Source organism: Nonomuraea pusilla (assembly GCF_900109355.1).
Taxonomy (GTDB): Bacteria; Actinomycetota; Actinomycetes; order Streptosporangiales; family Streptosporangiaceae; genus Nonomuraea; species Nonomuraea pusilla.
On record NZ_FOBF01000021.1, the window covers coordinates 112519 to 168770 of the forward strand.

The window sequence follows — 56252 nt, forward strand, 5'->3', positions numbered from 1 at the left end:
AGTTCGGCGTCGGACATCGCGTGCAGGCGGCCGTTGCGGGTGGGGGCGTCGTGGGCGGCCCCGATGGCGGACATGCGGACCACGTGCCGCACTCCGGCCTGACGGGCGGCCCACACGGCGTTCATGCCGGCGTGCGGCGCCTGCGGGCCCATGGCGGTCAGCAGCCACACGGTGTCGACGCCCTTGAAGGCCGTGTCGAGGCTCGACGGGTCGTCCAGGTCGCCCACGGCGACCTCCACGCCCTCGGGGGCCCTGGAGGCGTCACGCACCAGCACGCGTACGTCGTCGGTGCGGCCGAGGGACGTCAGGACGGCGCTGGAGACGGTTCCGGTGGCTCCGGTGATCAGGATGGTCATGGCTCGGTGCTCGCTTTCGATCGTGGCGCGCTGCGCGCGCCTGCGGCGACGGCGGGAACCGGACGGTTCCGCGATCACTCCGTGTCTGCGACAATAAAGTAAGAATTAGTGATGGTCAAGATTAGTGACCAATTGGAGGGTGTGACGTGCGAAGGAGCATGCGCAAGCAGGAGACGCCCGACCTGGGCATCCTGGCGAGCCGGACGCTGTTCAGGGTGCAGAAGGAGCTGTTCACCCGGCTGGCCGAGGAGGGCCACCCCCGGCTGCGCCCACGGCACGGCGCCGTGCTGGCCTACCTCGACGAGGAGGGCAGCAGGGCCACCGACCTCGCCGCGCAGTCGGGCCAGCACAAGCAGGTGATCGGCACGCTCGTGGACGAGCTGGTGGAGCTCGGCTACGTCGAGCGGCAGCCCGACCCGGCCGACCGCAGGGCCAAGCTCATCGTGCCCACGAGGAAGGGGCTCGACCAGATGGCCAAGGCCGATGCGATCATGGCCGCCATCGAGGCCGCGCACGCCCACGCCGTGGGCGAGGAGGCGTACGCGGAGTTCAAGAGGGTCTTCGCCCTCGTGGCGCGGCGCCCGTCAGCCGAGGCGCAGTGACATGACCAGGTAGCGGAAGTCGGGCTGCGCGTCGCCCGGGACGTCCTGGATCAGCGCCGGCCTGGTGGGCGATTCGAGGTTGATGCGGGCCAGTTCGGTCTCGATGCCGGTGAGGCCGTCGAGCAGGAACTGCGACTGGAACGCGATCTGGATGTCGTCGCCCCGCAGCTCGCACCCGACCACCTCGGCGCCCCGGCCGACGTCGCCGCCGCCCGCCTGGATGAGCACCTGGCCCTGCGTGAAGGACAGCCTGATCGCCGTGTTGCGCTCGGCGACCAGCGCCACCCGCTTGATCGCGGCGACGAACGGCGCCACCTGCACGTCGGCCCTGATCGACCAGTCGGACGTGAGCCGGGCGCGGTAGTCGATGAACTGCTCGTCGAGCAGGCGGACGGTGGTGCTGCGCCCGACGCTCTCGAACCCCGCCACGCCGTCGCCCATGCCGATGCGCACCTCGCCGCCGCGCAGCGACTTGGCGATCTCGACCAGCACCCGCGCCGGAACCATCGCCGAGACGGCCACCCCGGGGGCGGCGGGCCGCCAGGTGAAGTCGCGGGCGGCGATGCGGTAGCGGTCGGTGGCGGCCATGGCCACCGACTCGTCCTCGATGTCGACCCTGATGCCGGTGAGCATCGGCAGCGTGTCGTCGCGGCTGGCGGCGGGCGCGACCTGGCCCACGGCCGACGCGAACACCCCGCCGCCGATCGCGCCCAGGACGGGCGGCATCGACGGCAGCGCCGGGAAGTCCTCGACCGGCATGGTGACGAGGCCGAACTCGGCGCTGCCGCAGGTGAGCACCGCCTCGGGCCCCTCGGTGACGATCTCGACGTCGTCGCCGGGCAGACTGCGGCTGATCTCGGCGAGCAGCCGGCCGGGGATGAGCACCCGGCCCGCCTCGGCCACGTCGGCGTCGACGGCCGCCCGTGCGGAGACGTCGTAGTCGAACGCGGACAGGCTCAGCTCCTCGCCGGCCTCCAGCAGCAGCCCCGACAGGACGGGTGCCACCGGGCGGCTGGGCAAGACCCGGGCCGCCCACGCCACAGCATCGGCAAGAACCTCACGGTTAACCCGGATTTTCACCTGATCCACCCTTTCTTCGCGCCCTGCCGTTAAGAAAATAGCCGGTGTCACCGACAACTAACGGCTGTTGAGGTACGCGAGCACCGCCAGCACCCGCCGATTGTCGTCGTCCGACGGCGCGAGCCCCAGCTTGGCGAAGATCCCGGCGGTGTGCTTGGCGACGGCGCTCTCGCTCAGGTAGAGGCGCTGCGCGATGGCGGCGTTCGACCTGCCCTCGGCCATCGCCTCCAGCACGTCGCGCTCGCGTGGCGTGAGCGCGGCCAGCGGCTCGTTGCGGGCGTTGCTGGCGAGCAGCTTGGCGATCACCTCGGGGTCCATCGCCGTGCCGCCCTCGGCGACCCTGCGGACGGCGTCCACGAACTGCTCGGCGTTGAAGACGCGGTCCTTCAGCAGGTACCCGATGCCGCCGGAGCCGTCGGCGAGCAGCTCCCGCGCGTACAGCTGCTCGACGTGCTGCGACAGCACGAGCACGGGCAGGCCGGGCACCTGGGTGCGGGCCGCCAGCGCCGCCTGGAGCCCCTCGTCGGTGAACGTGGGCGGCAGCCGCACGTCCACCACGGAGACGTCCGGGCGCAGCTCCAGCAGGCCCTTCAGCAGCTCGGGGCCGCTCTCCACGGCGGCCACCACGGTGAAGCCGTGTGCCTGAAGCAGGTGGACGAGGCCGTCCCTGAGCAGGTAGAGGTCCTCGGCGATGAGCACCCGCCTCATGCCACGCACCTCTGCCCGGGCCCGGCCGCCCGCAGCATCCAGTGCTCCCGTTTGTGCAGCGCGGGGATCCTGATGGACAGGACGTACATGCAGACCCCGGTGCAGATCATCGCCGCGATGGCCGGCCACTGCCACGGCTCGGGCAGGTACAGCGCCAGGAACCAGCTCTTCTCCTCCACCCCGAGGATCTTGAAGACCCCCGCGACGATGCCCTGCGGGAACGTGGGGCACCAGGACGTCGCCCAGAGCGTCGCCACCGTGAAGGCCTTCCAGCGCGGCAGCTTCAGCCGGTCGTCCGCCCAGTCCTCGGGCAGCACCCGGGGCAGCTCCATGGTGACCGTGGTCGGGCCGCCCGGCGGGCTGTTCAGCGCCATGACGCCCTCGAAGGCGGCCAGGCGCCGTTCGATGCCGGCCAGGCCGCTGCCCCTGGACGGGTCGGCTCCGCCCATGCCGTCGTCGGTGACGGTGATGCGGAGGTTCGCGCCGTTGGAGCTGATGTCCACGGCCGCGGTACGGGCGCCGCCGTGCCGGGCGGCGTTCGACAGCAGTTCGCTGACCGCGAAGTAGGCGGCGGCCTCGACCGGCGCCTCGGGCCTGTGGGGCAGGTCCACGTCCACGGTGACGCGGAGCGGGCTGTCCATCGCGAGCGCCCGCACGGCGTCGGCGAGCCCGCGCTCGGCCAGCACCGGCGGGTGGATGCCGCGGATCACCCTGCGCAGCTCGGTCAGCGTCTCCGACGAGGCCTCCCTCGCCTTGGACAGCAGCGCCCTGGCCGCCGCCGGGTCGCGCTCCACGAGCTGCTCGGCCGCTCCCAGCGTCATGCCGATGGCGACCAGCCTGGCCTGGGTGCCGTCGTGCAGGTCCCGCTCGATCCTGCGCATCTCGGCCGCCTGCGAGTCGGCCGCGAGGTTCCTCGTACGCCGCAGCTGCAGCACCTGGCCGGCCAGCCGGCTCGCCGCGGTCGCGCCCAGCAGCAGGTCGCTCCACTGGGCGTACACGCGCAGGCCGCGGCCGGGCGCGAGGACGAGCAGCGGCAGCAGCGCGACCTTGATCACGGGCTCCAGCAGCAGCCACAGGTGGTCGCGCCAGGTGGCGGGGTCGGTGAGCAGCCACTTCCACCGGTCGTTCCAGGCGGGGACGCGCGGCGTCTTGTACAGGGTCCGGTCGGAGCGGTACATGCCGTCGGGCTGGCGTACGGGGGGCGGGGGCTTGGGCAGGTACGGGGGCTCGATGACGGCGTCCGTCCAGCGGCGCACGAGCCGCCTGTTCCGCTCGGCCAGCGCCCGCACCATCATCACCTGCGGCGGGAACAGGACGATCACCCCGAGCGCGAACGACAGCAGCAGCATCACCGCGGCCAGGGCGGTGACGGGCACCTCCACGGCGAGCAGCGCGAGCAGCGCGACGACCTGTCCGTACCGACGAAGCATGCTCCCAGTGTGCGGGACCGGCACGGACCCGGTCACTGCACCTAGGTACACCTTTGTCCGGCATCCACCTGGATTCCCGGCGAAGCCGCGGATTCCTAGCGTCGAACCCATGAAAGCCATCGAGGTGCGGAACCTCCGCAAGCGGTACCCGAACCACCTGGCGGTGGACGACGTGTCGTTCGAGGTCGCCGAGGGGGAGATCTTCGGCATCCTCGGCCCCAACGGCGCCGGCAAGACCACCACCGTCGAATGCGTGGCGGGGCTGCGTCCCTTCGACGGGGGCAGCGTCCGCGTCGCCGGGCTCGACCCGCGCGAGGACCGCGACGCCCTGCGCCGCGTGCTCGGCGTCCAGCTCCAGAGCGCCGCGCTCCCCGAGAAGATCAAGGTCTGGGAGGCACTCGACCTGTACGCCTCCTTCTATCCCGATCCCGCCGACTGGCGCGAACTGCTCGACCAGGTCGGGCTCGGCGGCAAACGGGACACCGCGTTCAAACAGCTGTCCGGCGGCCAGCGGCAGCGGCTGTCCGTGGCGCTGGCCCTCGTCGGACGGCCCCGCGTGGCCGTCCTCGACGAGCTGACCACCGGCCTCGACCCGCAGGCCCGCAGGGACACCTGGGAACTGGTCGAACGGGTCAGGGACTCCGGCGTGACCATCCTTCTGGTCACCCACTTCATGGAGGAGGCCGAGCGGCTGTGCGACCGGGTCGCGCTCATCGACGCCGGCAAGGTCGCCGCCACCGGCACGCCGTCGGGCCTCGTCGCGCAGGCCGGCGGCGCGCAGCGGCTGCGGTTCAGGCCCACGGCCCCCGTGGACGAGGCGGCGCTGCTCGCACTGCCCGAGGTGACCGAGGTCACGGTGCACGGCGACCAGGTCGTCGTGACCGGCGCCGGCAACCTCGCGCACGCCGTCACCCTCGCCCTGGCCGGGGCGGGCATCGTCCCCGGCGACCTGCGCGTCGAGCAGGCCACGCTCGACGACGCCTTTCTCACGCTCACCGGGAGGACGCTGTCATGAGGAAGATCCTGATCGTGGAGGCCAAGCTGCACCTGCGCGAATGGCCCTCCCTGGCGTTCACCGTCGGGCTGCCCGTGGCGCTGCTGCTCATCCTCGGGCTCAGCATCCCGGTCATGACCGAGCCCGACCCCGCCTTCGGCGGCGAACGGCCCGTCGACACGCAGATGCCGGCCATGATGATCATGCTGGCGCTGCTGACGCTGTCCTGCACCGTCCTGCCCGGCGCGCTGGCGGCGTACAGGGAGCAGGGCGTGCTCAGGCGGATGTCGGCGACGCCCGTGCACCCCGCGCGGCTGCTGGCCGCGCAGCTCGTCGTGAACGTCGTCGTCGGCGTCGTGTCCACCGCTCTGCTGATCACGCTCGCGCTGCTCGTCTTCGACGCGCGGCCGCCCGCCTCGTGGCCGGGGTTCGTGCTGGTCTTCCTGCTGGGCACGGCCGCGCTGCTGGCCGTCGGACTGGTGATCGCCTCGCTCGCGCCGGGTGGCAGGGCCGCCTCCGGCATCGGGTCGCTCGTCATGTTCCCGCTGATGTTCCTCGGCGGCATGTGGCTGCCGCGCGAGCTCATGCCCGACGCCCTGCGGACCGTCAGCGACTACTCCCTCTCGGGGCCGTTCGCCCAGGCGCTCAGGGACACCTGGGCGGGTCACGCCCCGCAGCCCGCCCACCTGGCCGTGCTGGCGGCCGGCCTGCTGCTGTTCGGCGGCCTCGCGACGCGGCTGTTCCGGTGGGAGTAGCACGCTCCGGGACGTTCTTCGGCTGATCCTCAAGTATTGTCCAGGTATGACCAAGGTCGCCTGGAACTCCAAGGAGCTCACCGTCGGGCAACTCGCGGAACGCAGCGGCGTGGCCGTCTCGGCGCTCCACTTCTACGAGGCCAAGGGCCTCATCTCCAGCCGCAGGACCGCGGGCAACCAGCGCCGCTACCACCGCGACACCCTGCGCAGGGTCGCGTTCGTCCGGCTCGCCCAGCGCCTCGGCATCCCGCTGAAGACCATCAAGGGGGCCCTGGACGAGCTGCCCGACGAGCGCACCCCCACGCGCGCCGACTGGGCCCGCCTGTCGGCCGCCTGGCGCAGGGAGCTCGACGACCGCATCGAACAGCTCCAGCGGCTGCGCGACGACCTCACCGACTGCATCGGCTGCGGCTGCCTCTCGCTCGACCGCTGCGCCCTCGCCAACCCCCACGACCGCCTCGGCGACGAGGGGCCGGGGGCGCGGCGCATCGACACCCGGCTGTCGCCGCCCCAGTTCTGCTGCTCCACCCCCCAGCCCACGGCCACCAAGGCCCCCGCCTGAACCCGCAGCTCACCGCCGCCTGGCCGCCGGCTGGACCGGTAGGCCCGGCCGCCGCTCCCCCGGCGGCGGCGCGCGTCAGATCGCCGGCCCTGGGGGCTACGCCTTCGCGGGCGGCACGATGAGGGTCGGCCGGTGGGCGTGGTGCAGCACGTGGTTCGACACACTGCCGAGCAGCACCGACCGCACACCGGCCAGGCCGCGCGACCCCGTCACGATGACCGACGCGTCGATCTCGTCGGCGACGTCCACGATCGTCTTCCAGATCGACTCGTTGTCGGCGACCGCCCGGTGGGTCACGTCCTTCAGCCCGGCCGCGACCGCCAGCTCCGCGCCCTCCTTGGCGCTCTGCTCCGCCAGCTCCTGCGCCTCCCCCTCGGCGCCGGCGACCAGCGCGGGCGCCGCCAGCGGATACCTCCTGAGCTGGACGAGCAGCGGCTCCCAGACGGTGACGATCACGGCGGGTTCGGCGGCCAGATGCCTGCCCGCGAACTCGATCGCCGCGCGCGAGTCGGCCGAACCGTCATAGGCGACGAGGATGGTCATGGCGTCTTCCCTTCGCTTGCCTCACTCCCTAGAGCACCGGGATGATCAGCGGCCATTCCTCGAGCCGCTGTCTCCTGCGTCACACCCCCTACCATCGTCGCCCCACCGGCCCCGTGGTTGCGTCACGGGAGCGGGAGCGGCGAGGATCGGGGTCCGTGACACCTCCACGCGTACGACGACTCGACGCCCGGGCCGCGCTGCGGGAGCTGGGCCTGCCGCTCACGTACGAGGGGCCGTGCCCGGGCGGCCAGGTGGGCGCCGCCTACGTCCGCTGGCCCGACGGCCGCCGCGCGGTGCTCACCCGCGGCCCCGACGTAGGCCCCCTGCTCGACCTGGCCCGCGCCGCCGGTGTCCCCGCCCCGCGCTACCAGGCCGTGCGCCCCCCGTTCACCGTCCAGGAACGCCTCCCGGGCACCGTCCCGGGCGAGCCGGGGCCGGCCGTCGTCCGCTCCATGCTGGACGTCAACCGCCGCCTGCGCGGCCTCCTCGCCGGCTCGTCCCTGCCGGGCGTGCCGCTCCACCTACGCGCGGACGGTCCAGGCTTCTGCCTCCACGGCCCGCTGCGCGAGCACGACGGCCGTACCCGCCGCCTGCTCGCCCAGATCGAGGAGATCGGCGCGTCGTTCCCGGACCGGCTGGACGGTGACGACCTCGTCCACGGCGACTACCACCCCGAGAACGTGCTCGTCGACGGCTCCGGCGCGCTCACCGGCGTGGTGGACTGGCACGGCGCCGCGCGCGGGAACGGCGACCTCGACCTGCACACCCTCCGCTTCCACCTGGCCCGCCGCGCACCCCGCCTGCTCTTCGACGTCCACGGCCCCGCCGAGCCGGTGTGCTGGGCGCACATGAGCCTGCGCCAGGTCGACTGGGCGATACGTCACTTCTCCCCCGCCGAGGTCACCGCCTGGCTGGACGTCGCGGAACGCCTCCGCCCGGCCTGACGGCGCTTTCGAGGTCACCGGGCCAGGGATTGGAGCAGGCGCTCCTCCTCCGCGACCCGTTCGTCATAGGCGGAGCGCGCGGCGGAGATCTCCTGCTGGTGTTCTTCGGTCCAGATCACCAACGACTTGATCACCTCGTGCAGGGAGATGCCGAGCGGGGTGAGCGCGTACTCCACGCGGGGCGGCACCACCGGGTAGACGGTCCGCCGGACGAGCCCGTCGCGCTCCAGCTGGCGCAGCGTGACCGTGAGCATGCGCTGGCTCACCCCGTCGACGGCACGGCGCAGTTCCGAGAAGCGCATGGTCCGCCGGTCGAGGAGGGCGATCACCAGCAGCGACCACTTGTCGGCGATGCGGTCGAGGATGTGCCGCACGTCGCAGTCGGCGCGGGCGTCCCACTGTCTGGCCTGGTCGTCCTCGGTTCCCGTGCAGTAACCCGGTGCCTTTGAAGTGCCGTCTTCCATGACCCTCCATGGTGACGCAAGATTCCTTCGTTACCAAACAGAACCATGGGGGGATTCCTTTGTCCACCACCGTCCGATCCTCGGCGGCGTCGCTGCGTCTGACGCCGCGCGCCTGGGGGATGTTGCTCGTCCTGTGCGGGGCGATCTTCCTGGAGGGCATCAACGTCGCCATGCTCAACGTGGCGCTGCCCGCCATCAGGACCGACCTCGGCCTTTCCACCGGTGAACTGCAGTGGGTGATCAGCGCCTACGTCCTGGGCTACGGCGGGTTCATGCTGGTGGGCGGGAAGGCCGCCGACCTGTTCGGCCGCCGGCGCATGTTCCTTGCCTGGCTCGCGGTCTTCCTCGTCGTCTCCGCCCTGGGCGGCATGGCCGACGAGGGCTGGATGCTCATCGCCGCCCGCTTCCTGGCGGGCGTCGCCGCCGCCGTCATGACCCCGGCCGGCCTGTCGATCATCACCACCGGTTTCGAGGAAGGGCCGCAACGCAACCAGGCGCTCCTGGTCTACTCCGGTACCGCGGCGGGCGGCTTCTCGCTCGGGCTGGTGCTCGGCGGCCTGCTGGCCGCGGTGAACTGGCGGCTGGTGCTGTTCGCGCCCGCCGTCCTCGCGCTGGTCATCCTCGTCCTGGCGGTGCCGCTGATCCCGGCCGCCCCCGCGGAACGTTCCCGCGACCGGCGCCTGGACGTGTCAGGCGCGGTCACCATCACCGCCGCCGTCATGCTGCTGGTGCTCGGCGTCGAGCGGGCCGCCCACGTGGCCGCCGGCTGGACCGCCGCCGCCGTCGCCGCGGGACTCGCCCTCGTCGCGCTGTTCGTCGTGATCGAGCGCAGGTCCGCGGCCCCGCTGCTGCGCCTCGGCATCCTGCGCTCCGGGCCGCTCGTACGGGCCAACCTGGCAGGGCTGCTGTTCGCCGGCGCCTTCTTCGGGTTCCAGTTCATCGCGGTGCTCTACCTGCAGGAGCTGCGCGGCTGGAGCTCGCTGCAGACCAGCCTCGCCATGCTGGCCATCGGCGCGGACGCCGTCCTCGCCCCCACCCTCACCCCCAGGCTGGTCAACCGCTTCGGCAACGCGAAGGTCATCCTGGCGGGGCTGCTGCTCGCCGTGCTGTCCTACGTCCTGTTCCTGCCGATCGGACTCGACACGCTCTACCTCGCCATGTTCCCCACCATGATCATCCTCGGGGTGGCGTTCGCGCTCGCCTACGGGCCGCTGACCATCGTCGCCACCGACGGCGTGGAGGAGAGCGAGCAGGGACTGGCCGGTGGCCTGCTGTACACCTCCTTCCAGTTCGGCGCCGCCCTCGGGCTCGCCGCCGGCACCGCCGTCATCGTCGCCGCCACGGCCGGCGACAGCCCGGCCGACCTGCTCGGCGGCTATCGCGCCGCCCTCGCCGTGCCCATCGCCGCCGCGGTGCTCGCGGCCGTCGTCAGCGCCTTCGGCCTGCGGAAGGAGCCGGCCCGATGAGCCTGCGGGTCGCGTCCTTCGCGCAGATCGAGAGCGAGTTCAACGCCTTCGTCGGCGCCACCGTGTACGCCACCATGGTGACCGTCGACGCCAGGCAGCGTCCCCGCACCCGGGTCCTCATCCCCGTCTGGGAAACCGTGGACGGGCGGCCGCGCGGCTGGCTGGCCACCTACAGGACCCCCGTCAAGGCGGCCCACCTGGCCGGGAACCCGCACACGTCCTTCTCCTACTGGAAACCGGGCAACAACTCGGTCGCCATCGAGGCCGTGGCCGCCTGGGCGGAAGAGCCGGACGTCAAGCGCCACGTCTGGGACCTCTACCGCGCCACCAGCCCGCGCGGAGCCGGTTACGACCTCGGCAACTTCTGGCGCTCACCCGCCGACCCCGAGCTGCACGTCCTCCGCCTCGACCCGTGGCGCGTCCAGGTGATCCGGGGCATGGACCTGCGCAGCCGCATCTGGACCGCGCCGGAGGCGTGACGCGGGATACAGCCGGTCCCGGTCGATGGCCGGCGAACGGGACCGGCCGGTCCAGGGGCCCAGGCAGGCGACGGCGCGGCGCCCCGCCGTCGCCGCTGAGGTCAGGCGTCACCGTCGCCGTGATCAGAGCGGTCCGAGGAGGTCGTGCAGGTCGGCGTCGAGGTCCAGCGCGGCCAGGACGCCCAGGAGTTCGCGCTCCTCGTACCGGAAGTGGGACTCCATGATCGCGGAGAGGCCGTCCAGGTGCAAGGCCAGCTCGCCCGGCGCGGCGTCCGAGGTGATCGCGCGGTCGAACCGCCCGAGCAGCATCGCGATCATCTCGTGGTCCTGCTGGAGCTTGGCGATCGTGGGCCGCAGCGACGGATGACGCGCGGACAGTTCGGGAAAGAGCCCGGCGTCCTCGCGTACGTGGTGCCCGTCGAGGGCGGCGCAGAATCCCTTGCAGTACAGCAGGAGGTCTGCCCGTGCCGAGGCGGTGTCACTGGCTTCCAGGGATTCGCGCGCGAGGCGCAGTGCCTGACGCAGGCGTCGATGCGCCGCCCGCAGTTCGAGATTCCAGGCTACGAGCCTGCTCTTCTCGCTCTCACCCACGGGTGAGGAACGGGGAAAGGGTCATCATGACCACCTTCCGGATCCGGCGCCTCCATGCCTGACGCGGTCCGTCACCGGCACGCGACGCTGCCTGGAACTCTAGACCGGCGGCCTCCCGGCGATCAACCCGGGCGGGCCGTCCCACGACATCGGTGTTCGCCTTCACCGCCGCCGCCCAGGTCCAGGCCACCATCGCGGTGCCGGGCGGCTCGCCGCCGCGCCTGCCTCAGTGCTGCGCCATGTCGACGAAGCGGCTGTAGTGGCCCTGGAACGCCACGGTGACGGTGGCGGTGGGGCCGTTACGGTGCTTGGCCACGATGAGGTCGGCCTCGCCCGCCCTCGGCGACTCCCGCTCGTACGCGTCCTCACGGTGCAGCAGGATGACCATGTCCGCGTCCTGCTCGATAGATCCGGATTCGCGAAGGTCGCTTACTTGGGGACGTTTGTCCGTTCGTTGTTCGGGGCCTCGGTTGAGCTGGGAGATCGCGATGACCGGCACCTCCAGCTCCTTGGCGAGGAGCTTGATGGAGCGGGAGATCTCGGACACCTCGTTCTGGCGGCTCTCGGTCTTCTTCGGCGAGCTCATCAGCTGGAGGTAGTCGATGACGACGAAGCGCAGGTCGTTGCGCTGTTTGAGGCGGCGGCACTTGGCCCTGATCTCCATCATCGACATGTTCGGAGAGTCGTCGATGAACAGCGGCGCCTCGGCCACCTCGCTCATGCGCCGCGCCAGGCGGGTCCAGTCGTCGTCGGTCATCAGGCCGGAGCGCATGGCGTGCAGCGCCACGCGGGCCTCGGCGGAGAGCAGACGCATGGTGATCTCGTTGCGCGACATCTCCAGGGAGAAGATGACGGTGGTCATCCCATGCTTGATCGCCGCAGAACGCGCGAAGTCGAGGCCAAGGGTGCTGTTGTGGGTCGGGATCCACGTGCGCCCGGCCAGGTACAGGTGATCGGCGTTGTCCACCTCCACGCAACGCACAGGCACAGACGCCACCGGCCGCACGTCGGTGATGTGCCGGTGCATCGTCTTCGGATGGGCGTCGGTGTTCACGCGGGCGTTCTTGCGGCTCAACCGGAACACCTTGTCGGATGGCGTGAACGTGATCGCGTAGCTGGTTGAGCTGTCTGCACGACCTCCCCGCACCGGCTTGGACGTCCAGGACGCCTTGTATCCCAGGCTCAGGATCAGTTCCCGGACGTCCTCCGCCAGACGACGGTTCGTGACGGCGAACTCGACTGTCCCGGCAGCACTGATGTGGCCGCCGGTGTCCAGCAGCCCGGCCAGGAGCGCCCTGCGCTGCGCCTCAGACGCGCGCAGGTATTCGCCTGGGATGTGCTTGTCGCCCAGCACACCCAACTTTCTCAGCCGGGCGTTCATGGTGCCGTGGTCGTCGCGGCACTTCTGGCACTGGCGAAGTCCGCTGGACGGACCGCCGCAGTCGGGGCACCTGGGCGACGGGGAGGGGCCGTGCTCGGCGTTCCTCGACCGGCAGCCGCACACCCTGCCGCAGGTGCGCTCCTGCGCTGTCTTCGGCGTGAAGGGCGTTCCGCACACGATGCACGGTCGTTCGGCGGTCGTCTCCGGCTCGGGCAGCAGCATCGCGTACAGCAGCCCGCCTCGGCGCTCCGCCCGGAGACCTTCGGCAGCGACGTGTACGGCGATCTCCGGATCGCCGGTGGTGAACCGCGCACTGCCGGAGTGGCCGCCTCCAAGCCAGACGCCCAACGCGTACGGAGGAATCAGCAGGTCACGGTCGGGCAGGTCCAGCGGCTGCGCGTTGACGACGGTGTGGTTGAGGCGCTTATCCGCGGTGTCGCACCTCAGCGTCGCGGCGATCTCCTCCGTCGTGCGCACCTCAGCGAAGGTCTTCTGATTCCGGTGCCTGTCGTAGCCGGACTCAGCCGCCTGAGCCGACTTGCGGGACGCCCGCGTGTCGGTGAGCCACTGGTGCTGAGCGTCGGCCACGATCACCGTGCCGTCACTGAACTCCACCTCGTAGCACGGGCGGTCGTACATGACGTCGGTGGCCGCCACGACCCGCGTGGGCCTGCCGTCCGCGCCGATCAGGTAGTCGCCGACCTTCACCTCCCCCATGGTGGTCCAACCATCCGGCGTGGGCAGTGGCGTGTCGAGAGCGAGGGCCTTGCCGATCGCGGGGCGGGCGGCGACGACGATCATCTGGCCGGGGTGGAGGCCGTTGGTGAGCTGGTCGAGGTCAGCGAAGCCGGTGGGGACGCCGACCATCTGGCCGCCGCGGCTGCCGATGGCCTCCAGCTCGTCGAGGGCGCCCGGCATGATCTCGGCCAGCGGCGCGTAGTCCTCGGACGTGCGGCGCTCGGTGACCTTGTAGATCTCGCCCTGGGCGCGGTCGACCAGGTCGTCGACCTCCTCGTTGTTGCCGCCGTAGCCGAACGAGACGATGCGGGTGCCGGCCTCGATGAGGCGACGCAGGATGGCCTGCTCCCGCACGATCTTGGCGTAGTAGCCGGCGTTGGCGGCGGTGGGGACGACGGCCGTGAGGGTGTGGAGGTAGGCGGCGCCGCCGACCCTGGCCATCTCGCCGCGTTTCTGCAGCTCGTCGAAGACGGTGACGGCGTCGGCGGGCTCGCCCCGGCCGTACAGGTCGGTGACGACGTCGTAGATCATCTGGTGGGCGGGCCGGTAGAAGTCGTCGGCTCGCAGGACCTCGACGACGTCGGCGATGGCGTCTTTCGACAGCAGCATGCCGCCCAGCACGGACTGCTCGGCCTCGATGTTGTGGGGAGGTGTCCGTTCGAACGCCGGGCCCGCCCCGACCTCTTCGTCAATGCTCACCGGTGCCCCCCTAGAAGACCTGCAGGCGGCCGCACCATCCCCAGTTGTAGCCGACCGGTGTGACAGTTTCGCGGAGTCGGCGACGCACGGCAACGCGACCTGTGGATAACTCTGTGGATGAGCTGTGAACTATCCCGCTCAGGGTGTGAAAGCTCTGTGGACGAGCCTGGGGATAACTCATCCGACCATCCACCGACACGCTTCTGACCTGCAGAAACACTGTCCACGACCTGTGGAGGAAAGAAAGTTGGCCCGACGCGCCGAGTAATGGCCATAATGGACCGATGCCCATTACAGCACGCGACAGGGAGATTCTGCGGCTGGCCGTGCCCGCCTTCGGGGCGCTCGTGGCCGAGCCGCTCTTCCTGCTGGCCGACTACGCCATCGTCGGGCACGGCCTGGGCACCACCGCTCTCGGCGCGCTCGGCGTCGCGGGCACCGTCCTGTCCACCCTGGTGAACCTGTGCGTGTTCCTCGCCTACGGCACCACCGCGTCCGTCGCCCGCCAGAGCGGCGCCGGCAACCACGCCAGGGCCATGCGCAACGGCGTGGACGGCATCTGGCTGGCCCTGGCCATCGGCGCGGCGGTCGTCGCCGTGTGCTGGCCGCTCGCCCCGGCGATCGTGGAGCTGTTCGGGGCGGGCCAGGAGCAGACCGCGGAGGCGGTGACGTATCTGCGGATCAGCCTGCTGGGCGCGCCCGGGATGCTGGTCGTGCTCGCGGGCACCGGCGTGCTGCGCGGCCTCCAGGACACCGTGACCCCGCTCGCGGTCGCCGTGGGGTCGTTCGCGCTCAACGCCGCGCTGAACGCCTGGTTCGTGCTGGGCCTGCACTGGGGCATCGCCGGCTCGGCCTGGGGGACGGTGCTGGCCCAGACGCTCGGCGCGGCCGTCTACCTGGCGGTGGTCGTCAGGGGCGCGCTGCGCCTGGGGACGCCGCTCGTCCCCGACCTCGCCGGCGTGCGGCAGGCGGGCACCGCGAGCTTCGCCCTGCTCGTCAGGACGGTGTGCCTGCGCGTCGTGCTGGTCGTCGCCACCGTGGTCGCCACCAGGATGGGCAAGCCGGAGCTGGCCGCGTACGCGATCGCCACGCAGCTGTGGACGCTGCTCGCCTTCGCCCTCGACGCCATCGCGATCGCCGGGCAGGCCATCACCGGGCGCTCGCTGGGCGCGGGCGACACCGTGGCGACCAGGGCCGCCACCAGGCGCATGGTGCAGTGGGGCGCCTGGTCGGGCGTCGTGCTCGGCGCCGTGGTGCTGGCGGCCAGGCCCCTCGTGCCCGGCCTGTTCGACGCCGACCCCCAGGTCACCGCGCAGCTGCTGGCGCTGCTGTGGCCGGTCGCGCTGTTCCAGCCGGTCTGCGGGGTGGTGTTCGTGCTGGACGGCGTGCTGATCGGCGCGGGCGACCAGCGGTACCTGGCGTGGGCCGGGGTGTGGACGACGCTGGCGTACCTGCCCGCCGCCTTCCTCGCGTCCGGATTCGGCGTCGTGGCCCTGTGGTGCGCGCTCGGCGTGTGGATGGTGGCCCGGCTGATCACGCTGGTCCGGCGGGCCGCGGGCACTGCCTGGCTGGTGACCGGGGCGTAACCGGTTTGTGCTTGCTGTTGTCCGAGTGGTGAGACATTGTGGGCGAGTTCCCTGAGCGGGGTGTGTTCTTTGTCTGCAAACACGTCCTTGTCCACAAACCCGTCCACCACGCCGCGCGCCATCACGCGACGGCTGCCCGCGGCTGAGGCGACCGGGCTGCGCACCGGCGCCCGGCACAGCCTGGCCGAGATCTACCGCCCGGCCGACCTGGTCGTGCTCGGGCTCGGCGTGATGATCGGCGCGGGCGTCTTCAGCATCGCGGGGCAGCAGGCGGCCACCACCGCCGGACCCGGCGTGATCCTGTCCTTCATGATCGCCGGTATCGCGTGCCTGCTCGCCTGCCTGTGCTACGCCGAGCTGTCCTCGACGATGCCGACCTCCGGCAGCGCCTACACCTTCACGTACGTCATCTTCGGCGAGGTCTGGGCGTGGGTCATCGGCTGGGCACTGATCCTGGAGCTGCAGTTCGCGGCGGCGGTGGTGGCGCGCGCGTGGGCCGCCATCACCGTGCGGGCGATCGAGAACTTCGGGGTGGCGCTGCCGCGCGGGGACCTGGCCGGCGACCTGCTGGCGCCGGCCGTCCTGGTGCTGCTGACCGGCGTCGTCGCGCTCAGCGCGCGCGTGGGGCTGCGCGCGCTGTGGGTCATGGTGTCGGCGAAGCTGCTCGCCATCGGCGCGGTCATCGTCGTCGGCGCCAGGTACGTGGACGTGTCCAACTTCGGCGACTTCTACGTGAAGCCGAAGCCGGTCGCCGCGCAGCCGACGACCGTCCTCGAGGTCTTCGTCGGCCAGAGCCACGCCTTCGGCTGGTTCGGCGTGTTCTCGGCGGCGTCGGCCATCGCGTTCGCCTACATCGGGTTCGACATCGTGGCCACGTCGGCCGAGGAGACCGTGAACGCGCCGAAGGCCGTGCCGAAAGGCATGATCAGGAGCCTGGTGATCGCCACGGTCCTCTACATCGCGGTCGCCGTGGTCATGGTCGGGATGGTGCCGTACACGAAGATCTCCGTGGACGCGCCGCTGTCGAGTGCCTTCCACCTGATCGGGCTCGACTGGATGGGGCACGTCATCGACGTCGGCGCGGTGCTCGGCCTGACCACGGTGATACTCGTCCTGATCGTCGGGCAGACGCGCGTGCTGTTCTCGATGGCCCGCGACGGGCTGATCCCGCGCCGCCTCGCCAAGGTCAGCCGCAGGTACCACACCCCCACGCGGGTGACCCTGGTGATCGGGGCCGTGGCGGTCGTGCTGGCCGAGTTCGTGCCGGTGCTGACGATGCAGGAGCTCGTCGTCATCGGGACGCTGTTCGCGTTCCTGTTCGTCTCGGCCGGCGTGATCGTGATGCGGCGCCGCATGCCGCACCTGGAGCGCGGGTTCCGAGTGCCGCTGTCACCCGTGCTGCCCGCGCTCTCGCTGGTCGCCACGCTGTGGCTGATGGTCAACCTGCGGGTGCTCACATGGGGCTGGTTCGCCCTGTACATGGCCTTCGGCCTGCTGGTCTACCTCCTGTACGGCAGACGCCACAGCCTGCTCGCGAACCCGCGCACGCCCGTCGTGGAGCCGCCCGGCCGCGGCCGGCACCGGCGTTAGCAGGCCGGGGTCAGAGGCGGCCCGCCTCCAGCACGCTGCGCAGGAACGCGCGGGTGCGCTCGTGCTCCGGCTCCCGGAAGATCTGCTCGGGCGGGCCCTTCTCCAGCAGCACCCCGCCGTCCAGGAAGCACACGGTGTCGGAGATGTCGCGGCAGAAGCCCATCTCGTGCGTGGTCAGGATCATCGTCATGCCCGACTCCTTGAGCTCCCTGATGATGCCCAGCACCTCCAGGACGAGCTGCGGGTCGAGCGCCGACGTGACCTCGTCCAGCAGGATCAGCCTCGGCTGCGTGGCCAGCGCCCTGATCACCGCCACCCGCTGCTGCTGCCCGCCCGACAGGCTGTCGGGGTACGCCCCCGCCTTGCCCGCCAGCCCGAACCGGTCCAGCAGGTCGCGCGCCTGCTCCTCGGCCTGCGCCTTCGACACGCCGTGCACCCGCCGGGGCGCCAGCGTGATGTTGTCGAGCACCGTCATGTGCGGGAACAGGTTGAACGCCTGGAAGACGATGCCGAGCCGCTTGCGGACGTCGTCCACGCGCACCCGCGGGTCGGTGATGTCGTCGCCGTCGAGGCGGATCGTGCCGTCGTCCACCGTCTCCAGCAGGTTCACGCAGCGCAGCAGCGTGGACTTGCCCGACCCGGACGCCCCGATCAGGCTCACCACCTCGTGCGGCCGCACCTCCAGGTCGATGCCGCGCAGCACGCTGTGCCCGTGGAAGCTCTTCCACACCCCTTCGATGGACAGCAGGCTCATGCTCCGCGCCTCCTGCGGGTGCGCTCGGCCAGGTGGTCGGTGAACCTGGCCATCGGGATGGTGAGCAGGATGAACAGCAGCGCCGCCACCAGGTACGGCGTGTAGTTGAACGTGCTGGCCGCGTGGATCTGCGCCTGCCGCAGCGCCTCCAGCGGGCCGATGGTGGCGACCAGGGCGGTGTCCTTCTGTAGGGAGACGAAGTCGTTCAGCAGCGGCGGCACGACCCGGCGGGTCGCCTGCGGCAGCACGACGAACCACATGGTCCTGCCGTGGCTCAGGCCGAGCGACCGGGCCGCCGCCACCTGGCTCGGGTGGATCGACTCGATCCCGGAACGGAACACCTCGGCCACGTACGCGCCGTACGACAGGGTCAGCGCGATGACGCCGAGGGTCGCCAGGTCGGACGGGATGCCCTGCAGCCGCAGCGCGGGCAGCCCGAAGCCGATCAGGTAGATGACCAGGATCGTCGGCACGCCACGGAACACGTCCGTGTAGAGCGTCGCCAGCGCCCTGATCGGGAAGAACGCCGGCGTCGTGATGCCCCTGGCGAGCGCCACCAGCAGCCCGACGATCAGGATCAGCGGCTCGGCGAAGAGGAAGATCTTGATGTTGAGCAGGAACCCGTCGAGGACGTCGGGCAGCGCCTTGAGGAACTGCTCACCGTCGAAGAACGTCTCCTCGACGCGCGGCCAGCCGGGCGAGTTCGTGACCACCCACACGAGCAGGACGATGAACACGACCGTCGAGAGGGTGGCCACCGACGCGGAGCGGCGGGCGCGCGTCCTGCGGATCTGCTCCCGCTCGACCTGCCGCTCCGACTTGACCCATTCGCTCACGTGAGCGTCACTTCAGCTCGGGCGCGCCGGCGGCGGAGCCGAGCCACTCCTGCTCGATCTTGGCCAGTTCGCCCTTCGACTTCAGCGCGTCCACGGCCTTGTCCACGCAGGACTTGAGCGCGCTGCCCTTCTCCATCACCAGGCCGAACTCCTCCGGCGTGCCGCCGGTGGCCCCGAACTGGCCGACGATCTTGCTGTCCTCGACCTGGGCGGCGGTGACGTAGAACGCGGTCGGCAGGTCCACGACCAGTGCGTCGATCTGCTTGTTCTTCAGCGCGTTCACCGAGTCGATCTGCTCGTTGTAGACGTTCGGGTCGGCCGACGGCTTGATGACGTTCTTGACGGCGTCGAGCGCGGTGGTGCCGACCTGGACGCCGATCTTGGCGTCCTTGAGCTGGGCGAGGCTGGTGACGTCGGCGAACTTGCCGCCCTTGACGGCCACGACCGCCTGCTTGACGGTGTAGTAGCCCTTGCTGAAGTCGACCGCCTTGGCCCGGTCGGGGGTGATCGAGACCTGGTTGACGTCGAAGTCGAACGGCTTGGTGCCCGGCGCGAACGCCGAGTCGAACTTGACGGTGCTCCACTGCACCTCGTCGCGGTCGAAGCCCATCTCGCCGGCCACGGCGTAGGCGACGGCGCTCTCGAAGCCCTGGCCGTTGCTCGGGTCGTCGTCCTTGAACCAGGGCTCGTAGGCGGGCTTGTCGGTGCCGATGGTCAGCTTGCCGGCGGTGACGAGCTTGAGCTGGTCCTTGGTGCACGCGGTTGTCGCGGCGCCCGCGGCGGACGTCGTGGGACTGGCCGTACTCGCCGTGTCGTCGGCGGGGGCGCAGGCGACGGCCGCCACCGCGAGCGCGCCGAGCGCGAGCAGCATCGAGGGACGGGCCATGTCGGAGCCTCCAGGGGAAAGCGGGGAAGAACGAGGGGTATTCTACGCTGCCCCAATAGGGAAATAAGCTCCCACCTGTATATATGGCAGCCGATCTCCGACGGAACCCGCCACCCTCAGAACAACCGCTTTCCCTGGCACAGAAGCGCCCCCGGAACCATCGCGATCCCGTGCCTCCCCACTGGGCTGCTCAGAGCGCAGGCCGATAGGGGTCGCCGGGCTGCCCTTCGGAACGGCTGCCCAGGGCTACCGCCGGGATCTGATCTGAACCAGTCGGGCAGCGACACGTACCACCCGTCCGCGAGCGAGAACGACAGCAGCGGCCCCACGATCACGGGTGTGATCACGGAGCCGCTGCTGTTCGATCTACTTCGCCAACGGCGTGCTGGCGGGAGCCAGGGCCGCGGACGTGAGCGGGGTCGTCAGCCGGCGACGACCTCGACGTCGAGCGAAGCCGACACCTCGGGGTGCAGCTTCACGGTGACCCGGTGGGAGCCGACGCTCTTGATCGGGTTGGGGATCTCGATGCGGCGGCGGTCGAGCGCCGGGCCGCCGGCGGCCTGCACCGCGTCGGCGATGTCGCCGGTGGTGATGGAGCCGAACAGGCGGCCGGACTCACCCGCGCGGGTGGTCAGGCGCACGCGGAGGGCGCCGAGCCGGCCGGCGACCTCCTTGGCGGTGCCGAGGTCGCGGATCTCGCGGGCGTCACGGGCCTTCTTGATGGCCTCGATCTGCTTCTCCGCGCCACGCGTCCAGCGCATGGCGTAGCCGCGCGGGATGAGGTAGTTACGGCCGTAGCCGTCCTTGACCTCGACGACGTCACCGGGGGTGCCGAGGCCGGAGACCTCGTTGGTGAGGATGAGCTTCATATCGACAGACCTCCTTAGCGCGCGGTGCTCGTGTAAGGCAGCAGGGCCACCTCACGGGCGTTCTTGATCGCGGTCGCCACGTCGCGCTGGTGCTGGGTGCAGTTGCCCGTCACCCGGCGCGCACGGATCTTGCCGCGGTCGGAGATGAACTTCCGCAGCAGCGCCGTGTCCTTGTAGTCGACGTAGGAGATCTTGTCGTGGCAGAACAGGCAAACCTTCTTCTTGGGCTTGCGCAGTGCCGGCTTGGCCATCGTGGTGCTCCTTTCAGAGCCCCGCCGTCAGAGCGGGAATGGACTCGGGCTTGTGGACTGGGTCTAGAAAGGCGGTTCGTCGCTGAAGTCGCCGCCGCCGCCGAAGCCGCCGCCGCCCTGCTGGCCGCCGCCCTGGTAGCCCCCGCCGAAGCCGCCGCCGCCCTGGGGCGGGGCCGGCGTCGCCGAGGCCCACGGGTCGTCAGCCGGGCCGCCGAAGCCGCCGCCACCGCCGCCGCCCTGACGGGAGGTGCGGTTGACCTTGGCGGTGGCGTTGCGCAGGGACGGGCCGACCTCGTCGACCTCGACCTCGTAGACGGTGCGCTTCTCGCCTTCCTTGGTCTCGTAAGACCGCTGCTTGAGCCGCCCCTGCACGATGACCCGCATGCCGCGCTGGAGGCTCTCGGCGACGTTCTCGGCCGCCTGCCGCCAGACGTTGCAGGTCAGGAAGAGGCTCTCGCCGTCCTTCCACTCGTTGGTCTGGCGATCCATGAACCGCGGAGTGGACGCGATGCGGAATCGGGCCACTGCTTGCCCCGTGGGGGTGAAGCGCAGCTCCGGGTCGTCGACAAGGTTGCCGACGATGGTGATTACGGTGTCGCCTGCTGCCATGGCCAGCGCTCGCCTTCCTGCACGCCTTCGCTTGGGTTACGGCTCAGAGTACGGCTCCCGCCCGACAAAAAGCCGGGCAACGAGCTGCTTAGTGCACGTCGGGGCGCAGGACCTTGGTGCGCAGGATGCCCTCGTTGAGGTTCATCTGCCGGTCGAGCTCCTTGACCGTCGCGGGCTCCGCGGACAGGTCGATGACGGCGTAGATGCCCTCGGACTTCTTGTTGATGTCGTAGGCAAGACGGCGACGGCCCCAGACGTCGACCTTCTCCACGGTGCCGCCGTCGTTGCGGACCACGGTGAGGAACTGGTCGAGGGACGGCGCGACGGTGCGCTCATCGAGCGAAGGGTCCAGGATGACCATTACTTCGTAACGACGCATACGGGACTCCAACCTCCTCTGGACTCTTGCGGTCACGACACTCTGCCGTGACAGGAGGACGCTGACGTTGAAACCCGGCCGCCCCTTTCGGCGCTCCGGGGTGACGGGTCACCCATCACAACGCAGCCTGAACAGGTTACCAGCAGGCCACAGGTGGGAAAGCCTTTAAGAAGCCTGAGGGGGTGGTGGCTGTGCCACATGTGCTCCATCCCTCGAAGAGGGAGCCGTTCAAGCTCACGCTCAACACCGACGGACACTCGCACCCGGTCGAGAACGCCCTGGCCGTCGCCGCGCTCGCGTGCGGCGTGGTGGCCTTCGTGATGGCGTTCTTCCCCTCGGCCCACGTGGTCGGGTCCTGGGTGGGCACGCTCGGTTTCGGCGTCGGGCTCTACTCGCAGTACGTCTCGGTGACCACGCCGCAGCGCGCGCTCAACATCGTCGGGCTCGTCGGCTCGTTCGTGGGCGCCGCGCTCGGCATCGTCCACGGCGGGTTCCTTCCCACTCCGTAGTCTCCGCGCCCGCTGTCGCACGGCCCCGGCACGGCCCGGGGCCGCGTGCCGTCAGCCGATGTGCAGATCGACGCCGAGCAGGACCAGGAACCACAGGAAGACCGCGAGCAGCGCCTCCGCGACGTCCCTGACGAGCCCGGGGGTGATGTAGTCGGCGCGCCAGGCGACGTAGATGCCGATGATCACGTAGACGAGGAGGATCAGCGCTCGCCAGCGCCAGCGTCTCATGTCGCTTCTCCTAGCGATAGGGGGCCCTTGGCGACTTCCCCCGCACCCTCCCGGCAAACGGATGGGCAACGGATAAGCTCGGTGACATGGTGCGCATCGGAGCTCACGTCGGCCAGGACGACCCCGCGGCACACGCCCGGGAGGTGGGCGCCGACCTGGTGCAGTTCTTCCTCGGCGATCCCCAGGGCTACGACAAGCCGGTGCTGCCCGCCAAGCCGGTCGAGGGCGTGGACGTCTACATCCACGCGCCGTACCTGGTCAACGTCGCCACGACGAACAACCGCATCAGGATCCCCAGCCGCAAGCTGCTGGAGCAGCATCTGAGGGCGGCGGCCGGCCTCGGCGCGAAGGCGCTGGTCGTGCACGGCGGGCACGTCAACAAGAACGACGACCCGCAGGCGGGGTTCGACAACTGGCGCAAGGTGTTCGAGCGCATGGAGTGCCCGATCCCGGTGCTGATCGAGAACACGGCGGGCGGCGGCAACGCGATGGCGCGCAAGCTCGACCGCATCGCCCGCCTGTGGGACGCGCTCGACGGCTTCGACGTGGGCTTCTGCCTCGACACCTGCCACGCGCACGCCGCGGGCGAGGAGCTGGTCGACCTGGTCGACCGGGTCAAGGCCATCACCGGCAGGATCGACCTGGTCCACTGCAACGACTCGCGCGACGACTTCGACTCGGGCGCCGACCGCCACGCCAACCTGGGCAAGGGGAAGATCGACCCCGAGCTCATCCTGGCGGTCTGCCGCGCGGCGGGCGCGCCGGTGGTCGTGGAGACCCCGGCGGAGGGGCAGGCCGAGGACATCGCGTTCCTGCGCGCGAACCTCTAGTTCTGCACAGCCTGTGGATAACTTCCCTGGATTACCGCGGAAGAGAAACGGGTAAGAAGATCAGCCCGCCCACCCGCCCTGGAGGAACCGGGTCGTCGCCAGCAGCATGAGCGGCCCGGCCACCATCGCGTACATGGCGATCACCCATCTGCGTCTCGTGGCCAGCCCGGCGAACGCCACCCACATCGGGAACCACAGCAGCAGCGCGCGCGGGATCGACAGGTAGTAGGCCGACGTCATCAGCGCCACGGCCTGCAGCCCCGTGTACACCGCCTCGCTCCACCTGCGCAGCGCGAGCAGCCACACCAGCGCGGCCACGGCCACCACCGCCCCCGCGATCTCCATGCGGAAGGCCACCGCGTGGTCGCCCCCGCCGGTCGCGGCCTCCCACGTCGTACGCCACGCCTGCCACGGCCAGACCATCTCGCGCCCCCAGCCGGCCTCCTGGGCGTGCTTCCACGCCAGCCAGTCGCCCGAGCGCGCGTAGTGGTAGGCGGAGTACGCCGCCAAGGGCAGGAACGGCACCGCGAGCCACGCCGCGCGCCGCAGCGGCGCCCTGGACGTCACGTACTCGACCGCCAGCGCCACGGCCAGGAACAGGCCGGTGATGCGCACGCAGGACGCGCCGGCGGCCAGCAGCGCCGCCTCGGGCCAGCGCCCCTGCCTGGCGGCGAGCCAGGCGGGCACGGCGAAGGCCAGGAACAGCGACTCGCTGTAGCCGGCGGCGAGGAACACCGCCGTGGGGAACAGCAGCAGCGCGAGCACCGCGATCCAGCCGCGGGCGCCTTCCAACTCGGCCAGCCTGGCGAGCGCCACCATGGCCACCGCGCCGGCGGCCAGCGAGACCAGCAGGCCGCTCACGGCCCAGTCGGGGACGACGAGGTGGACGAGGCGAAGCGCCGCCGGCAGCCCTGGGAAGAACGCGGGCAGGCCCGGGTCGGGTGTCCCGGCCGGGTCGCCGTCGTAGCCGTACCGGGCGATCGTGACGAACAGCCCGGCGTCCCACTGCTGCCACCTGTCCGCGTACACCCGCCAGGGCACGCCGAGGACGGTCGCGACGAGCAGCCCGGCCCGGGACCCGAGCCACAGCAGCAGCGCGTCCCTGTCGACCGAGCGGGTGATCACCGCGCGAGCGAGGTCAGCGTGAACCGGTCACGCGCTCCGTCGAAGACCCCGCCGGCCTGGTCGTCGACGCCGTCCTGCCGGACGACGTCCTTGTCCGGTCTGAAGATGTCGCGCACCACGAACGCCATCATGATGGCGATGGTGATGACACGTCCCCAGACGGCCGTGAAGTACGTGTCGTCGCCGATGCCCAGGTCCGTACGGCTGAGCGGCGCCTGCGACAGCAGGTAGAGCCAGATGGCGGCGAAGTACCAGACCTCGGCGACCTGCCACAGCGCGAGCGGCTTCCAGTTGGGCCTGGCCAGCACCGCGAACGGCACCAGCCACAGCACGAACTGCGGCGACCACACCTTGTTCGTCATCATGAACGCGGCCAGCGCGAGGAAGCAGATCTGCGCGAGCCGCGGCCGGCGCGGCGCGGCCAGCGTGAGCACGGCGATGCCCAGGCAGAGCAGGGCGAGCGACACCATGCCGAGCGTGCTCGGGTCGGCCTCGCCGAGCACGGGCCAGCCCTTGTTCTGGAAGAACAGCCACGGCGAGCCCCAGTCGACGCCCCGCTCCTGGGAGAAGACGTAGAACCTGCGCCAGCCCTCCCACGCGAAGATCATGAAGGGCAGGTTGGCGGCCAGCCAGGCGCCCGCGGTGGCCCCCAGGGTCACGAGGAACGGCCGCCACTTCGCGGTGCGCAGCGTGAGGAGGAACAGCGCGCCGAGGAACATGAGCGGGTAGAACTTGGTGGCGATCGCGAGGCCGAGCAGCACGCCCGCGAGCACCTGCCGCTGCCGCTTCCAGGCGAGCAGCACGCCCATCGACAGCGCGCCCGCCACGAGGTCCCAGTTGATGTACGCGGCCAGCACCACGGCGGGCGAGATCGCGTACCACAGGGCGTCCCAGCGCCTGGCCGGCCCGGCGACGGCGGCCATCAGCAGCACGCCCGCCACCAGGCAGGCGCCCAGCAGGACGACGGTCAGGTCGTAGAACCTGACGGCCTGGGCGACCACGTCGGTCTCGAGGTGGCGGGCCACCCAGGCGATGGCCTGCATGACCTCGCCCAGCACCACCGGGTACTCCACCTGCTTGTCGAACGGGACGTGGGCGAAGTAGGGGTTCTGGGTGGCGAGCTGCCGGTCGAAGTACAGCGGGTAGATGTCGGTGTAGCAGAAGTTCGTGTAGGTGGAGACCTGGTCGTTCCACCCTCCGGTGCGGCAGGGCAGCCGCACGACGTACGCGAGCGCCGCCCCGAGGGCCGCGACGACCCCCAGGGGCAGGTACGGCACGGCACGCGCCAGCATGGGGGCGCGTGCCTCCGCGCTCGTCACCGCTCGTCTCGCCTGGTGGGCGGGGCGGGCGGGGTGGCCGACGGTGCGGCCGGCACGGCGCCGCCGCCGCTCCCTCCGCTCAGGACGCCGTGGTCGCCGGACTCGGGGATGCCGTTGTCCTGGTTGGGGTCGCCGCCCTGGTCGTTGCCGATGCCGTTGTCGTTGCCGTTCCCATTGCCGTTGCCGTTGCCGTTGCCGGGGCCGTCGTCGCAGCCGACCAGGCCGCAGTCGCCGGGCCCGAACGGGTCGCCGTCGTCGAAGGGGTTCTTGGTGGCCGTCGGCGTGGGCGTCGGGCTGGGCACGATGTTCTCGGGCAGGCCGACCTCGGCCTTCGTCGGGAACTGCTCGACCGGCTTGCCCTCGTGGGCGAGCAGCATGAAGGCCCGCCAGATCGAGGTGGGCGGTCCGGCGCCCTCGAAGCCGAGCGACACCTCACGCGGGTGCGTGTACGGGTTGTTCGGGCCGTACTTCTTGGACGCCTTGCCGTTCGGGGTGATCGGGCAGTTCGAGTGCAGCGGCTGGACGACCTTGCCGGTCTTGGTCACGCACTGCTCGCGGTACATGCCGACCGCGGCGGAGATCTGCGGCGTGTACCCGACGAACCAGGCTTCCTTCTCGTTGTTGTTCGTGCCGGTCTTGCCCGCGGCGGGGCGGGTGCCGAGGCCCTTGCCGGCGGCGGTGCCGCTCCTCAGCACCTCCTGCATGGCGACCGTCGAGTCGGCGGCGACGGCCGGGTCGATGACCGACTTGGACGTGCGCACCTCGGGGTAGGCGATCTTGCCGTTCTGCTCGACCCGCTGCACGACGTGGTACTTGGTGTACTTGCCGGCGTTGGCGAAGATCGAGTAGCCGGCGGCCTGCTCGACCGGCGTCACCAGGGCGCTGCCGATGGAGAACTGGTACTGGTGCTCCTTGACGTCCTGCTCCATGCGCTTCGGGTCGAACCCGGCCGCCTCGACGAGGTTCTTGACGTCCTCGAGCTGCCCGGGGAGCTTGTACGCCATCGACACGTACGCGGTGTTGACCGACTGGGCCGTCGCCTTGACGACGTCCACGGCCTGGCCGACGTTGTGGCTGTTGCGGAAGCCGCCGAGCTGCTGGCCGGGGATCTCCTTGGGCACGGTCTCGTTGCCCGGCACGTAGCTCTTGAGCGAGTAGCCGGCCTGGAGCCAGGCGGCGAGCACGTACGGCTTGAACGCGGACGCGGCCTGCTTCTCCGACTGGAACGGCTCGTTCCAGGGGTCGCTGATGTAGTCGTCGCCGCCGTAGAAGGCGAGGACGCGGCCGGTCTTCGGGTCGACGGCGGCCAGGCCGGTGTGGAACTCGTTCGACATGTTCGCGGTGACGCCGCGCACGGCCTTCTGCGCGTCGAGCATCAGCTTCTTGTCGAAGGTGGAGATGATCTTGTAGCCGTTGCTCTCGATGGCGTCCTCGGTGAGGCCGCGCGCCTTCAGCTCCTCCTTGACCTGCTTGACCATGTAGCCCTTGATGCCGCCGAGCTGGTTCTTCATGGACAGCTTCTTCGTCTTGGGGAACTTGGCGGTCTGGGGCAGAGTGCCGTACTTGTCGGGCCACTGCTCGGCCATGTACTTGACGACGGTGTCGAAGCGCACCTTCAGCGCGGGCGCGTCGGGCTCCCAGCTCGGCGTCTGGATGCGCGCGGCCAGGTAGGCGCTCTGCACGGGGGTGAGCTTGTCGGCGGTGACCTTGTCGCCGAAGTACGCCTTGGCGGCGGCCTGGATGCCGTACGCGCGGCCGAAGTTGACCGTGTTGAGGTAGTTCTTGAGGATCTCCTCCTTGCCCATCTCCTTGTTGAGCTTGACCGCGACGAAGATCTCCTTGACCTTTCGCGTGACCGACACTTCCTGGCTCAGGCCGTCGTAGTAGTTACGCGCCATCTGCTGGGTGATGGTCGAGGCGCCCTGGAGCTGCTGGCCGGTCGCGGTCATGTACACCGAGCGGACCATGCCCGAGATGGAGATGCCGGAGTCCTCCCAGAACGTCTTGTTCTCGATGGCGACGGTGGCGTCCTTGATGCTCTGGGCCATCTTCTCGTACGGGACGGTCTCGCGGGCGGTGCCCAGCCTGGCGATGACCGTCTTGCCGTCGCGGTAGTAGATGGTGCTGCCCTGCGCCACGGCCTCGGCCTGCGTCTCCTTCGGCACCGGCGTCTGGGCGTACGCGACCATGATCATGCCGAAGACGCCGGCGGCGAGCACGACGACGGCGGCCACGACGATCTTCCAGTTCGGTATGAACCTGCGCCAGCCGCCACGGCCCTTGTCCTTGCCCGGCTGGTCCGGCGGGCCGGGCGGACCGTTCCTGCCGCCGCCCCTGCGCGAGCGCCTCGGCGTGTCGGCGATGACGGTCTCCTCGCCGCCCACCGACCTGGTCTCCTGACGCGCGCGCGAGCGCCCGCGCGGGCCCTCGTCCCCTCGTCCGGGGGCGGGGCCGCCGGGAGGCCCGGCCGGCGACTGGGCCGGCGAGTGGGCCGGCGGCTGGGACGTGGGAGGCGGCGCGGCACGCCGCGGCGGCGGGTCGTCGTACGGCTGCGCCGACATGGCGCCCGTCTGCTCGTAGGCGGCCTCGGGACGGCGGGCCGGCTGAGGCGCGCCCCAGGCGGAATCAGCGGTTTGAGGAGGAGAACCTGGGGGCACAGAACGGGATGAGTTGGACCGACGGCGCCTCCCCGGGCGGGCCGTCCCCTCATTCATGCTGTCACTCACACGTCCTCGCATCGTCGTCGGAACAGAGCGGCGGTGGGGCGTGAGACCTGCTCGCCGCCCTCGATGATCATTGTTCGTCCGCGAGGTCGGGCGGTCCGTTGCCGAGGACGAACGAGACCGTCAGGTGGTTCCAGGAACAACCTTGGCAGACCTCGACGACGTACACCCGGAACTCATCGTAATCATGAGCCATCTCGACGAGCTCCGACGCGACCTTTGCCTGACCGGCATGCCGCCCCAGGGAATCCCCATACACGTACGTCACGTTGGTGACGTTCTCCTTCTCGCAAACCGGGCAGAGACGTTCGGTCGGTTCGCCGAAGAAGCGGGCGGCGCGAAGGAGGTAGGGCTGTGCGTCACAGACGTCGCCGAGCGAGGCCCGCCCGGCGCGCAGGGATCGGACCACCGCCCGCTTCGCGAGGCCGTAATCCACCACCCTTCTCTGTGACCACATGCGCGCCAGACTACGGCGTTTTTCCGATTCATCCCAACGACTTGGCGAATCCTCTGATTGCCGCCTTATGCCGACGCGACGTATCCTCAAGATGTATCGGCTCGATACATCGACGCGAGAGGAGGCGGTTCCGATGGCCGGCGGTCAAGGCAGGGTGTTGGAACTGGCCGTGCTCGGGTCGCTGCACGAGACCCCGCTCCACGGCTATGAGCTGCGCAAACGGCTCAACGCCCTGCTGGGGATGTTCCGTGCGTTCTCCTACGGGTCGCTCTACCCCTGCTTGCGCTCGCTGCTCGAACGCGGACTCATCACGGAGGAGCAGCCCGCTCCCACCACGATCGTCGGCGGCCGATCCAAGATCGTCTACAAGCTGACGGCCGAGGGCAAGGAGCGGCTCCAGGAGATGCTGACGCAGGCCGGGCCGTCCGCCTGGGAGGACGAGAGCTTCGGCGTGCATTTCGCCTTCTTCAGACACACCGAGGCGGAAGTGCGCCTGCGCATCCTCGAAGGCCGCCGCAGCCGCCTGGAGGAACGGCTCGACGCCGTCCGCACGGCGCTGGCCCGCACCGCGGAGCGACTCGACAGCTACACACTCGAGCTCCAACGCCACGGGCTGGAGTCGGTCGAACGAGAGGTGCGCTGGCTGAACGAGCTGATCGCGACAGAGCGGCGGGCCTCGCAAGAGCCCGAGAGAGATACCAGGTCAACTGATGAGTAAGGGAGCGAGTGCGATGGGTTCGGTTCGCGTGGCGATTGTCGGTGTCGGCAACTGCGCGTCATCGCTGGTCCAGGGCGTTCACTATTACAAGGACGCGGACCCGGCCACACGCGTGCCGGGCCTGATGCACGTGATGTTCGGCGACTACCACGTCGGCGACATCGAGTTCGTCGCCGCGTTCGACGTCGACGCCAAGAAGGTCGGCCGCGACCTGTCCGAGGCGATCGTCGCGAGCGAGAACAACACGATCAAGATCACGGATGTGCCCCCGCTCGGGGTGACCGTCCAGCGCGGCCACACCTTCGACGGTCTGGGCCAGTTCTACCGGGAGATCGTCGAGGAGTCCGACGAGGAGCCGGTGGACGTCGTCGAGGTGCTGCGCGAGAACCAGGTGGACGTCCTCGTGTCGTACCTGCCGGTGGGCTCGGAGGAGGCCGACCGCTTCTACGCGCAGTGCGCGCTCGACGCCAAGGTGGCGTTCGTCAACGCGCTGCCGGTCTTCATCGCCTCCGACCCCGAGTGGGCGCAGAAGTTCACCGAGGCCGGCGTGCCGATCGTGGGCGACGACATCAAGTCGCAGGTGGGCGCCACGATCACGCACCGCGTCCTGGCCAAGCTGTTCGAGGACCGCGGGGTCGAGCTGCTGCGTACGTACCAGCTCAACTTCGGCGGCAACATGGACTTCATGAACATGCTGGAGCGCAGCCGCCTCCAGTCCAAGAAGATCTCCAAGACGCAGTCGGTCACCTCGCAGATCCCCCACGAGATGGGGAAGGCCGACGTCCACATCGGGCCGTCCGACCACGTGCCGTGGCTCGACGACCGCAAGTGGGCCTACGTGCGCCTGGAGGGCCGCTCGTTCGGCGACACGCCGCTCAACCTGGAGTACAAGCTCGAGGTGTGGGACTCCCCGAACTCGGCCGGCATCATCATCGACGCCGTGCGCGCCGCCAAGATCGCCCTTGACCGGGGCGTCGGCGGGCCGATCCTGTCGGCGTCGTCCTACTTCATGAAGTCGCCGCCCCAGCAGTTCTCCGACGACGAGGCCCGCGACCTCGTCGAGAAGTTCATCAAGGGCGAAGTCGAGCGCTGACCCACCGGCGCTGAGCCAGGGGCGCTCGGCCCACCGGCTCCGCGCCACCCACGCGGGAGCGGCGCCGCACGAAAGTGCGGCGCCGCTCCGGCTTTTCACCACGACTGCACGGCGCCGCTCCCGCGTCTCACCCCGTGCGGGTCAGGAGGCGACGCGGGCGGCCGGGGGCAGCTTCTCCGCCGCGGCCGGCTCCCACGCCAGCGGGTCGGCCCCCAGTTCGAGCAGCAGCGGCACCTGCTCCCTGCACCACGGCGAGATCGCCAGCAGGCCGCTGAGCACGCCGTCGGCGAACTCCTTCCACGGCATCCACCGCACCTCCCCCACCTCGTCGGGGTTCGGGGAGAGCGGCGCGTCGGCCACGACGCGGTAGACGGGGCACAGCTCGTGCTCGACGACGCCGTTGCCCATGACCGCGCGGTACCTGAACGTCGGCAGCACCAGGTCGGCGCGGCCGGCGTCGAGCCCCAGCTCGTACGACAGCCTGCGCAGGACGGCGTGATCGACCGCCTCGCCCGGCAGCGGATGCCCGCAGCAGCTGTTGGTCCAGACCCCCGGCCAGGTGATCTTGTGCGAGGCGCGGCGGGTGAGCAGCACCCGGCCCTCGGAGTCGAAGACGTAGCTGGAGAACGCCAGGTGCAGCGGAGTGTCGGGCCCGTGCACGGACGTCTTGGGCGCGGTGCCCAGCGGGCGGCCCTCACCGTCGACCAGCACGACGTGTTCCTCGGTCGTCACGCTACGAAGCGTACGTGATCATGTCTGCCGATTGGAACACATCGGCCGCCTGCCGTACCAACCTTCTCGGTGGGCCCCGGGGACTAGGCTGACCACGTGTCATTCGTCGCCGATCTGCGCGTGGTCCTGCAGGGCCGGGACTTCAAGAGGCTGTTCGGCACGCGGCTGGTGTCCCAGTTCTCCGACGGGATCTTCCAGTTCGCCGTCACGAACTTCGCCTTCTTCAGCCCCGAGCAGCAGACCACCGCCGTGGCCGTGGCCGCGGGGCTGGCCGTGCTGTTCCTGCCGTACAGCGTGCTGGGGCCGTTCGTCGGCGTGTTCATCGACCGGTGGTCGCGACGGCAGATCCTCGTGATCGCGCCGGTCGTGCGCGGCACGCTGCTGCTGCTCGCCGCCGCGCTGGTCGCCTCCGACGCGCCCGACCCCGCCTTCTACGCGGCGGCGCTCGGCGTGCTCGCGGTCAACAGGTTCTTCCTGGCCGCGCTCGGCGCGTCGCTGCCGCACGTCGTGCCCTCCGACCGGCTGCTGGCCGCCAACGCGGTCACCCCGACCTCGGGCACCGTGGTCACGTTCGTGGGGGCGGGCGTCGGCTTCCTGCTGCGCGAGCTGGTCGGCGGCGACGACCGCGGCATCGCCGTGCTGCTGGTCGCGTCGGGCGTGGTGTTCGGACTGAGCGCCCTGGTCGCCCGCACGATGGACCGCGCGCTGCTCGGCCCCGCCGCCGACCCCGGCCGGCCGCAGGCCCGCGAGGCGCTGCGCAACGTGGTCGCCGGCCTCGTCGACGGCGCCAGGCACATCGCCCACCGCCGGGTGGCCGCCGCGACGATGGGCGCGATGGCCGCCCACCGATTCCTGTACGGCATGGCCACCGCGCTCGGCATCATCCTGTACCGCTACTACTTCACCGACGGCGACGCCGACGCGGCCCTGCGCGGCCTCGGCATGGTGGTGGCCACCTCGGGCGTCGGCTACTTCCTGGCCGTGATCATCACGCCGTACGCCACCGAGCGGTTCACGATCGAGCGCTGGGTGCCGATCGCGCTCGCCTCGGCGGGCGTGCTGTCGGGCGCGCTGGTCGCGCCCTTCCAGGAGTGGGGGCTGCCGCTCGCCGGCTTCGTGCTGGGGGTGGCGGGGCAGAGCGTGAAGATCTGCGCCGACACCACCGTCCAGCGCGACGTCGAGGACATCTACCTCGGCCGCGCGTTCTCCCTGTACGACATGCTGTTCAACGGCATGTACGTGCTGGCGGCGGCCCTGTCGGCGCTGATCCTGCCAGAGAACGGCAAGTCGTACCTCGCCGTCGCGATCATCACGGCCGGCTACCCGCTGGCGGCTCTCGCCTACCGGATGACCACGGCGGCCTCACGCGCCCGCGCCGCGTGAGCGGGCCCACTCCCGCAGCGCCTCGGTGGCGGCCTCCCTGCCGATCATGCCCTGGTCGAGCCTGAGGTCCAGCAGGAACTTGTACGCCTGCCCCACGAGCGGGCCAGGACCGATGCCGAGCACCCGCTGGATCTCGTTGCCGTCGAGCTCCGGCCGGATCTTGGCGAGCTCCTCCTCCTCGGCCAGCCGGGCGATGCGCTCCTCCAGCTGGTCGTAGGTGCGCGAGAGCGCGGCCGCCTTGCGCTTGTTGCGCGTGGTGCAGTCGGCCCTGGTCAGCTTGTGCAGCCGGTCGAGCAGGTGGCCCGCGTCGCGCACGTAGCGGCGCACGGCGCTGTCGGTCCACTCCCCCGTGCCGTAGCCGTGGAAGCGCAGGTGCAGCTCCACCAGCCGGGACACGTCGGCGACGACGTCCTTGGGGAACTTCAGCTCCGTCAGCCGCTTCTTGGTCATCTGCGCGCCGACCACCTCGTGGTGGTGGAACGACACCCGCCCGCCGGCCTCGTGGCGGCGGGTCTTCGGCTTGCCGACGTCGTGCATGAGGGCGGCCCAGCGCAGGATGCGGTCGGGCTTGCCGTCCTCCTCCTGGGCGATGGCCTGTTCGAGGACGGTCAGGGTGTGCTCGTAGACGTCCTTGTGCCGGTGGTGCTCGTCGATCTCCAGGCGGAGCTTGGGCAGCTCGGGCAGGACGTGCGCGGCGAGCCCGCTCTCGACGAGCAGCCGCAGGCCCTCGCGGGGGTCGGCGGCGCAGACGAGCTTGTCCAGCTCGTCGCGGATGCGCTCGGCGGAGACGATCTCGATGCGCTCGGCCATGGCGGTCATGGCGGCGACCGCCGCCGGGTCGACGCGGAAGCCGAGCTGCGCGGTGAACCTGGCCGCGCGCAGCATGCGCAGCGGGTCGTCGTCGAACGACCGCTCGGCGGGGCCCGGCGTGCGCAGCACCTTGGCGCGCAGGTCGGCCAGGCCGCCGAACGGGTCCTCGAACTCGTGGCCGGGCAGCCGCACCGCCATGGCGTTGACCGCGAAGTCGCGGCGTTCGAGGTCGGCTTCGAGGGTCTCGCCGTACGCGACGTCGGGCTTGCGCGACTTCGGGTCGTACGACTCGCTCCTGTACGTGGTCACCTCGATGAGCCAGTTGCCCTTGCGCAGGCCCACGGTGCCGAAGTCGATGCCGATCGTCCAGACGGAGTCGGCCCAGTCCCTGACGATGTCCAGGACTCGTTCGGGGTGGGCGTCCGTGGTCAGGTCGAGGTCGTTGCCGACGCGGCCGAGCAGGATGTCGCGCACCGGGCCGCCGACGAGGGCCAGCTCGTGGCCCTTGGCGGCGAACAGGCGGCCGAGCTCGTCGGCGACGGGGGCGATCTTGCGGAACAGGTCCGTCATGGCGCGCTGCTGGTTTTCGGTCAAGGTTGAGTCGGACAAACTGAGATCGGTCCTTCGATTCCGGAACATATCCCCCGAGCCACACCAGGTCCGGGTTACCGTCGGTCAGGGGACCGTCGGGGGCCATGGAACGAGGCAATGGAGGACTCTATGAAGGATGCCCTCGCGATCCACCGCTGGCTCCTCGCACACCAGGTCCATCATGAGATCGTACGCCTTCCGCGTCCCATGACATGCGCGGAAGAGCTGCCCGAGACCCTGCCGGCGGCGCCCGACAGATGCGTGATGGTCACGGTGTTCCAGGTCGCCATGAGGTTCGGCCGCGAGGACGTCGTCGCCGTCGCCTCCACCGTGGCCGCGCCGCCACGCCCGGAGGCCGTCCGCGCCCACCTCGACGCCAGGCAGGTGCAGCCCGCCCCGGCGTTCCTCGTCAACTCCGCCACCGACTACGCCGACGGCCTCGTGTCGCCGCTGCTGCTGCCCGCGGCCCTGCAGGTGCTCATCGACGGCCGCCTTCCCGTGGACTCGGAACCCGTCTTCACCGCCACCGGCGAACGCCGCACGGCGCTGTCCTTACGGGCCGTGGACCTGCTCGCGCTGATGCACGGAAAGATGGTCAACCTCCGCACCACGACCCCGAGAGGATCACGTGAGGCGGTCGCGCCCCGGCACTGAACCCGTACCATTGCGGGCGTGCGTCGTCGTACTCCAGCCCGGACATACGCGTGATCCGTAAGGCCATTCCGCTCACCGTGCTGTCCGCCGCGCTGCTCACCCTGACCGGGGTGGGCGCGCCGAGTTCGGCTGCCATGACGACGCACACCGCCGCCACCGCGAAGCGGCAGAACCTCGTCGTGACCATCACCTCCGTCTCCCCCCAGGTGCCGAGGAACCCCACCGATGTGATCAAGTTCACCGGCACCGTGCGCAACGACACCGGCTCGCCCATGACCGGCCTGGGAGTGCGCCTGCGCTACAACGCGCAGCGGTTCACCGACCGCGCCGCCATGGCCGCCTACGAGAGCGACCAGAACACCTCCTCGCTGCCGTTCAACGTGTCCAGGACCTCCAGGATGGACATCCCGAGCCTCGCCGCCGGGGCGAGCGCCCGCTGGGAGTTCACCGCCACGCCCGCGCAGCTGGGCATGAACGCGTTCGGCGTCTACCCCGTCGCGGTGGACGTCTCGCAGTTCGAGGTGCCGCTCAACGCGCAGCGCACCTACCTCACCTACGCCCCCGCCGCCACCACCCTGGTACGCAACCGCATGGCGGTCGCGCTGCCCGTCATCGACCAGCCCCACCGGGCCACCGACGACCCCCTCTTCGTCGACGACCGGCTCAGCCAGGCCATCACCGGCAAGGGCCGGCTGGCCGACCTCGTCCACATCGCCCAGCAGGCGCCCAGGAGCGTCACCTGGTTCGTCGACCCGGCGCTGCTCGACGACGTCCAGACCATGACGAAGGGCTACCAGGTCAAGACGAAGAACACCGTCGAGAACAAGGCGTCCAACCCCGCCGCCGAGCGATGGATCACCGACCTGCGCACCGCCCTGGCCGCCTCGCCCGTCGTCGCCACGCCGTACGCCGACCCCGACGTCGCCGCGCTGGCGCACCAGGGCCTCGACACGCAGACCAGCCGGGCGATCGAGCTGGGCGGCCAGGTCGCCGGCACCGTGCTGAAGCGTCCCGTCGCCACCAACACCAACTGGCCCCCGAACGGCGTCCTCGACGACGACGCCCTCGACCTGCTCTCCGTCAGCAAGAACAAGGTCGACAGGGTCCTGCTCGACGCCTCGAACCTGCCGCCGCGCCAGCAGATCGCCGGGCACACCCCCGACGGCGCCGCCACCCTCGACTCCGTGGCGGGGCCCGTCACCGCGCTCGTCGCCGACAGCACGATCACCGGCCTGTTCGAGCCCGACGCCCGCACCCCCACGTCGGTGCTGCTCAGCACCCAGCGCTTCATCGCCGAGACCGCGATGATGGCCTCCGAACCCGGCCAGACCACGCCCAGGTCGATCGTGGTCGCGCCGTCCCGGCGCTGGGACCCCAAGCCCGCGCTGGTCACCGCCCTGCTCAAGACCGCCAACAAGCTGCCCTGGCTGACCCTCACGACCCTCGACTCGATCAAGGCGACCAGGACGTCCGACCTGCGCGCCGGGCTGACGTACGCCGAGGGGCACCGCAAGGAGGAGCTGAGCGCCAAATACCTCAAGCGGGTCAAGGACGTCGCCTCGAAGGCGCAGCTCACCGCCTCCATCCTGACGTCCAAGCCGCAGTCGCGCTTCGACGCCGCCGTGCTCAGGCTCACCTCGTCGGCCTGGCGCACCAGCACCCGCACAGGGCGCGGGGTGACGAAGCTGGTCAGCACCGCCGTCAACGCCAGGGTCGACAAGATCCAGATCACCGGCGCCGGGCCCGACAGGCCGCGCACGCTCGCCGGCAGCAACGGCGTCGTCCCCATCAGCGTGAAGAACTCGCTGGAGGCGCCGATCTCGCTCTACATCGACGTGAAGTCGAACAACCCAGAGCTGTTGCAGGTCAACTACAGCCAGACCAAGCCCCTGACGATCGGCAGCGGCCAGAGCGGCACCGTCCAGGTGCCCATGAACGCCACCACCAGCGGCGACGCCACCGTCACCGTCCAGCTCATGACGGCCGACCGCCAGCCGTACGGCAAGCCGCAGCGGCTGACCGTCCGCACCACCGGCTACACCGGCATCGCCCTGGTGATCGTCGGTGCGGCGCTCACGGTCATGCTCGCCGCCGTGGTCACGCGGGTGCTGAGGCGGCGCTCGGAGCGGCGGGTCGCCAGGACCGCGAAGACCCGGGAGAGTGAGACGGTATGAGCCGCATGCTGCGGGCCGGCGCCATCATGGCGGCCGGCACGATGGTGTCGAGGGTCACCGGCTTCGTCCGGACCATGGTGCTCGCCTACGCCATCGGCACCGCAGCGCTCGGCGACTCGTACAACGCGGCCTACGCCATCCCGTACAGCATCCTCGACCTGCTGCTGCTCGGCGTGCTGAGCAGCGTCGTCGTGCCCATGATCGTGCGCGCGCAGCAGCACGACCCCGACGGCGGGCGGGCCTACGAGCAGCGGCTGCTGACGCTCACCACGGCAGTGCTGGTGGCCGTCGCCGTGATCTCCGTGCTGGCCGCTCCGCTGCTCATCGACCTCTACACCGACTGGGCCCCGGGCAGCCCCAAGTTCGACACCGCCGTCGTCCTGGCCCGGTTCATCCTGCCGCAGCTCGCCTTCTTCGGCGTCGGCGCGGTGGCCGGCGCCATCCTCAACACCCGCGACCGCTACGGCGCGCCGATGTGGGCGCCCGTGCTCAACAACGTGGTCGTCATCTGCGCGTTCGTCCTCTACGCGCTGGTCACCGAGGCGGGCCGCGACATCGACAAGGTCACCACCTCCGGCCTGGCCCTGCTCGGCCTCGGCACCACGGCCGGCATCGTCGCCCAGGCGGCCGTGCTGATCGTCGCGCTGAGGCGCGTGGGGTTCGAGTTCACGCCCCGCTTCGACCTGCGCAACGCCCGGCTGGGCGAGATGGGCAAGGCCGGGGTCTGGACGATCGGCTACGTGGTGATCACCCAGCTCGGGTTCATGCTCACCACCAACCTGTCCAGCGCGGCGGGCGACGAGGTGCCCGGCCACGGCATCAGCCCGTACACGCTGGCCTTCCAGCTCTTCCAGCTCCCGTACGGCGTCATCGGCGTGTCGGTGATCACGGCGATGCTGCCGAAGATGAGCCGCGCCGTGGGCGAGGGGCGGCTCGACGACGTGCGCACCGAGTTCGGCGCGAGCGTGCGGCTCATCTGCTCCCTCATGGTGCCGGTGTCGCTGCTGCTGATGGTGCTCGGGCCGGCCATCACCGTCCCGATCTACGGCCACGGGGCCAACAGCGTCGCCGACGCCGTCTACATCGGCAACGTCCTGCAGGTGTACGGGCTGGCGCTGGTGCCGTTCTCGGTCTTCCAGCTGCTGCTGCGGGTCTTCTACAGCTTCGGCGACACCCGTACGCCGGTGTTCGTCGGCGCCGGCACGACCGCCGTGAACGCGCTGCTCATGGTCGTGTTCTACGCCATGCTCCCCGCGCGGTACGCGGTGATGGGGCTGGCGCTGGCGTACGCCGTCGCGTACGCGCTGGGCGCCGTGGTCGCCTGGACGCTGGCCAGCCGCCGCCTCCAGGGGCTGGGCGGCTGGGCGATCGGCACGGCGCTGACCAGGATGTACCTGTCGGCCCTGCCGACGGCGGTGCTGGCGCTCGCCGTGGTCTTCGTCGCCACGCAGGTGTTCGACGGGCTCGGGTTCCTCAACTCGCTGATCGTCCTCGCGGTGGGCGGCGGCCTCGGGCTGCTGCTCTACCTCGCCGTCGCGCATCGCATGCGCATCCCGGAGGTCAACTCGATCGTTGGGATGGTGGCGGGACGGGTAGGCCGTTAGGGAACGCGGGCGGAATCGACTCGGCACTACCATGGTGCTCTGACACGCGCGAATGGAAGCAGGAGGGGCGTGGGCGGATCCACCCGGCATAGTGTGCCTACGTGGGGCAGCCCCACGCAGGTGAGTCGAGTCATGAGCAGGCCCGATCGGCCGAGCGGAGTAAGCCTTTGAGCACGTCGGCGGTCGAACCAGGCACCCGCCTCGCTGAGCGGTTCCGGCTGGAGGACCGCGTCAGCGAGTCCGAGGGCGCCACCCTGTGGAAGGCCATCGACGAGATCCTCGCCAGGCCCGTGGCGGTGCTCACGTTCGCGCCCGGCTTCCCCCGCGTCCACGAGGTGGTCACCGCGGCCCGCGCGGCGAGCCGGCTGAACGACCCGCGCCTGACCCAGGTGTTCGACGCGGCCGAGGACGACAAGCTCTCGTACGTGGTCAGCGAGTGGGTCACGGGCGAGACGCTGGCCGACCTGCTCGCGTCGGGCCCGCTGGAGCCGGAGCGCGCGGCCGGTCTGGTGGCCGAGGCCGCCGAGGCCATCGCGCACGCTCACGAGTCGAGCCTGTACCACCTGTGCCTGCGCCCGTCGCACCTGATGTGGACCACCGGCAACACGGTCAAGGTGCTCGGCGTCGCCGTCGACGCCGCGCTGGCGGGGCTCACCACCGACCAGCCCGCGCTCGACGACGCCGAGGGCCTGGGCCGCCTGCTGTACGCGGGCCTCACCGGCCACTGGCCGGGCGACGAGGAGGAGGGCGGCCTGCCGACCGCCCCCATGACCGACGGGCACTTCTGCTCGCCCCGCCAGGTGACGGCCGGCGTGCCCGGCTACCTCGACACGGTCACCGTGCGGTCGTGCCTGCCCGACTCCCGCAGGGGGCAGAGCCCGCTGACCAGCCCGGCCGAGGTGGCCGAGGCGCTGGCCGACGTGGCGCGGCCCATGCCGATCCCGATCAGCTACCCGTCGACGCCCGCCGTGGCCTCGGCCTCGCACACCGAGGGCCTGGACGTCGCGCACCGGCCGTCGCGGCCCCTGCCGCCGCTGCCGCCCACGCCGCCGCGCGTCCCCTCGCCCGGCGGCGGCGGCAACCTGCTCAACCGGGTGCTGATGACGCTCGTGGTGCTGCTGGTCATCGCGGCGGTCGGCGTCGGCGCCTGGACGATCGGCCGCAGCCTGGGCAGCCCGGCCATCCCCGACGCGTCCCCGACGCCGACGGTCACGACGTCCGCGCCGGTCACGACGCAGGTCGTCAAGCCGTCCAAGGCGAAGGGCTTCGACCCGCTGGGCGACGGCGACGAGAAGTCGGAGAAGGCGGGCCTGGCCATCGACGGCAAGCCGAGCACCTACTGGGAGACCGAGGGCTACACCAGCGCCACGCTCGGGAACCTCAAGGACGGGGTCGGGCTTCTGCTGGACATGGGCAAGTCCGTGCAGATCAGCGACGTGGTGGCTACTCTGGCCGATGCGCCGGGCGCCAGCGTCGAGCTGAAGGTGGGCGACTCACCCGATCTCGGCTCGCTGAAGACCGTGGCGAGCCAGAAGGACGCGTCGGGCAAGGTCACCCTGACCCCGACGAAGGCAGCAAGCGGGCAGTACGTTTTGATCTGGTTTACACGGGTTCCGGCAAGTGACGGCAAGTTTCATGGCACCATCTATGACGTAGTGGTGCACTCCCCCGGATCGGCATAATCAGGAATCCCTCTTGTGAACTCCCCACCCGAGACACCCTCATCAGCGGAGCGGCCGGCGGTCACAGACGCCGAGCTGCTCACCGCGCACATCAACGGGGATCCACACGCCTTCAGCGAGATCGTCAAGAGGCACCGCGACCGCATGTGGGCGGTCGCCCTGCGTACGCTCGGTGACCCGGACGAGGCCGCCGACGCCGTGCAGGACGCCTTCGTCTCCGCCTACCGCAAGGCCTCCTCCTTCCGCGGCGAGGCGGCGGTCACCACCTGGCTGCACCGGATCGTGGTCAACGCCTGCCTCGACCGGATGCGCCGCAAGTCCGTCAGGCCGGTGGCCGACGACGAGCTCATCGAGGCCGCCGAGCGCGACACGCCGCTGCCCGACCACACGGTCGAGCGCGAGGTGTCGATGGAGGTCTCGGCCGCGCTGAAGCTGCTCCCCGCCGACCAGCGGGCCGCGCTGGTCCTCGTCGACATGATGGGCTATTCGGTCGAAGACGCAGCTCAGGTGCTGGACGTCCCCAGCGGCACGGTGAAGAGCCGGTGCGCCCGGGGACGGGCGAAACTTGCCCCGATTCTTTCGCATCTGCGGAACCGATCCGACTTCACTCGCGTCTCATCCGCGAAGGGAGCAGAACTTCGTGACGGGTGATACGCACTACGATCTGGAAACCCTGGCCGAGCTGGCAGAGGGTCTCCTGGATGCCGACACGGCGCGCCGGGTCCGCGAGCATCTCGCGGTCTGCGACCCCTGCGGGGAGCTTCTGGCCGACCTGGCGGCGGTTCGCGAGGTGCTCGCGGCGACCCCCACACCGGCCATGCCGATGGGCGTCGCACTGCGCATCGACAAGGCGCTGGCCGCGGAGGCCGGGTCGCAGTCGGCTCGGCGCGGAGGCGTCGCCGTGGCGGCCCCGCCCAACTGGGACGACCTCATGCGCGACGCCCCCTGGGAGCGCCAGGAGGAGGCCCCCGAGCCGGTGCGGCTGGGCGTGGTCGCCGAGGACGGCACGATCGTCCCGGCGCGGCGCAGGGCCTCCAGGCGACGGCGGTGGGCGATGCCCGCGGTGGCCGCGGCCGCCGCGGCGGCGGTCGTCGGCACGGCCGTGGTCTCCACCAACCTGCTCGCCTCCGGCGGAGACTCCGGCGGCGGTGCGGCGCGCGTCGCGGCATCAGGTCCTTCGTCACCTCCGAAGGAGGCGGTCCGGGCCAGGACGTACGCGCTGACCGACAGCAACCACAACTACAGCGCCGCCGAGCTGCGCCTGCCGCTGGAGAGCGTGTTCGGTCCCGCCCCGGCCAAGCAGGGGCCGTCCGACGGCGGCCAGGTGGACCGCTGCGTGACCAAGGTCTCCTCGCGCACGAAGCTCGACGTGTTCGCCGTCGACCAGGGCCAGTACAACGGCCAGGAGGCGCTCATCATGGCGTCCTGGAAGGACAAGGCGGCCAAGAAGGTGCGCCTCGACGTCGTCGATCCTTTCAACTGCAAGAGCCTGCGCAAGCCCATGCTGGGCCGCTGGTAATCGCAAACCCATCGCACGTCCACGTCAGAGCCCGCCCCGGCGGGCTCTTTCGTTTGCCGCGGGGCCGTTTGGCTTTACGGACGGCGTCTCGGGTGGGGCCGGGAATGCGGGCGGCCTAGGATCTGTTGAGGCCGGTGCATCAGAAGAAGAGGAAGGCGTGAGAGCGTTGAGCGACGTTCGTAACGTGATCATTATCGGGTCGGGTCCCGCCGGCTACACTGCGGCCGTCTACTCCGCACGCGCCGAACTCAAGCCCTTGGTCTTCGAGGGTTCCGTCACCGCGGGCGGCGCCCTCATGAACACCACCGACGTGGAGAACTTCCCCGGGTTCCCCGACGGCATCATGGGCCCCGACCTCATGGACAACCTGCGCAAGCAGGCCGAGCGCTTCGGCGCCGAGCTGGTGGCCGACGACGTGGTCGAGGTCGACCTGGAGGCCAACCCCAAGGTCGTCAAGACGTACACCGACACCTACTACGCCAAGTCGGTGATCCTGGCGATGGGCTCCGGCTACCGCGAGCTCGGCCTGGAGAACGAGAAGCGGCTGTCCGGCCGGGGCGTCTCGTGGTGTGCCACCTGTGACGGGTTCTTCTTCAGGAACAAGGACATCGTGGTCGTCGGCGGCGGCGACACCGCCATGGAGGAGGCCACGTTCCTGACGCGGTTCGCCCGCATGGTGACGGTGGTGCACCGCCGCGACACGCTGCGCGCCAGCAAGATCATGCAGGATCGCGCCTTCGCGAACGAGAAGATCCGCTTCGTCTGGGACTCCGAGGTCGTCGACGTCCTCGGCGACACCAAGGTCGAGGCCGTGAAGCTGCGCAACGTCAAGACCGGCGAGGAGAGCGAGCTCGCCACCGACGCGCTGTTCCTCGCGATCGGTCACGACCCGCGCAGCGACCTGGTCAAGGGCCAGATCGACCTCGACGAGGACGGCTACGTCAAGGTGGCCTCCCCCTCGACGGCCACCAACATCCCGGGCGTGTTCGCCGCGGGCGACGTGGTCGACCACATCTACCGCCAGGCCATCACCGCGGCGGGCACCGGCTGCGCCGCGTCGCTCGACTCCGAGCGCTGGCTGGCCGCCCACCACGACAAGTAAGGAGCGCACCCGTGAAGGCAGTAACCGACGCCACCTTCGACGCCGAGGTCCTCAAGAGCGACAAGCCCGTCCTGGTCGACTTCTGGGCCGAGTGGTGCGGCCCGTGCCGTCAGGTCGCCCCGATCCTCCAGGAGATCGCCAACGAGCACGGCGACAAGCTGGAGATCGTCAAGCTGAACATCGACGAGAACCCGGAGACCCCGCGTACGTACGGTGTGCTCCAGATCCCGACGATGAACGTCTACAAGGGCGGAGAGGTCGTCAAGCAGATCATCGGCGCCAAGCCGAAGGCCATGCTGCTGCGCGAGCTCGAGGGCATCATCTAGGACGCCCGACGACGGAGCCCCCTGCTGGTGCAGGGGGCTCTGTCATGTCTGGTACCTGATGTACGGGGCTGAGAAGCCCTCAGACGGGACGAAGTGCGCGTTCTGGACTCATGGACCCCAGGAGCCTCTCCAGCGCCACCTCGACGTCCTCACGCCACGAGATGGCCGTCTTGAGTTCCAGCCGCAGCCGCGGAAAACGCAAATGCGGACGCACTGTCTTAAACCCGACAGAAAGCAAATACTCCGCCGGAACCACGCAACTCGGCTCTTCCCATTTGAGGTCGCCGAACGCCTCGATGGCTTTCACCCCGCGCCGCGTCAGGTCTTTCGCGACCCCCTGGATGAGCATGCGCCCCAGCCCGCCGCCGGAGAACTCGGGAATGATGTGCGCCGTCATCAGCAGCACCGCGTCGGCGCTGACGGGCGAGGTGGGAAAGGCGATGGAGCGCGGACTGTAGAGCGGCGGGCTGTAGAGGACGAACCCGGCGGGCACGCCGTCGACGTACGCGATCTTCCCGCAGCTGCCCCACTCCAGGAGCGTCGCGGAGATCCACGCCTCCTTCTCCAGCCCCGGATCGCCCGAACGCACGGCCCGCTCGCCGCTGACGGGGTCGAGCTCCCAGAACACGCATCGTCGGCAGCGGCGTGGTAGATCTTCGAGATTGTCCAGGGTGATGTTGACCAGCCGGCGCGACAAACTACGGCCCCAATCGTTGACCCGGAAAAGCCCGCGAAAACCGCGTCCCCAGGTGGCATCGTAGCCCAGTGAGGTGCCGCCGGCGGGTACCACGAGCGTCGAGCCCCATCACGAGCGACATGTCCGTCTGGCGTAATCTGGTATTTCAGTCCGAAATGACACCTAGGAGGTGGGCCGTGACGCGAGAGCAGGATCACGGTCAGACGCCCGCGACCCAAGGGTCGCGCATCGACGCCTACGTCGATCGGTACGCCGCTCGAGCTACCGGGATGGTCGCCTCCGAGATCCGAGCTCTCTTCGCCGTCGCGTCGAGGCCCGAGGTGGTCTCGCTGGCCGGCGGCATGCCGTACGTCACGGCGCTCCCCCTCGACATGGTCGGCGAGCTCGTCTCCGACCTCGTGACCAGGCGCGGCACCGTCGCGCTCCAGTACGGTTCCGGCCAGGGCGACCCGCACCTGCGCGAGCAGATCTGCGACGTCATGCGGCTGGAGGGGATCAACGCCGGGCCGAACGACGTCGTCGTCACCGTCGGCTCCCAGCAGGCGCTCGACCTCATCACCCGGATCTTCATCGACCCGGGCGACGTCGTGCTCGCCGAGGGCCCGTCGTACGTCGGAGCCCTGGGGACGTTCGCCGCCTACCAGGCCAAGGTCGTGCATATCGCCATGGACGATCAGGGCATCGTGCCCGAGTCCCTGGCCCAGACCATCTACGCGCTGGAGACCGCCGGCGCGCCCGTCAAGTTCCTGTACACGATCCCGACGTTCCACAACCCCGGCGGCGTCACCCTGAACGCGGCCCGCCGCCAGCAGGTGCTCGACATCTGCCAGCGGGCCGGCATCCTCATCATCGAGGACAACCCGTACGGGCTGCTCGGGTTCGACCACGAACCCATGCGGGCGCTGCGCGCCGACAGCCCCGACGGCGTCGTCTACCTCGGGTCGTTCTCCAAGACGCTCGCACCCGGGTTCCGCGTCGGCTGGGCGCTCGCCCCGCACGCCATCCGCGAGAAACTCGTGCTCGCCATGGAGTCGGCCGTGCTGTCGCACTCCTCGTTCACGCAGCTCGCCGTCGGCCAGTACCTCGCCACCCAGCCGTGGCGCGAGCAGATCAAGACGTTCAGGGAGCTCTACCGCGAACGCCGAGACGCCCTGCTCGACGCCCTCGACGCGCTCATGCCGCCCGAGGTCACCTGGACCCGTCCCTCCGGAGGGTTCTTCGTCTGGGCCACCCTCCCGGAAGGGCTCGACTCCAAGGCGATCCTGCCCCGCGCCGTCGCCGAACGCGTGGCGTTCGTCCCCGGCACCGGCTTCTACTCCGACGGCAGCGGCGCCCGGCACATGCGGCTGTCGTTCTGCTACCCCGAGCCCGACCGCATCCGCGAAGGCGTCCGCCGCCTGGCCGGGGTGATCGAGCAGGAGATGCAGCTGCGCGACACGTTCGGCACCGGCTCCACGCGCGACCACGGCGGCGTCGACACCCCAGGGCCCGACCTGGCCTAGCGCCCCGATCCGGCACGGCTCGCGGCGCGGGCCGTACCGGACGCTCGTGTACACCATCCGCCCCCGACGCCGGTACGGTTGGACGGCGTGCGATCAGCGGAGGAGATGTGATGAGCGAACTGGGCCACGTGCTCGTGCTGGCCGGCGGCCTCTCCTACGAGCGTGAGGTGTCCCTGCGGTCCGGCCGCGTCGTCAGCGAGGTGCTGCGCGCCGCCGGCGTCGACGTCGAGACCCGCGACGCCGACGCGTCCCTCGTCCCCGCGATCCTCGCCGACCCGCCCGACGCCGTGTTCGTCACGCTCCACGGCGGCGCCGGCGAGGACGGCGCCATCCGCTCCGTGCTCGAACTGCTCGACGTCCCGTACGTCGGCGCCGACCCCGACGCCTGCCGCGTCGCCTACGACAAGCCCACCGCCAAGGCGGTCGTACGCTCCGTCGGGCTGCACACCCCCGCGTCCGTCGCCCTGCCCAAGGAGACCTTCCACGACCTCGGCGCCTCCATCGTGCTCGGACGCATCGTGGAACGCCTCGGCCTGCCCCTGTTCGTCAAGCCCGCGCGCGGCGGCTCCGCGCTCGGCACGTCCATGGTGCGCACCGCCGAGGAACTGCCCGCCGCCATGGTCGGCTGCTTCGCCTACGGCGACACCGCGCTCATCGAACGCTACGTCGAAGGCGTCGAGGTGGCCGTGTCCGTCGTCGACCTCGGCGACGGGCCCGTCGCGCTGCCCGCCGTCGAGATCGTGCCCGACGAAGGCGTCTACGACTACGCCGCCCGCTACACCGCCGGGCACACCGAGTTCTTCGCGCCCGCGCGGCTGTCTCCCGAAGCCGCCGAGGCGTGCGCCCAGACCGCCGTCACCGCGCACACCGCGCTCGGGCTGCGCGACATCTCGCGTACCGACCTCATCGTCGACGCCTCCGGCACGCCCCACTTCCTCGAAGTGAACGTCGCCCCCGGCATGACCGAGACGTCGCTGCTGCCCATGGCCGCCGAAGCCGCCGGGCGCGACCTCGGCGAACTGTGCGCCGCCCTGCTGCGCATCGCCGCCGCCCGCGCCTAACGTTGCCCTGTGATCGAATCGACGTACCCGAAGAGCTTCGCCAGCGACAACCACGCGGGCGTGCACCCGGCCGTCCTCCAGGCCATCGCCGACGCCAACCGGGGTGACGCCCCCGCCTACGGCGGCGACCGCTGGACCGCCGCGTTCGAACAGCGCGTCAAGGACGTCTTCGGCGACCACGCCGAAGGCTTCGCCGTGCTCAACGGCGCCGGCGCCAACATCGTCGGCCTCTCCCTCATGCTCGGCCGCTACGACGCCGTCATCTGCCCGGCCGACGCCCACATCGCCACCCACGAGGCGGGCGCGGCCGAGCGACTGCTCGGCGTCAAGCTCATCACCGTGCCCACACGCGACGGCAAGCTGCGTCCCGAGGACGTGACCGGCCGGCTCGGCGGACTCGGCAACCACCACGAGGCCCAACCCGCCGTCGTCTCCATCTCCCAGGTGACCGAACTCGGCACCTGCTACTCCCCCGACGAGATCGCCGCCCTCGCCGAGGCCGCGCACGCCGCCGGACTCCGCCTCCACCTCGACGGCGCCCGCCTCGCCAACGCCGCCGCCCACCTCGGCTGCTCGCTACGCGCCATCACCACCGACGCCGGCGTGGACGTGTTCAGCTTCGGCGGCACCAAGAACGGCGCGCTCGCCGCCGAGGCGGTCGTCGTCCTCGACCCCGGCCTCACCACCGCCGTCCCCTTCCTGCGCCGGCAGTCACTCCAGCTCGCGTCCAAGATGCGCTTCATCTCGGCCCAGCTCACCGCCCTCCTCACCGACGACCTCTGGCTGACGAACGCCACCCACGCCAACCGCATGGCGCGCCGCCTCGCCGACGGCCTCACCGGCATCCCGGGAGTCTCGCTCGCGTACCCGGTCCAGTCGAACGCCGTCTTCGCCACCGTCCCCGCCGCCACCGCCCAGACCCTCCTCCGCCAGTTCCTCTTCCACTACTGGGACGAACCCACCGGCGTCGTCCGCTGGATGACCGCCTTCGACACCGAACCCCACCACGTCGACGACTTCCTCACCGCCCTCCACAAAGCCACCACCTCCTGACGACGCCCCGGACACGTTTCACGTGAAACCAAGCCGACTGACCGGCGCTCAAGGTTTCACGTGAAACACCGAACGCGAGGAGCACAGCCCCCACCCCCCGGCCCCGCCTCAACAGGAACCGGCCCCGACACGACGCCACCGCTCCTACAACCGCCCCCGACACGGTCCACAGCTCCTCACACTGACCCGGACCTTGGGGATCCCGGAGTCGGCGCCGGCCCGGCACGTCACCGATCTCGCCGACGCGGCCCCGGCGATGGCGCCTCACACCGACCCGAACCGTCCGCGGCACCATGCACCGGTCCTTGCACCAGCCCGAACCGTCCTCGACACCGTCCCCCTGCTCGACCGGACATTCGACGCGGTCGTCTCCGGACCGACGTGGCACTGCATCGACCCCGTCGCCAGCGGCCAGGGCGGCCGAGGCGTGGCGACCCGAGAGCCTGCTCGCCGCGTCTGCAACGCCGAGCAGCCGCCACCCGACGCGCCCCGGACCTACTCCTCACACCGACCCGGACCATCCTCGGCACCATGCCACCGGTCCTCGCACCGACCCGAACCGCCCTCGACACCGTCCCCCTGCTCGACCGGACATTCGACGCGGTCCTCTCCGGACCGACGTGGCACTGCATCGACCCCGCCACCAGCGGCCAGGGCAGCCGAGGCGCGGCGACCCGAGAGCCTGCTCGCCGCGTCTGCAACGCCGAACAGCCGCCACCCGACGCGCCCCAGGCTTACTCCTCACACCGACCCGGACCATCCTCGGCACCATGCACCGGTCCTCGCACCGACCCGAACCGCCCTCGACACCGTGCACCGGTCCTCGCATTCGCCCTGACCATCCACGGAACCGCCACCGTTCCTCGCCCCGACCGTTCTCGGAACCGCCACCGTTCCTCGCACCGGCCCGGACCGTCCTCTGAACGGTGCCGCCGCGCCTCGGGTTGGGCGGCGGGTGGCCCGCGCCCAGGCTCCCAGGGCGGGGGCACCCGGCCGGGCAGCTTTCGCTACCCTGGCGCCTTCGAGCAAGCCGTTCGCGATTCCGGGCTGGGGTGGACGATCCTGCGGTCGGGCGGCTTCGACTCCAACGCCTACGCCTGGGCCGCGAGCGTCCGCACCCAGCACACGCACGTCGCCCCGCCCGGCGACGCCGGTCTGCCAATCAACGGCCCGGCCGACATCCCCGAGGTCACCTCCGCCGTCTGCTCGCCGTTGCCGCCGTCATGGTCGCCAGGCCACCCTGGCCACCGGGCTCCGCAGCGGGAGCCGACCCGCTGGTCGTGCTGTCCGCCATCGCGGGCAGGACGACTCGCCTGCGACTGGCGACCTCCGTGCTCGCTGCGCCCTACTATCCAGCGCTGCTGCTCGCCAACCGAGCGGCCGCACTGGACGATCACGGGTAGCGGTGCTGTGAGTACGGCGGTCCCGGCGAATCTTGAGAACGCCGGGCAGTCTGGGCAGGGCGCGATTGTTTCACGTGAAACGGCCGCGAGGACGGGCTGTCCATCGTCGAGAGAGGGCGGGCGTGTTTCACGTGAAACATGGGCTGGCCTATCGCCCCTCTTCCCCGCTCCTCGATCGATCGCCCCCGTCCTTCTGAAGCGTGAAGCGCCTCGTCTTGTCATGCCCTTCGGACGGCTGTGGCTCTCATGGCCGAGTCGAGCAGCCCCTCAGACATGCCTGTTGTCAGGCTGTTGCTCGCTGGCTGAATGCCGATGCAATGCAGCTCAAACGGAAAGGGTGACACCGTACCGTCGCCCTGTTTTCAGGTCGGCCGATCCACGTGACCTGACCCGCACCCATCGTCCTGGTGACCCGCTCCCCTGTTCTGGTCGATAGGTCCTCGCCGCTGGGTCCCCGTCGCAGGCCCTGGCCCTGGACGCACTGGCCGGGGACAGAGGGCCCCAGCCCAGGTTCGGTCTTATGGTCCTTCCCCTGTTTCACGTGAAACATGAAAAGTCCGAAGCCAAGGGGGCGTTCTCACCCGACGTCCCGGCCGGATCGCACTGGCCCCTCCGTTGGAGCCGGGCGGGCTTCATGATGGTGTTGTGATAGGCCTTGGGCACGACCGTGGTGGAGGCGCACTTCGTGCCCGACGCATGGTGCCATCGGAGAGGTGGGGGTTCTCAGAAGGCTCTTGAGCCATGCTCTAGGTACCCACTCGTCATTGCCGCTGCCGGAGCCGCGCGCCGTGGAATCCCGCGATCTGCTTGATCTGGCGACCTGGTCTGGTCTGGTCTGGAAAGTTCAAGCGCCCCGTGCTCTCGGGGCGCTCGCGGTTGCTCTGTCGGTCCGGTTCCTGTCGTGCTTCCGTCTGTGGCGGCTCTCAGGGGGTGGTCAGGAGGGACGTCGCCGACAGGTGGTCAGGCTTCGCCTTCTCGTAGGGCGCGGGCGGCTTCCGGAGCCATGGTGCCGATGATGCGTTCCAGGTCGTCGATCGTGGCGAACTCCACGACGATGCGGCCCTTCCTCCGGCCCAGGTCCACCTTCACCTTGGTCTCGAAGTGGTCGCTGAGGCGGTTCGCGAGGTGGGTGAGGCCGGGTGCGGTCGGCTTGGCGATCTGGCGCTCGCGCGGCGCCTTCTGGGCGGCCTTCGCGCTGCCCATCGCCACGATCTCCTCCACGGCGCGTACGGAGAGGAGCTCTGCGACGATGCGCTTGGCGAGCTGGATCTGCTCCTCCGGATCGCTCAGCCCGAGGAGTGCGCGGGCGTGCCCCGCGCTGATGGTTCCGGCGGCGACCTTGAGTTGCACCTCGGGCGGGAGGTTCAGCAGGCGGAGGGTGTTGGTGATGTGGGAGCGGGAGCGGCCGACCTTCTGGGCGAGCTGGTCGTGCGTCGCCTGGAAGTCGTCCAGAAGTTGCTGGTACGCGGCGGCCTCCTCCAGGGCGTTCAGCTGCTCGCGCTGGAGGTTCTCGATGAGGGCGTCGCGGAGCAGGTCGTCGTCCTGGGTGTTGCGCACGATCGCCGGGACGGGGTCGAGCCCGACCTCCCTGCACGCGCGCCAGCGCCGCTCCCCCATGATCAGCTCGTAGTTGCCGCCACCCACCGAACGCACCACGATCGGCTGGAGCAGCCCCACCTCGCGGATGGAGGCGGCCAGCTCCTCAAGGCGCTCCTGGTCGAAGACGTCACGCGGCTGGCGCGGGTTCGGCACGATCGAGGAGAGCGGCACCTCCTTGAAGTACGCTCCGGCGACCGGCTTCGGACCGGACTCCTCGACCGTCGTCGTGCCGTTCTGAGGAGGCACCGTGCCGGTGCCGTCAACGATGGGACCGGTCGGGATGAGCGCCCCGAGCCCCTTGCCCAATCCCCGCCGCTGCTGACTCACTACGACTCCTCATCCACCCGGCCGATTCGCGTCACTTCAGGAGAGGTTACCGTCGCATGCTCAACCGGGTGCCCTCACGCCACACGCGGTCGGTGAGATTTACACCGACAGGATCACAAACCTGCCCAACCTGTAGAGGGAGCGGGTCTCTTCTCTCTCACTGGTTCGCTCGCTCTTTGCCCCCCGTGCGACATGCGGAGTCATCACTGAGCATCCAGATGCGACAACTGGCGTCCCGGCCGAGACCCGGTAGATGTGCGCGCATTCCTCTGAGCAGGTGTGGGTCCGCCTCAGCGCAGGCCCCGGTCTGGGGGCATGACGGCATGGTGTGGGGGCCGAGTAGCGGGCACCGCCCTGCCCCCCTCAACTGCCGGCGCTCCGCCTGACGATCAACGGGGCCGTCACACCGTCGCCGCAGTCCACGCACTGGCGCACCCGAGGTTCGGACGGGGCCACGGGGAACCCCTGCCCTTGGCGCGCAGGTCACGGGAGCCACGGCAGCCTTTCCACAGTGGCGCGCCTGCCGCCGACCTTTCCACAGTGGCGGTCCTGCCGCTGACGTCCGACGTGGGCGGGCTGTCTACAGGGGTGATCGCGCCCTGACCCTCGGCCGCCTTCGCCGACGACGGAGCTGCGAGCCCCGCACCGGAGGGCATCGAGGTGGGGTGGGTCAGGTCAGAGGGCGGCGCCGCGGTAGGCGATCTCGCGGGCGGCGTCCATGTACGCCATCGCCCCGCTGGAGCCCGGGTCGTACGTCATGACGGACTGGCCGTAGCTGGGCGCTTCGGACAGGCGGACGCTGCGCGGGATGACGGTCTTGAGAACGGTGTCGCCGAAGTGAGAGCGCACCTCCTCGGCCACCTGCGACGCGAGCCTGGTACGGCCGTCGTACATGGTCAGCACGATCGTGGACAGGCGGAGGCTCGGGTTCAGGTGAACCTTGATGAGGTCGACGTTCCTGAGGAGCTGGCCGAGGCCCTCCAGCGCGTAGTACTCGCACTGGATCGGGATCATCACCTCGTCGGCGGCGACGAGGGCGTTGACGGTGAGCAGGCCGAGCGACGGCGGGCAGTCGATGACGATGTAGTCCAGCTCGACCGCGTCGTACGCGGCGAGCGCGCGACGCAGCCTGGCCTCACGGGCGACGAGGGACACGAGCTCGATCTCGGCTCCGGCCAGGTCGATGGTGGCGGGCGCGCAGTAGAGGTTCGGCATGTCGGGCACCTGCTTGACGATCTCCGTCATCGGCAGGTCGTCGACGAGGACCTGGTACACATCGGGAACGTCGCCGCGGTGCTCGGTGGCCAGGGCGGTGGAGGCGTTGCCCTGGGGGTCGAGGTCGACCACGAGGACACGCTGACCGTTCATCGAGAGGGCGGCGGCGATGTTCACCGAGGTCGTGGTCTTGCCGACGCCGCCCTTCTGGTTCGCCACAGCGATCACGCGGCACTTCGGCGGACGCGGCCACGCGCCGTTGCCCCCCAAGGACTCGCCGGGCTGGGCCGCCTGGGTCGCGGATGTTTCACGTGAAACCACTGAGCTGAGCGCCTCTCGTACCAGCGGGGAGTCACCGGGATTCAGGGGGGTCTGGGTCACAATCGCCATCCTTTCAACCAGTGGTGCGCCGGTGCCGGGAATTCGCTGTCGCGACACGCCCATTTCGGGCCATCCAACCCCGGTCGCACTCTCGGACAGAGGACTGTCCGGCCAGCCAAGGCCGCACGACGCGACTGGCACGACCGTCACCTCCTTCGTCGCCGCCTACCACGCTCCGGCGCGCGACCCGCTACCACCCGAACCAATGTTGCAGGCGGCTCGACCTTACCGCGCCCGACGGTCACAAGCTCGGCCGTTGCCGCTCCGACGGCACGCAGTCGCTGCTCCGCCTCGGCCAGTTCCTCCGCCGCGCGCTCCCCCTTCATCGCGATCAGCTCGCCGCCCTCGCGTAGCAGAGGCATCGCCCAGGTCAGCAGCCGGTCGAGCGGCGCCACGGCCCGCGCGCTCGCGACGTCGAACTCCCGCTTGCCCGCCAGCTCCTCGGCGCGCCCGCGCAGCACCTCGACGTTGTCGAGCTTGAGCGTCTCGACGCACTCCTCCAGGAAGACGGTACGCCTCAGCAGCGGCTCCAGCAGCGTGACCGTGATGTCCGGACGGACGATCGCCAGGACCAGGCCCGGCAGGCCGGCACCGGAGCCGATGTCCACCAGGTGCACGCCCTCCGGGACCGCCTCGGCCGCCACGGCGCAGTTGAGCAGGTGGCGGTCCCAGATGCGGGGCACCTCACGGGGGCCGAGCAGTCCGCGTACGACGCCTGGGCCGGCGAGCAGGTGGGCGAACGCGTTCGCACGATCCCAGGCCTCCCCGGTGAAGACCTCCCGCGCTATCTCCGGCGGCTCCGGAAGCTCATCGCTCACTGGTGGGTGGCCCTTTCTCGGACGCTCTGGGACGGTCTCTACCCAAGGCTAGATGTGCGATCGCAGTGGAAGACTAGCGGCCCGGCCTGAAGACGACCTTGGAGTACGCCGCCTTCCGGGCCGATGTGACGGCGGGCGTACAAGTCTGAAGAATTGCTGACGTACGTACATGAAACAGCCGCCCGTGCGCGGGAAGCGCGGCGGACGGCCGGGACGGTTGTGCGGGTGGCGGAGCTGCTCTGCCCGAACCGCCCCTGCCGGACGCGGCCCCTCCAGACAGCCGGCCGGGCGCGGCCGTTCCGGTCTACCCCGGCTCCGCCAGGCGAGGACCTTCCCGTCACCCCAGGCCCGCGCCTGCCCCGGACAGCTCGCCGGTGCGCCGCCCGGCCTGACCGTCCAGCTCCAGCCGCCGGCCGGGCGCGGCCGTTCCGGTCGCCCCGGCTCGCTCCGGCTCGGCCTGGCCGCGCAGGCCGGTGGCACCGGTCCGCTCGGACGGGTCGCGCCGGGCTGGTCAGACATGGCCGGGAGCCGATGGCCGGGCACCCCATCCGAGCGGGCACCTCCATCGGAGCTGACCGCCCGAGCTGGGCACCCCCATCAGAACTCCGCCCGACCCGAGCTGGCCGCCCGACCTGACCTGGCCGCCCGACCCGAGCTGAGCGTCCGACCCGAGCTGAGCGTCCGACCCGAGCTGACCGCCCGACCCGAGCTGAGCGTCCGACCCGAGCTGGCCGACCGACCCGAGCTGGCCGTCCGACCTGAGCCGAGAACCCGAGCCGGATGCCGGACGCCCGAGCCGAGAGCCTGAGCTGAGAGCCCGAGCCTGACTCCCGGTCCGAGCCGAAACCCGGCCCAGCGGCAACCTCAACCAGAGCCGAGACCCGAGCCTGAGCCGGAACCCAGGCCAAGCCGGAGCCCAGGCCGCAAGCGGAACCCGCTGCTGGAACCCCCGGCCCAAGCCGAAGCCCAGAGCGGGAGCGGAACCCGAGCCGGAGCGCAAGTCTGGAGCGAACCTGGGCACGAGCCGGGAGTGAGTGCTGCCGGCCTTCCCCATCGTCCCGGAGTCCGCGTGCCGCAGGACGCGGCAGGGGGCTCAGGCGGGGAGGATCACCACGTAGCGCTGGGGCTCTTCGCCCTCGGACTCGCTGCGGAGCCCGGCGGCGGCCACCGCGTCGTGCACGATCTTCCGCTCGAACGGCGTCATCGGCTGGAGCGCCTTCGGCTCGCCCTTCTCCTTGACCTGGTGGGCGACCTCGGTGCCGAGCTTGGTCAGCTCGGCCCTGCGCCGCTCGCGGTAGCCGGCCACGTCGAGCATCAGCCGCGACCTCTCGCCGGTCTGCCGGTGCACGGCCAGGCGGGTCAGCTCCTGCAGGGCCTCCAGGACCTCTCCCCCGGGCCCCACCAGCTCGCTGCCCTTGACCCCCACCACGGACACCACGGCGCGGTCGCCTTCGACGTCCATGTCGATGTCGCCGTCGATGTCGGCGATGTCGAGGAGGCCCTCGACGTAGTCGGCAGCGATCTCGCCTTCCTGCTCCAGCGCGCTGAGATCGGGAGCCTTGTCCTGCTCGGCCTCGGTCATGGCCGGCCTCTCCTTCGTGTTCACGACTTCTTGCTGCCGGTGCGCTTGCTGCGCGGCTGACGGGTCGGCTGCTGCCTGATGATCTTAGGCTCCGGAGGGGCGGGGGGAGCCTGCTCCTCGGGCGTGGTCTTGCGCAGCTTGGCCACCAGACCGGGCTTGGGCTGGATCGGGACGGCGTTGCCCTTGGCGTCGAACTGCGGCATCGGGTGCCGGCTGTAGAACCAGTGCTGCTGGCCGAGCGTCCACAGGTTGGTGGTGACCCAGTAGAGGATGAGGCCCAGGGGGAAGTTCAGGCTGAAGAAGGCGAACAGCGGCGAGATGTACATCAGGATCTTCTGCTGCTGCGCCATAGGGTTGTCCGGCATCTGGGCCATGGAGCGGGTGACGCTCTGCCGGACGGTGAGGAACGTGGTCAACGAGCTGACCGCGACGAAGAAACCGATGACGACCTTCTCGGCGACGTGAGAGGCCTCGAAGAACGTGGCGGGAAGCGGGGCCCCCAGGATGAGCGCGTGCTTGGCGCTGTCGACCAGTTCCTGCGTCATCCCGAACTTCGGCTGGTCCGCCGCAATCGCCCGCAGTACGGTGAACATCGAGATGAAGATCGGGAACTGCGCCACGACAGGGAGGCAGCCGCCGAGGGGGTTGGCGCCTGCTCCTTGGTAGAGCGCCATGACCTCCTGGTTCATGCGCTGCTTGTCGTTCTTGTAACGCTTGCGGATCTCCGCCACCTTCGGGGCGAGTTCCTGCATCTTGCGCGACGACCGCATCTGCTTGAGGAACAGCGGGAAGATCAGGATCCGCATGCAGATGGTCAGCGTGATGATGGTGAGCGCCCAGGTCAAACCGCTGTTCGGGTCGAGCACCGTGCTGTATGCCTGGTGGATCCAGGTGATGACTTGGGCGACGGCTGTGTACAGCCAGTTGAGCCAGGACAGCTCCACCGAGCTAGCTCCCTTGCGTTTCGTGGGACCGGACCGGGCGTGGGGGCACCGGGTCTATACCTCCGGGATGGAATGGGTGGCACCGTCCGATGCGCCGGACAGTCAACCATGTGCCGCGCAGCGCCCCGTGTACGGCTATCGCCTCCAGCCCGTACGCGCTGCAGGACGGATAGAAACGGCAGCGCGGACCGAGCAGCGGGCTGATGAACGCCCGGTAGAACCGGATCGGGATGATCAACCCCCGAGCGGCGAAGCTCGGCACCCCCTGCGGCTGCTCCGTCATCTGTGTCCATCCATCGAGGACTCACGCCGCCTGAGCACACGATCCAGCGCGAGGTCGAGCTCGGCGGCCAGGTGCTCGTATCCCGCGGACGCGGCCGGTGGATTGGCGCGTACCACAAGCAGGCTACCTCGCGGAAGCCGGTGCAGACGGTCTCGCATCAGGTGTCGGAGTCGTCGCTTGACCTTGTTACGGGTCACCGCGTCACCCACGGCCTTGCTCACCACGAACCCGACCAAAGGGGTCTCTTCCCCGGCGG

General features: G+C 70.3%; 56 protein-coding genes (2 of these 56 only partly in view). 26 read left to right on the top strand and 30 right to left on the bottom strand.

Annotation, left to right across the window (positions count from 1 at the left end):
- Nucleotides 1-356: the 5' portion of an NAD(P)H-binding protein gene (locus BMX74_RS45950; RefSeq protein ID WP_256257421.1), read on the bottom strand. Its footprint begins 118 nt before the window's first position; only the first 356 of its 474 coding nucleotides appear in the window; the start codon lies at nucleotides 354-356; its stop codon lies beyond the left edge, outside the window.
- A 158-nt stretch (nucleotides 357-514) separates the two neighbouring features.
- On the opposite strand from BMX74_RS45950, the gene BMX74_RS33540 reads away from it, so the two are divergent.
- On the top strand, nucleotides 515-958 hold the full coding sequence (locus BMX74_RS33540) for a MarR family winged helix-turn-helix transcriptional regulator (RefSeq protein ID WP_091104569.1): 444 nt from the start codon (nucleotides 515-517) through the stop codon (nucleotides 956-958).
- On the opposite strand, the gene dnaN is transcribed toward BMX74_RS33540, so the two are convergent.
- The 3 genes from dnaN to BMX74_RS33555 are packed head-to-tail and all read right to left on the bottom strand — an operon-like array spanning nucleotide 941 to nucleotide 4176.
- Complete coding sequence (dnaN, locus tag BMX74_RS33545; RefSeq protein WP_055509005.1) at nucleotides 941-2038, bottom strand: DNA polymerase III subunit beta; 1098 nt, start codon at nucleotides 2036-2038, stop codon at nucleotides 941-943. The genes BMX74_RS33540 and dnaN overlap by 18 nt on opposite strands.
- 57 nt (nucleotides 2039-2095) lie before the next feature.
- Nucleotides 2096-2746, bottom strand: coding sequence for a response regulator transcription factor (locus BMX74_RS33550; RefSeq protein WP_055509007.1), 651 nt, complete (start codon nucleotides 2744-2746; stop codon nucleotides 2096-2098).
- Nucleotides 2743-4176, bottom strand: coding sequence for a sensor histidine kinase (locus BMX74_RS33555; protein ID WP_091104570.1), 1434 nt, complete (start codon nucleotides 4174-4176; stop codon nucleotides 2743-2745). Before BMX74_RS33555 ends, BMX74_RS33550 begins: the two co-directional genes overlap by 4 nt.
- A gap of 109 nt (nucleotides 4177-4285) precedes the next feature.
- Here BMX74_RS33555 and BMX74_RS33560 point away from each other — a divergent pair, with 109 nt between their 5' ends.
- From BMX74_RS33560 to soxR, 3 genes are read left to right on the top strand one after another with little or no spacing between them, the layout of a single operon-like run.
- Nucleotides 4286-5191 carry an ABC transporter ATP-binding protein gene (locus BMX74_RS33560; RefSeq protein WP_091104572.1) on the top strand — a complete coding sequence of 302 codons (906 nt, stop codon included), beginning with the start codon at nucleotides 4286-4288 and terminating at the stop codon, nucleotides 5189-5191.
- Nucleotides 5188-5925, top strand: coding sequence for an ABC transporter permease (locus BMX74_RS33565; RefSeq protein ID WP_055509012.1), 738 nt, complete (start codon nucleotides 5188-5190; stop codon nucleotides 5923-5925). Before BMX74_RS33560 ends, BMX74_RS33565 begins: the two co-directional genes overlap by 4 nt.
- Before the next feature lie 46 nt (nucleotides 5926-5971).
- Nucleotides 5972-6487: a redox-sensitive transcriptional activator SoxR gene (gene soxR / locus BMX74_RS33570; protein ID WP_055509014.1), complete on the top strand. Its 516-nt coding sequence runs from the start codon at nucleotides 5972-5974 to the stop codon at nucleotides 6485-6487.
- Nucleotides 6488-6583: 96 nt separating this feature from the next.
- Here the strand turns inward: soxR and BMX74_RS33575 are convergent, their stop codons facing one another.
- Nucleotides 6584-7030, bottom strand: a complete 447-nt coding sequence (locus tag BMX74_RS33575) for a universal stress protein (protein WP_055509016.1) — start codon at nucleotides 7028-7030, stop codon at nucleotides 6584-6586.
- 155 nt (nucleotides 7031-7185) lie between these two features.
- Between BMX74_RS33575 and BMX74_RS33580 the strand changes: the two genes are divergently transcribed.
- Nucleotides 7186-7974: a phosphotransferase family protein gene (locus tag BMX74_RS33580; RefSeq protein ID WP_256257422.1), complete on the top strand. Its 789-nt coding sequence runs from the start codon at nucleotides 7186-7188 to the stop codon at nucleotides 7972-7974.
- A gap of 14 nt (nucleotides 7975-7988) precedes the next feature.
- Here BMX74_RS33580 and BMX74_RS33585 read toward each other — a convergent pair whose 3' ends face one another.
- Complete coding sequence (locus BMX74_RS33585; RefSeq protein WP_055509020.1) at nucleotides 7989-8438, bottom strand: winged helix-turn-helix transcriptional regulator; 450 nt, start codon at nucleotides 8436-8438, stop codon at nucleotides 7989-7991.
- Between the two features lie 59 nt (nucleotides 8439-8497).
- On the opposite strand from BMX74_RS33585, the gene BMX74_RS33590 reads away from it, so the two are divergent.
- The gene (locus BMX74_RS33590) at nucleotides 8498-9904 is read left to right on the top strand and encodes an MFS transporter (RefSeq protein WP_256257423.1); all 1407 of its coding nucleotides are present in this window, start codon (nucleotides 8498-8500) and stop codon (nucleotides 9902-9904) included.
- Nucleotides 9901-10383, top strand: coding sequence for a pyridoxamine 5'-phosphate oxidase family protein (locus BMX74_RS33595; protein WP_055509022.1), 483 nt, complete (start codon nucleotides 9901-9903; stop codon nucleotides 10381-10383). The genes BMX74_RS33590 and BMX74_RS33595 overlap by 4 nt, the downstream gene beginning before the upstream one ends.
- Nucleotides 10384-10506: 123 nt before the next feature.
- Here the strand turns inward: BMX74_RS33595 and BMX74_RS33600 are convergent, their stop codons facing one another.
- On the bottom strand, nucleotides 10507-10974 hold the full coding sequence (locus tag BMX74_RS33600; protein ID WP_091104576.1) for a hemerythrin domain-containing protein: 468 nt from the start codon (nucleotides 10972-10974) through the stop codon (nucleotides 10507-10509).
- A 226-nt stretch (nucleotides 10975-11200) separates the two neighbouring features.
- Entirely contained in the window at nucleotides 11201-13792 is a 2592-nt protein-coding gene (gene dnaB, locus BMX74_RS33605) for a replicative DNA helicase (RefSeq protein WP_218154132.1), read from the bottom strand.
- A 284-nt stretch (nucleotides 13793-14076) separates the two neighbouring features.
- Here dnaB and BMX74_RS33610 point away from each other — a divergent pair, with 284 nt between their 5' ends.
- Entirely contained in the window at nucleotides 14077-15378 is a 1302-nt protein-coding gene (locus BMX74_RS33610; protein WP_055509028.1) for an MATE family efflux transporter, read from the top strand.
- Nucleotides 15379-15465: 87 nt separating this feature from the next.
- The gene (locus tag BMX74_RS33615) at nucleotides 15466-16968 is read left to right on the top strand and encodes an APC family permease (RefSeq protein WP_256257425.1); all 1503 of its coding nucleotides are present in this window, start codon (nucleotides 15466-15468) and stop codon (nucleotides 16966-16968) included.
- A 10-nt stretch (nucleotides 16969-16978) separates the two neighbouring features.
- Here the strand turns inward: BMX74_RS33615 and BMX74_RS33620 are convergent, their stop codons facing one another.
- From BMX74_RS33620 to rpsF, 7 genes are all read right to left on the bottom strand, one after another.
- Nucleotides 16979-17722, bottom strand: coding sequence for an amino acid ABC transporter ATP-binding protein (locus tag BMX74_RS33620; protein WP_176573388.1), 744 nt, complete (start codon nucleotides 17720-17722; stop codon nucleotides 16979-16981).
- Nucleotides 17719-18558: an amino acid ABC transporter permease gene (locus BMX74_RS33625; RefSeq protein WP_055504121.1), complete on the bottom strand. Its 840-nt coding sequence runs from the start codon at nucleotides 18556-18558 to the stop codon at nucleotides 17719-17721. Before BMX74_RS33625 ends, BMX74_RS33620 begins: the two co-directional genes overlap by 4 nt.
- Before the next feature lie 7 nt (nucleotides 18559-18565).
- Nucleotides 18566-19444: an ABC transporter substrate-binding protein gene (locus tag BMX74_RS33630; protein WP_055504122.1), complete on the bottom strand. Its 879-nt coding sequence runs from the start codon at nucleotides 19442-19444 to the stop codon at nucleotides 18566-18568.
- 422 nt (nucleotides 19445-19866) lie between these two features.
- Nucleotides 19867-20313 (bottom strand): 50S ribosomal protein L9, encoded by a 447-nt coding sequence (gene rplI, locus BMX74_RS33635; RefSeq protein ID WP_055504123.1) that lies wholly within the window; start codon nucleotides 20311-20313, stop codon nucleotides 19867-19869.
- Between the two features lie 14 nt (nucleotides 20314-20327).
- Nucleotides 20328-20564 carry a 30S ribosomal protein S18 gene (rpsR, locus tag BMX74_RS33640; protein ID WP_020543048.1) on the bottom strand — a complete coding sequence of 79 codons (237 nt, stop codon included), beginning with the start codon at nucleotides 20562-20564 and terminating at the stop codon, nucleotides 20328-20330.
- A gap of 63 nt (nucleotides 20565-20627) precedes the next feature.
- A complete protein-coding gene (locus BMX74_RS33645; protein ID WP_055504124.1) occupies nucleotides 20628-21173 on the bottom strand; it encodes a single-stranded DNA-binding protein in 546 nt (181 codons plus the stop codon).
- A gap of 88 nt (nucleotides 21174-21261) precedes the next feature.
- Nucleotides 21262-21552, bottom strand: a complete 291-nt coding sequence (gene rpsF, locus BMX74_RS33650; RefSeq protein WP_055504125.1) for a 30S ribosomal protein S6 — start codon at nucleotides 21550-21552, stop codon at nucleotides 21262-21264.
- Between the two features lie 185 nt (nucleotides 21553-21737).
- Here rpsF and BMX74_RS33655 point away from each other — a divergent pair, with 185 nt between their 5' ends.
- Complete coding sequence (locus tag BMX74_RS33655) at nucleotides 21738-22061, top strand: hypothetical protein (protein WP_256257428.1); 324 nt, start codon at nucleotides 21738-21740, stop codon at nucleotides 22059-22061.
- A 51-nt stretch (nucleotides 22062-22112) separates the two neighbouring features.
- On the opposite strand, the gene BMX74_RS44460 is transcribed toward BMX74_RS33655, so the two are convergent.
- Nucleotides 22113-22289, bottom strand: coding sequence for a hypothetical protein (locus tag BMX74_RS44460; protein ID WP_176573389.1), 177 nt, complete (start codon nucleotides 22287-22289; stop codon nucleotides 22113-22115).
- A gap of 86 nt (nucleotides 22290-22375) precedes the next feature.
- Here BMX74_RS44460 and BMX74_RS33660 point away from each other — a divergent pair, with 86 nt between their 5' ends.
- A complete protein-coding gene (locus BMX74_RS33660; RefSeq protein WP_177227608.1) occupies nucleotides 22376-23119 on the top strand; it encodes a deoxyribonuclease IV in 744 nt (247 codons plus the stop codon).
- Nucleotides 23120-23179: 60 nt separating this feature from the next.
- Here BMX74_RS33660 and BMX74_RS33665 read toward each other — a convergent pair whose 3' ends face one another.
- From BMX74_RS33665 to BMX74_RS33680, 4 genes are all read right to left on the bottom strand, one after another.
- Nucleotides 23180-24244: a mannosyltransferase family protein gene (locus BMX74_RS33665; RefSeq protein ID WP_091104577.1), complete on the bottom strand. Its 1065-nt coding sequence runs from the start codon at nucleotides 24242-24244 to the stop codon at nucleotides 23180-23182.
- The gene (locus BMX74_RS33670) at nucleotides 24241-25563 is read right to left on the bottom strand and encodes a glycosyltransferase family 87 protein (RefSeq protein ID WP_091104579.1); all 1323 of its coding nucleotides are present in this window, start codon (nucleotides 25561-25563) and stop codon (nucleotides 24241-24243) included. Before BMX74_RS33670 ends, BMX74_RS33665 begins: the two co-directional genes overlap by 4 nt.
- The gene (locus BMX74_RS33675; protein WP_143078854.1) at nucleotides 25560-28124 is read right to left on the bottom strand and encodes a transglycosylase domain-containing protein; all 2565 of its coding nucleotides are present in this window, start codon (nucleotides 28122-28124) and stop codon (nucleotides 25560-25562) included. The genes BMX74_RS33670 and BMX74_RS33675 overlap by 4 nt, the downstream gene beginning before the upstream one ends.
- A gap of 232 nt (nucleotides 28125-28356) precedes the next feature.
- The gene (locus BMX74_RS33680; protein WP_055504130.1) at nucleotides 28357-28743 is read right to left on the bottom strand and encodes a DUF5318 family protein; all 387 of its coding nucleotides are present in this window, start codon (nucleotides 28741-28743) and stop codon (nucleotides 28357-28359) included.
- Nucleotides 28744-28876: 133 nt separating this feature from the next.
- Between BMX74_RS33680 and BMX74_RS33685 the strand changes: the two genes are divergently transcribed.
- Together BMX74_RS33685 and BMX74_RS33690 are read left to right on the top strand one after the other, a co-directional pair.
- A complete protein-coding gene (locus BMX74_RS33685; RefSeq protein WP_055505341.1) occupies nucleotides 28877-29461 on the top strand; it encodes a PadR family transcriptional regulator in 585 nt (194 codons plus the stop codon).
- A gap of 13 nt (nucleotides 29462-29474) precedes the next feature.
- Nucleotides 29475-30554 carry an inositol-3-phosphate synthase gene (locus tag BMX74_RS33690; RefSeq protein WP_055504131.1) on the top strand — a complete coding sequence of 360 codons (1080 nt, stop codon included), beginning with the start codon at nucleotides 29475-29477 and terminating at the stop codon, nucleotides 30552-30554.
- A 141-nt stretch (nucleotides 30555-30695) separates the two neighbouring features.
- Here BMX74_RS33690 and idi read toward each other — a convergent pair whose 3' ends face one another.
- A complete protein-coding gene (gene idi, locus BMX74_RS33695) occupies nucleotides 30696-31286 on the bottom strand; it encodes an isopentenyl-diphosphate Delta-isomerase (RefSeq protein ID WP_055504132.1) in 591 nt (196 codons plus the stop codon).
- 96 nt (nucleotides 31287-31382) lie between these two features.
- Here idi and BMX74_RS33700 point away from each other — a divergent pair, with 96 nt between their 5' ends.
- Nucleotides 31383-32669, top strand: coding sequence for an MFS transporter (locus BMX74_RS33700; protein WP_091104583.1), 1287 nt, complete (start codon nucleotides 31383-31385; stop codon nucleotides 32667-32669).
- On the opposite strand, the gene BMX74_RS33705 is transcribed toward BMX74_RS33700, so the two are convergent.
- Nucleotides 32649-34049: a CCA tRNA nucleotidyltransferase gene (locus BMX74_RS33705; RefSeq protein ID WP_236714782.1), complete on the bottom strand. Its 1401-nt coding sequence runs from the start codon at nucleotides 34047-34049 to the stop codon at nucleotides 32649-32651. The two genes, BMX74_RS33700 and BMX74_RS33705, sit on opposite strands and share 21 nt — an antisense overlap.
- A 150-nt stretch (nucleotides 34050-34199) precedes the next feature.
- Between BMX74_RS33705 and BMX74_RS33710 the strand changes: the two genes are divergently transcribed.
- From BMX74_RS33710 to trxA, 8 genes are all read left to right on the top strand, one after another.
- Nucleotides 34200-34724, top strand: a complete 525-nt coding sequence (locus BMX74_RS33710) for an aminoacyl-tRNA deacylase (protein ID WP_091104585.1) — start codon at nucleotides 34200-34202, stop codon at nucleotides 34722-34724.
- A 50-nt stretch (nucleotides 34725-34774) separates the two neighbouring features.
- Entirely contained in the window at nucleotides 34775-36898 is a 2124-nt protein-coding gene (locus BMX74_RS33715) for a DUF6049 family protein (protein ID WP_055504136.1), read from the top strand.
- Complete coding sequence (gene murJ, locus BMX74_RS33720) at nucleotides 36895-38502, top strand: murein biosynthesis integral membrane protein MurJ (RefSeq protein WP_055504137.1); 1608 nt, start codon at nucleotides 36895-36897, stop codon at nucleotides 38500-38502. The genes BMX74_RS33715 and murJ overlap by 4 nt, the downstream gene beginning before the upstream one ends.
- Nucleotides 38503-38669: 167 nt before the next feature.
- Nucleotides 38670-40184, top strand: coding sequence for a protein kinase family protein (locus BMX74_RS33725; protein WP_091104586.1), 1515 nt, complete (start codon nucleotides 38670-38672; stop codon nucleotides 40182-40184).
- Between the two features lie 15 nt (nucleotides 40185-40199).
- Nucleotides 40200-40835, top strand: a complete 636-nt coding sequence (sigM, locus tag BMX74_RS33730; RefSeq protein WP_055504139.1) for an RNA polymerase sigma factor SigM — start codon at nucleotides 40200-40202, stop codon at nucleotides 40833-40835.
- Complete coding sequence (locus BMX74_RS33735) at nucleotides 40825-41703, top strand: anti-sigma factor family protein (RefSeq protein ID WP_091104588.1); 879 nt, start codon at nucleotides 40825-40827, stop codon at nucleotides 41701-41703. The genes sigM and BMX74_RS33735 overlap by 11 nt, the downstream gene beginning before the upstream one ends.
- 166 nt (nucleotides 41704-41869) lie before the next feature.
- On the top strand, nucleotides 41870-42805 hold the full coding sequence (gene trxB / locus BMX74_RS33740) for a thioredoxin-disulfide reductase (protein ID WP_055504141.1): 936 nt from the start codon (nucleotides 41870-41872) through the stop codon (nucleotides 42803-42805).
- Between the two features lie 11 nt (nucleotides 42806-42816).
- Nucleotides 42817-43131, top strand: coding sequence for a thioredoxin (gene trxA / locus BMX74_RS33745; RefSeq protein ID WP_091104590.1), 315 nt, complete (start codon nucleotides 42817-42819; stop codon nucleotides 43129-43131).
- 79 nt (nucleotides 43132-43210) lie between these two features.
- Here the strand turns inward: trxA and BMX74_RS33750 are convergent, their stop codons facing one another.
- Entirely contained in the window at nucleotides 43211-43921 is a 711-nt protein-coding gene (locus BMX74_RS33750; RefSeq protein ID WP_236714783.1) for a GNAT family N-acetyltransferase, read from the bottom strand.
- A gap of 62 nt (nucleotides 43922-43983) precedes the next feature.
- Here BMX74_RS33750 and BMX74_RS33755 point away from each other — a divergent pair, with 62 nt between their 5' ends.
- The 4 genes from BMX74_RS33755 (at nucleotide 43984) to BMX74_RS46760 (ending at nucleotide 48847) form a co-directional block, all read left to right on the top strand.
- Entirely contained in the window at nucleotides 43984-45330 is a 1347-nt protein-coding gene (locus BMX74_RS33755) for an aminotransferase-like domain-containing protein (RefSeq protein ID WP_055504144.1), read from the top strand.
- 110 nt (nucleotides 45331-45440) lie between these two features.
- The gene (locus tag BMX74_RS33760; RefSeq protein WP_091104592.1) at nucleotides 45441-46391 is read left to right on the top strand and encodes a D-alanine--D-alanine ligase family protein; all 951 of its coding nucleotides are present in this window, start codon (nucleotides 45441-45443) and stop codon (nucleotides 46389-46391) included.
- A gap of 9 nt (nucleotides 46392-46400) precedes the next feature.
- Nucleotides 46401-47444, top strand: a complete 1044-nt coding sequence (locus tag BMX74_RS33765) for a threonine aldolase family protein (protein WP_091104593.1) — start codon at nucleotides 46401-46403, stop codon at nucleotides 47442-47444.
- Nucleotides 47445-48667: 1223 nt separating this feature from the next.
- A complete protein-coding gene (locus tag BMX74_RS46760) occupies nucleotides 48668-48847 on the top strand; it encodes an LLM class flavin-dependent oxidoreductase (RefSeq protein ID WP_143078856.1) in 180 nt (59 codons plus the stop codon).
- A gap of 960 nt (nucleotides 48848-49807) precedes the next feature.
- Here BMX74_RS46760 and BMX74_RS33770 read toward each other — a convergent pair.
- The 7 genes from BMX74_RS33770 to rnpA form a co-directional block, all read right to left on the bottom strand.
- Entirely contained in the window at nucleotides 49808-50773 is a 966-nt protein-coding gene (locus tag BMX74_RS33770; protein ID WP_055504147.1) for a ParB/RepB/Spo0J family partition protein, read from the bottom strand.
- Between the two features lie 675 nt (nucleotides 50774-51448).
- Complete coding sequence (locus BMX74_RS33775) at nucleotides 51449-52378, bottom strand: ParA family protein (protein WP_082535069.1); 930 nt, start codon at nucleotides 52376-52378, stop codon at nucleotides 51449-51451.
- A 137-nt stretch (nucleotides 52379-52515) separates the two neighbouring features.
- A complete protein-coding gene (rsmG, locus tag BMX74_RS33780) occupies nucleotides 52516-53187 on the bottom strand; it encodes a 16S rRNA (guanine(527)-N(7))-methyltransferase RsmG (protein ID WP_082535070.1) in 672 nt (223 codons plus the stop codon).
- Between the two features lie 1093 nt (nucleotides 53188-54280).
- Entirely contained in the window at nucleotides 54281-54769 is a 489-nt protein-coding gene (locus BMX74_RS33785) for a Jag family protein (protein WP_055504149.1), read from the bottom strand.
- Nucleotides 54770-54789: 20 nt separating this feature from the next.
- Nucleotides 54790-55713, bottom strand: coding sequence for a membrane protein insertase YidC (gene yidC / locus BMX74_RS33790; RefSeq protein WP_055504150.1), 924 nt, complete (start codon nucleotides 55711-55713; stop codon nucleotides 54790-54792).
- Nucleotides 55714-55717: 4 nt separating this feature from the next.
- Nucleotides 55718-55996: a membrane protein insertion efficiency factor YidD gene (yidD, locus tag BMX74_RS33795; protein WP_055504151.1), complete on the bottom strand. Its 279-nt coding sequence runs from the start codon at nucleotides 55994-55996 to the stop codon at nucleotides 55718-55720.
- Nucleotides 55993-56252, bottom strand: the 3' portion of a protein-coding gene (gene rnpA, locus BMX74_RS33800) for a ribonuclease P protein component (RefSeq protein WP_082535071.1). 103 nt of this gene lie beyond the right edge of the window; only the last 260 of its 363 coding nucleotides appear in the window; its start codon lies beyond the right edge, outside the window; it ends in the stop codon at nucleotides 55993-55995. Before rnpA ends, yidD begins: the two co-directional genes overlap by 4 nt.

Excerpts from the sequence above, each read along its gene's own strand:
- BMX74_RS33540 (WP_091104569.1), top strand. The coding sequence starts at position 515 with ATGCGCAAGCAGGAGACGCCCGACCTGGGCATCCTGGCGAGCCGGACG.
- BMX74_RS33550 (WP_055509007.1), bottom strand. The coding sequence starts at position 2,746 with ATGAGGCGGGTGCTCATCGCCGAGGACCTCTACCTGCTCAGGGACGGC.
- BMX74_RS33555 (WP_091104570.1), bottom strand. The coding sequence starts at position 4,176 with ATGCTTCGTCGGTACGGACAGGTCGTCGCGCTGCTCGCGCTGCTCGCC.
- BMX74_RS33560 (WP_091104572.1), top strand. The coding sequence starts at position 4,286 with ATGAAAGCCATCGAGGTGCGGAACCTCCGCAAGCGGTACCCGAACCAC.
- BMX74_RS33565 (WP_055509012.1), top strand. The coding sequence starts at position 5,188 with ATGAGGAAGATCCTGATCGTGGAGGCCAAGCTGCACCTGCGCGAATGG.
- soxR (WP_055509014.1), top strand. The coding sequence starts at position 5,972 with ATGACCAAGGTCGCCTGGAACTCCAAGGAGCTCACCGTCGGGCAACTC.
- BMX74_RS33575 (WP_055509016.1), bottom strand. The coding sequence starts at position 7,030 with ATGACCATCCTCGTCGCCTATGACGGTTCGGCCGACTCGCGCGCGGCG.
- BMX74_RS33585 (WP_055509020.1), bottom strand. The coding sequence starts at position 8,438 with ATGGAAGACGGCACTTCAAAGGCACCGGGTTACTGCACGGGAACCGAG.
- BMX74_RS33595 (WP_055509022.1), top strand. The coding sequence starts at position 9,901 with ATGAGCCTGCGGGTCGCGTCCTTCGCGCAGATCGAGAGCGAGTTCAAC.
- BMX74_RS33610 (WP_055509028.1), top strand. The coding sequence starts at position 14,077 with ATGCCCATTACAGCACGCGACAGGGAGATTCTGCGGCTGGCCGTGCCC.
- BMX74_RS33620 (WP_176573388.1), bottom strand. The coding sequence starts at position 17,722 with ATGAGCCTGCTGTCCATCGAAGGGGTGTGGAAGAGCTTCCACGGGCAC.
- BMX74_RS33630 (WP_055504122.1), bottom strand. The coding sequence starts at position 19,444 with ATGGCCCGTCCCTCGATGCTGCTCGCGCTCGGCGCGCTCGCGGTGGCG.
- rplI (WP_055504123.1), bottom strand. The coding sequence starts at position 20,313 with ATGAAGCTCATCCTCACCAACGAGGTCTCCGGCCTCGGCACCCCCGGT.
- rpsR (WP_020543048.1), bottom strand. The coding sequence starts at position 20,564 with ATGGCCAAGCCGGCACTGCGCAAGCCCAAGAAGAAGGTTTGCCTGTTC.
- BMX74_RS33645 (WP_055504124.1), bottom strand. The coding sequence starts at position 21,173 with ATGGCAGCAGGCGACACCGTAATCACCATCGTCGGCAACCTTGTCGAC.
- rpsF (WP_055504125.1), bottom strand. The coding sequence starts at position 21,552 with ATGCGTCGTTACGAAGTAATGGTCATCCTGGACCCTTCGCTCGATGAG.
- BMX74_RS44460 (WP_176573389.1), bottom strand. The coding sequence starts at position 22,289 with ATGAGACGCTGGCGCTGGCGAGCGCTGATCCTCCTCGTCTACGTGATC.
- BMX74_RS33660 (WP_177227608.1), top strand. The coding sequence starts at position 22,376 with ATGGTGCGCATCGGAGCTCACGTCGGCCAGGACGACCCCGCGGCACAC.
- BMX74_RS33675 (WP_143078854.1), bottom strand. The coding sequence starts at position 28,124 with ATGTCGGCGCAGCCGTACGACGACCCGCCGCCGCGGCGTGCCGCGCCG.
- BMX74_RS33680 (WP_055504130.1), bottom strand. The coding sequence starts at position 28,743 with ATGTGGTCACAGAGAAGGGTGGTGGATTACGGCCTCGCGAAGCGGGCG.
- BMX74_RS33685 (WP_055505341.1), top strand. The coding sequence starts at position 28,877 with ATGGCCGGCGGTCAAGGCAGGGTGTTGGAACTGGCCGTGCTCGGGTCG.
- BMX74_RS33690 (WP_055504131.1), top strand. The coding sequence starts at position 29,475 with ATGGGTTCGGTTCGCGTGGCGATTGTCGGTGTCGGCAACTGCGCGTCA.
- BMX74_RS33705 (WP_236714782.1), bottom strand. The coding sequence starts at position 34,049 with ATGACGGACCTGTTCCGCAAGATCGCCCCCGTCGCCGACGAGCTCGGC.
- BMX74_RS33710 (WP_091104585.1), top strand. The coding sequence starts at position 34,200 with ATGAAGGATGCCCTCGCGATCCACCGCTGGCTCCTCGCACACCAGGTC.
- murJ (WP_055504137.1), top strand. The coding sequence starts at position 36,895 with ATGAGCCGCATGCTGCGGGCCGGCGCCATCATGGCGGCCGGCACGATG.
- BMX74_RS33755 (WP_055504144.1), top strand. The coding sequence starts at position 43,984 with ATGACACCTAGGAGGTGGGCCGTGACGCGAGAGCAGGATCACGGTCAG.
- BMX74_RS33760 (WP_091104592.1), top strand. The coding sequence starts at position 45,441 with ATGAGCGAACTGGGCCACGTGCTCGTGCTGGCCGGCGGCCTCTCCTAC.
- BMX74_RS46760 (WP_143078856.1), top strand. The coding sequence starts at position 48,668 with ATGGTCGCCAGGCCACCCTGGCCACCGGGCTCCGCAGCGGGAGCCGAC.
- BMX74_RS33775 (WP_082535069.1), bottom strand. The coding sequence starts at position 52,378 with ATGGCGATTGTGACCCAGACCCCCCTGAATCCCGGTGACTCCCCGCTG.
- BMX74_RS33785 (WP_055504149.1), bottom strand. The coding sequence starts at position 54,769 with ATGACCGAGGCCGAGCAGGACAAGGCTCCCGATCTCAGCGCGCTGGAG.
- yidD (WP_055504151.1), bottom strand. The coding sequence starts at position 55,996 with ATGACGGAGCAGCCGCAGGGGGTGCCGAGCTTCGCCGCTCGGGGGTTG.